51 protein-coding genes and 3 tRNA genes (1 of these 54 cut by a window edge) are annotated in these 57,253 nt (G+C 59.5%); 23 read left to right on the top strand and 31 right to left on the bottom strand.

Features of this window, described 5'->3' with window-relative positions:
- Positions 1-213: 213 nt before the first annotated feature.
- The 4 genes from ACR0K9_RS12155 to recA form a co-directional block, all read right to left on the bottom strand.
- Positions 214-813 carry a transglutaminase-like cysteine peptidase gene (locus ACR0K9_RS12155; RefSeq protein ID WP_480823541.1) on the bottom strand — a complete coding sequence of 200 codons (600 nt, stop codon included), beginning with the start codon at positions 811-813 and terminating at the stop codon, positions 214-216.
- 356 nt (positions 814-1,169) lie between these two features.
- The gene (locus ACR0K9_RS12160; RefSeq protein WP_480532336.1) at positions 1,170-1,457 is read right to left on the bottom strand and encodes a DUF1330 domain-containing protein; all 288 of its coding nucleotides are present in this window, start codon (positions 1,455-1,457) and stop codon (positions 1,170-1,172) included.
- Between the two features lies 1 nt (position 1,458).
- Positions 1,459-4,131 carry an alanine--tRNA ligase gene (gene alaS / locus ACR0K9_RS12165; protein ID WP_480823543.1) on the bottom strand — a complete coding sequence of 891 codons (2,673 nt, stop codon included), beginning with the start codon at positions 4,129-4,131 and terminating at the stop codon, positions 1,459-1,461.
- A gap of 181 nt (positions 4,132-4,312) precedes the next feature.
- Complete coding sequence (gene recA / locus ACR0K9_RS12170; RefSeq protein WP_480520511.1) at positions 4,313-5,377, bottom strand: recombinase RecA; 1,065 nt, start codon at positions 5,375-5,377, stop codon at positions 4,313-4,315.
- 190 nt (positions 5,378-5,567) lie between these two features.
- On the opposite strand from recA, the gene ACR0K9_RS12175 reads away from it, so the two are divergent.
- Positions 5,568-6,161, top strand: coding sequence for a gamma-glutamyl kinase (locus ACR0K9_RS12175; RefSeq protein ID WP_480823544.1), 594 nt, complete (start codon positions 5,568-5,570; stop codon positions 6,159-6,161).
- Here ACR0K9_RS12175 and ACR0K9_RS12180 read toward each other — a convergent pair.
- The 3 genes from ACR0K9_RS12180 to guaB form a co-directional block, all read right to left on the bottom strand.
- Complete coding sequence (locus ACR0K9_RS12180; RefSeq protein ID WP_480823546.1) at positions 6,158-8,443, bottom strand: ATP-binding protein; 2,286 nt, start codon at positions 8,441-8,443, stop codon at positions 6,158-6,160. The two genes, ACR0K9_RS12175 and ACR0K9_RS12180, sit on opposite strands and share 4 nt — an antisense overlap.
- 105 nt (positions 8,444-8,548) lie before the next feature.
- Positions 8,549-9,709: an RsmB/NOP family class I SAM-dependent RNA methyltransferase gene (locus ACR0K9_RS12185; protein ID WP_480823548.1), complete on the bottom strand. Its 1,161-nt coding sequence runs from the start codon at positions 9,707-9,709 to the stop codon at positions 8,549-8,551.
- 22 nt (positions 9,710-9,731) lie between these two features.
- Entirely contained in the window at positions 9,732-11,180 is a 1,449-nt protein-coding gene (gene guaB, locus ACR0K9_RS12190; protein ID WP_480823550.1) for an IMP dehydrogenase, read from the bottom strand.
- Between the two features lie 215 nt (positions 11,181-11,395).
- Here guaB and ACR0K9_RS12195 point away from each other — a divergent pair, with 215 nt between their 5' ends.
- Together ACR0K9_RS12195 and ACR0K9_RS12200 are read left to right on the top strand one after the other, a co-directional pair.
- Positions 11,396-13,441, top strand: coding sequence for an ASKHA domain-containing protein (locus tag ACR0K9_RS12195; protein WP_480823552.1), 2,046 nt, complete (start codon positions 11,396-11,398; stop codon positions 13,439-13,441).
- Positions 13,442-13,463: 22 nt separating this feature from the next.
- Entirely contained in the window at positions 13,464-14,321 is an 858-nt protein-coding gene (locus tag ACR0K9_RS12200; protein ID WP_480823554.1) for a class I SAM-dependent methyltransferase, read from the top strand.
- A gap of 11 nt (positions 14,322-14,332) precedes the next feature.
- Here ACR0K9_RS12200 and ACR0K9_RS12205 read toward each other — a convergent pair.
- The 5 genes from ACR0K9_RS12205 to ACR0K9_RS12225 all read right to left on the bottom strand — a co-directional run bounded on the left by ACR0K9_RS12205 (position 14,333) and on the right by ACR0K9_RS12225 (position 17,736).
- Positions 14,333-14,406, bottom strand: a tRNA-Gly gene (locus ACR0K9_RS12205).
- Positions 14,407-14,462: 56 nt separating this feature from the next.
- Positions 14,463-15,287: a polyphosphate kinase 2 family protein gene (locus ACR0K9_RS12210; RefSeq protein WP_480823556.1), complete on the bottom strand. Its 825-nt coding sequence runs from the start codon at positions 15,285-15,287 to the stop codon at positions 14,463-14,465.
- A 128-nt stretch (positions 15,288-15,415) separates the two neighbouring features.
- Positions 15,416-16,477 (bottom strand): methyltetrahydrofolate cobalamin methyltransferase, encoded by a 1,062-nt coding sequence (locus tag ACR0K9_RS12215; protein WP_480532318.1) that lies wholly within the window; start codon positions 16,475-16,477, stop codon positions 15,416-15,418.
- Positions 16,478-16,486: 9 nt separating this feature from the next.
- Positions 16,487-17,413, bottom strand: a complete 927-nt coding sequence (locus ACR0K9_RS12220) for a methylenetetrahydrofolate reductase (RefSeq protein WP_480823558.1) — start codon at positions 17,411-17,413, stop codon at positions 16,487-16,489.
- A 26-nt stretch (positions 17,414-17,439) separates the two neighbouring features.
- Entirely contained in the window at positions 17,440-17,736 is a 297-nt protein-coding gene (locus tag ACR0K9_RS12225; protein WP_170324990.1) for a virulence factor, read from the bottom strand.
- Positions 17,737-17,978: 242 nt separating this feature from the next.
- Here ACR0K9_RS12225 and ACR0K9_RS12230 point away from each other — a divergent pair, with 242 nt between their 5' ends.
- Both ACR0K9_RS12230 and ACR0K9_RS12235 read left to right on the top strand, forming a co-directional pair.
- The gene (locus ACR0K9_RS12230) at positions 17,979-19,091 is read left to right on the top strand and encodes a Ppx/GppA phosphatase family protein (RefSeq protein ID WP_480532312.1); all 1,113 of its coding nucleotides are present in this window, start codon (positions 17,979-17,981) and stop codon (positions 19,089-19,091) included.
- Complete coding sequence (locus ACR0K9_RS12235; RefSeq protein WP_480823560.1) at positions 19,091-19,807, top strand: RlmE family RNA methyltransferase; 717 nt, start codon at positions 19,091-19,093, stop codon at positions 19,805-19,807. The genes ACR0K9_RS12230 and ACR0K9_RS12235 overlap by 1 nt, the downstream gene beginning before the upstream one ends.
- A 3-nt stretch (positions 19,808-19,810) precedes the next feature.
- Here the strand turns inward: ACR0K9_RS12235 and ACR0K9_RS12240 are convergent, their stop codons facing one another.
- Positions 19,811-20,005 (bottom strand): hypothetical protein, encoded by a 195-nt coding sequence (locus tag ACR0K9_RS12240; protein WP_480823562.1) that lies wholly within the window; start codon positions 20,003-20,005, stop codon positions 19,811-19,813.
- Positions 20,006-20,244: 239 nt separating this feature from the next.
- Positions 20,245-21,102, bottom strand: a complete 858-nt coding sequence (locus ACR0K9_RS12245; protein WP_480823564.1) for a YihY/virulence factor BrkB family protein — start codon at positions 21,100-21,102, stop codon at positions 20,245-20,247.
- Positions 21,103-21,245: 143 nt separating this feature from the next.
- On the opposite strand from ACR0K9_RS12245, the gene ACR0K9_RS12250 reads away from it, so the two are divergent.
- Positions 21,246-22,337: an AI-2E family transporter gene (locus ACR0K9_RS12250; RefSeq protein ID WP_480823566.1), complete on the top strand. Its 1,092-nt coding sequence runs from the start codon at positions 21,246-21,248 to the stop codon at positions 22,335-22,337.
- A gap of 228 nt (positions 22,338-22,565) precedes the next feature.
- A complete protein-coding gene (gene cls, locus ACR0K9_RS12255; RefSeq protein ID WP_480823568.1) occupies positions 22,566-23,978 on the top strand; it encodes a cardiolipin synthase in 1,413 nt (470 codons plus the stop codon).
- On the opposite strand, the gene ACR0K9_RS12260 is transcribed toward cls, so the two are convergent.
- Positions 23,975-24,409: an ion channel gene (locus tag ACR0K9_RS12260; protein ID WP_480823570.1), complete on the bottom strand. Its 435-nt coding sequence runs from the start codon at positions 24,407-24,409 to the stop codon at positions 23,975-23,977. The two genes, cls and ACR0K9_RS12260, sit on opposite strands and share 4 nt — an antisense overlap.
- 167 nt (positions 24,410-24,576) lie before the next feature.
- On the opposite strand from ACR0K9_RS12260, the gene ACR0K9_RS12265 reads away from it, so the two are divergent.
- From ACR0K9_RS12265 to ACR0K9_RS12275, 3 genes are read left to right on the top strand one after another with little or no spacing between them, the layout of a single operon-like run.
- A complete protein-coding gene (locus ACR0K9_RS12265; RefSeq protein ID WP_480823572.1) occupies positions 24,577-25,224 on the top strand; it encodes an ABC transporter ATP-binding protein in 648 nt (215 codons plus the stop codon).
- On the top strand, positions 25,221-27,632 hold the full coding sequence (locus tag ACR0K9_RS12270; RefSeq protein WP_480823574.1) for an ABC transporter permease: 2,412 nt from the start codon (positions 25,221-25,223) through the stop codon (positions 27,630-27,632). The genes ACR0K9_RS12265 and ACR0K9_RS12270 overlap by 4 nt, the downstream gene beginning before the upstream one ends.
- On the top strand, positions 27,622-28,656 hold the full coding sequence (locus ACR0K9_RS12275) for a lipocalin-like domain-containing protein (RefSeq protein WP_480823576.1): 1,035 nt from the start codon (positions 27,622-27,624) through the stop codon (positions 28,654-28,656). The genes ACR0K9_RS12270 and ACR0K9_RS12275 overlap by 11 nt, the downstream gene beginning before the upstream one ends.
- A gap of 363 nt (positions 28,657-29,019) precedes the next feature.
- Here ACR0K9_RS12275 and ACR0K9_RS12280 read toward each other — a convergent pair whose 3' ends face one another.
- Together ACR0K9_RS12280 and ACR0K9_RS12285 are read right to left on the bottom strand one after the other, a co-directional pair.
- A complete protein-coding gene (locus ACR0K9_RS12280; protein WP_480532292.1) occupies positions 29,020-29,280 on the bottom strand; it encodes a hypothetical protein in 261 nt (86 codons plus the stop codon).
- A gap of 347 nt (positions 29,281-29,627) precedes the next feature.
- Positions 29,628-29,713: transfer RNA gene (locus ACR0K9_RS12285), tRNA-Leu, on the bottom strand.
- A 144-nt stretch (positions 29,714-29,857) separates the two neighbouring features.
- Here ACR0K9_RS12285 and ACR0K9_RS12290 point away from each other — a divergent pair.
- Positions 29,858-30,436 (top strand): YqaA family protein, encoded by a 579-nt coding sequence (locus tag ACR0K9_RS12290; RefSeq protein WP_480823578.1) that lies wholly within the window; start codon positions 29,858-29,860, stop codon positions 30,434-30,436.
- Positions 30,433-30,894 carry a disulfide bond formation protein B gene (locus tag ACR0K9_RS12295; RefSeq protein WP_480823579.1) on the top strand — a complete coding sequence of 154 codons (462 nt, stop codon included), beginning with the start codon at positions 30,433-30,435 and terminating at the stop codon, positions 30,892-30,894. The genes ACR0K9_RS12290 and ACR0K9_RS12295 overlap by 4 nt, the downstream gene beginning before the upstream one ends.
- A 3-nt stretch (positions 30,895-30,897) precedes the next feature.
- Here the strand turns inward: ACR0K9_RS12295 and ACR0K9_RS12300 are convergent, their stop codons facing one another.
- Complete coding sequence (locus ACR0K9_RS12300; RefSeq protein ID WP_480532282.1) at positions 30,898-31,485, bottom strand: HNH endonuclease; 588 nt, start codon at positions 31,483-31,485, stop codon at positions 30,898-30,900.
- Positions 31,486-31,697: 212 nt separating this feature from the next.
- Between ACR0K9_RS12300 and ACR0K9_RS12305 the strand changes: the two genes are divergently transcribed.
- On the top strand, positions 31,698-32,303 hold the full coding sequence (locus ACR0K9_RS12305) for an rRNA large subunit pseudouridine synthase E (RefSeq protein WP_480823856.1): 606 nt from the start codon (positions 31,698-31,700) through the stop codon (positions 32,301-32,303).
- A gap of 31 nt (positions 32,304-32,334) precedes the next feature.
- A complete protein-coding gene (locus ACR0K9_RS12310; RefSeq protein WP_480823580.1) occupies positions 32,335-32,760 on the top strand; it encodes a VOC family protein in 426 nt (141 codons plus the stop codon).
- 24 nt (positions 32,761-32,784) lie between these two features.
- On the opposite strand, the gene ACR0K9_RS12315 is transcribed toward ACR0K9_RS12310, so the two are convergent.
- Both ACR0K9_RS12315 and ACR0K9_RS12320 read right to left on the bottom strand, forming a co-directional pair.
- Positions 32,785-33,450 (bottom strand): alpha/beta hydrolase, encoded by a 666-nt coding sequence (locus ACR0K9_RS12315; protein ID WP_480823582.1) that lies wholly within the window; start codon positions 33,448-33,450, stop codon positions 32,785-32,787.
- Entirely contained in the window at positions 33,447-34,079 is a 633-nt protein-coding gene (locus ACR0K9_RS12320; protein WP_480823584.1) for a DNA-3-methyladenine glycosylase family protein, read from the bottom strand. Before ACR0K9_RS12320 ends, ACR0K9_RS12315 begins: the two co-directional genes overlap by 4 nt.
- Before the next feature lie 98 nt (positions 34,080-34,177).
- Between ACR0K9_RS12320 and ACR0K9_RS12325 the strand changes: the two genes are divergently transcribed.
- On the top strand, positions 34,178-35,404 hold the full coding sequence (locus ACR0K9_RS12325; RefSeq protein ID WP_480823586.1) for an MFS transporter: 1,227 nt from the start codon (positions 34,178-34,180) through the stop codon (positions 35,402-35,404).
- 2 nt (positions 35,405-35,406) lie between these two features.
- Here the strand turns inward: ACR0K9_RS12325 and ACR0K9_RS12330 are convergent, their stop codons facing one another.
- The 3 genes from ACR0K9_RS12330 to cysS all read right to left on the bottom strand — a co-directional run bounded on the left by ACR0K9_RS12330 (position 35,407) and on the right by cysS (position 39,373).
- Positions 35,407-36,183, bottom strand: coding sequence for a squalene/phytoene synthase family protein (locus tag ACR0K9_RS12330; RefSeq protein ID WP_480823588.1), 777 nt, complete (start codon positions 36,181-36,183; stop codon positions 35,407-35,409).
- A gap of 1 nt (position 36,184) precedes the next feature.
- Positions 36,185-37,819, bottom strand: coding sequence for a citramalate synthase (gene cimA / locus ACR0K9_RS12335; protein WP_480823590.1), 1,635 nt, complete (start codon positions 37,817-37,819; stop codon positions 36,185-36,187).
- A 111-nt stretch (positions 37,820-37,930) separates the two neighbouring features.
- The gene (cysS, locus tag ACR0K9_RS12340; protein ID WP_480823592.1) at positions 37,931-39,373 is read right to left on the bottom strand and encodes a cysteine--tRNA ligase; all 1,443 of its coding nucleotides are present in this window, start codon (positions 39,371-39,373) and stop codon (positions 37,931-37,933) included.
- A gap of 218 nt (positions 39,374-39,591) precedes the next feature.
- Here cysS and ACR0K9_RS12345 point away from each other — a divergent pair, with 218 nt between their 5' ends.
- Complete coding sequence (locus tag ACR0K9_RS12345) at positions 39,592-39,936, top strand: MmcQ/YjbR family DNA-binding protein (RefSeq protein WP_480823858.1); 345 nt, start codon at positions 39,592-39,594, stop codon at positions 39,934-39,936.
- 105 nt (positions 39,937-40,041) lie between these two features.
- On the opposite strand, the gene ACR0K9_RS12350 is transcribed toward ACR0K9_RS12345, so the two are convergent.
- Positions 40,042-40,560, bottom strand: coding sequence for an outer membrane protein (locus ACR0K9_RS12350; protein WP_480823594.1), 519 nt, complete (start codon positions 40,558-40,560; stop codon positions 40,042-40,044).
- A gap of 397 nt (positions 40,561-40,957) precedes the next feature.
- Between ACR0K9_RS12350 and ACR0K9_RS12355 the strand changes: the two genes are divergently transcribed.
- A complete protein-coding gene (locus ACR0K9_RS12355) occupies positions 40,958-42,502 on the top strand; it encodes a trimethylamine methyltransferase family protein (RefSeq protein ID WP_480823596.1) in 1,545 nt (514 codons plus the stop codon).
- A 52-nt stretch (positions 42,503-42,554) separates the two neighbouring features.
- Here ACR0K9_RS12355 and ACR0K9_RS12360 read toward each other — a convergent pair whose 3' ends face one another.
- Together ACR0K9_RS12360 and ACR0K9_RS12365 are read right to left on the bottom strand one after the other, a co-directional pair.
- A complete protein-coding gene (locus ACR0K9_RS12360) occupies positions 42,555-42,800 on the bottom strand; it encodes an EF-hand domain-containing protein (RefSeq protein WP_480823598.1) in 246 nt (81 codons plus the stop codon).
- A 542-nt stretch (positions 42,801-43,342) separates the two neighbouring features.
- Positions 43,343-46,960, bottom strand: a complete 3,618-nt coding sequence (locus ACR0K9_RS12365; RefSeq protein WP_480823600.1) for a vitamin B12-dependent ribonucleotide reductase — start codon at positions 46,958-46,960, stop codon at positions 43,343-43,345.
- 545 nt (positions 46,961-47,505) lie between these two features.
- Between ACR0K9_RS12365 and ACR0K9_RS12370 the strand changes: the two genes are divergently transcribed.
- A complete protein-coding gene (locus tag ACR0K9_RS12370; RefSeq protein ID WP_480823602.1) occupies positions 47,506-47,940 on the top strand; it encodes a hypothetical protein in 435 nt (144 codons plus the stop codon).
- 9 nt (positions 47,941-47,949) lie between these two features.
- Here ACR0K9_RS12370 and ACR0K9_RS12375 read toward each other — a convergent pair.
- The 4 genes from ACR0K9_RS12375 to pdxH form a co-directional block, all read right to left on the bottom strand.
- Positions 47,950-48,026: transfer RNA gene (locus ACR0K9_RS12375), tRNA-Pro, on the bottom strand.
- Positions 48,027-48,069: 43 nt separating this feature from the next.
- Entirely contained in the window at positions 48,070-48,537 is a 468-nt protein-coding gene (locus ACR0K9_RS12380) for a DUF192 domain-containing protein (protein ID WP_480532256.1), read from the bottom strand.
- 7 nt (positions 48,538-48,544) lie between these two features.
- Positions 48,545-49,072: a cold-shock protein gene (locus ACR0K9_RS12385; RefSeq protein WP_480532254.1), complete on the bottom strand. Its 528-nt coding sequence runs from the start codon at positions 49,070-49,072 to the stop codon at positions 48,545-48,547.
- Positions 49,073-49,193: 121 nt separating this feature from the next.
- Positions 49,194-49,799 carry a pyridoxamine 5'-phosphate oxidase gene (gene pdxH, locus ACR0K9_RS12390; RefSeq protein ID WP_480823604.1) on the bottom strand — a complete coding sequence of 202 codons (606 nt, stop codon included), beginning with the start codon at positions 49,797-49,799 and terminating at the stop codon, positions 49,194-49,196.
- A gap of 135 nt (positions 49,800-49,934) precedes the next feature.
- On the opposite strand from pdxH, the gene fabI reads away from it, so the two are divergent.
- The 5 genes from fabI to trpE all read left to right on the top strand — a co-directional run bounded on the left by fabI (position 49,935) and on the right by trpE (position 55,946).
- Positions 49,935-50,741, top strand: coding sequence for an enoyl-ACP reductase FabI (gene fabI / locus ACR0K9_RS12395; RefSeq protein ID WP_480823606.1), 807 nt, complete (start codon positions 49,935-49,937; stop codon positions 50,739-50,741).
- A 6-nt stretch (positions 50,742-50,747) separates the two neighbouring features.
- The gene (gpt, locus tag ACR0K9_RS12400; RefSeq protein ID WP_480823608.1) at positions 50,748-51,257 is read left to right on the top strand and encodes a xanthine phosphoribosyltransferase; all 510 of its coding nucleotides are present in this window, start codon (positions 50,748-50,750) and stop codon (positions 51,255-51,257) included.
- Between the two features lie 66 nt (positions 51,258-51,323).
- On the top strand, positions 51,324-52,499 hold the full coding sequence (locus tag ACR0K9_RS12405) for an aminotransferase (RefSeq protein WP_480823610.1): 1,176 nt from the start codon (positions 51,324-51,326) through the stop codon (positions 52,497-52,499).
- Between the two features lie 81 nt (positions 52,500-52,580).
- A complete protein-coding gene (locus ACR0K9_RS12410) occupies positions 52,581-54,422 on the top strand; it encodes a peptidyl-prolyl cis-trans isomerase (RefSeq protein ID WP_480823612.1) in 1,842 nt (613 codons plus the stop codon).
- Between the two features lie 12 nt (positions 54,423-54,434).
- Positions 54,435-55,946 (top strand): anthranilate synthase component I, encoded by a 1,512-nt coding sequence (gene trpE / locus ACR0K9_RS12415; RefSeq protein ID WP_480823613.1) that lies wholly within the window; start codon positions 54,435-54,437, stop codon positions 55,944-55,946.
- Positions 55,947-55,981: 35 nt separating this feature from the next.
- Here trpE and ACR0K9_RS12420 read toward each other — a convergent pair whose 3' ends face one another.
- Positions 55,982-57,253, bottom strand: partial view of a divergent polysaccharide deacetylase family protein gene (locus ACR0K9_RS12420; RefSeq protein WP_480823615.1) — the 3' portion only. Its footprint extends 249 nt past the window's final position; 1,272 of the gene's 1,521 nt are visible here — the last part of the coding sequence; its start codon lies beyond the right edge, outside the window; the stop codon is at positions 55,982-55,984.

Here is a 57,253-nt window from a genome sequence, read left to right on the forward strand (position 1 = left end):
GCGACGACGGCAAAGGCGACGACGGCAAAGGCGACGACGGCAAAGGCGACGACGGCAAAGGCGACGACGGCAAAGGCGACGACGGCAAAGGCGGTGAACCGCAAACCTAGTTCAAGAGCCACGATAGTGCGGCCGAACACAGAAAAAGGCGATCAATCAGATCGCCTTTTTACGTCAATTACCGACGAATCTTGACTTGATGAGCGCTGTTTTTCAGCTTCGTCCGTAAACCCCAACCCAATTGCGCGGCTGCTTCGGATCTTGCATCCGCAGGAACAGATAGCGCGTTTCAGACCAGGGTTTGATCCGATTGGTCAGATTGTCCAGAACCAGATCCCCCTGGCTCGAACGATAGACCAGGACGGCATGAGAGTTTCGGCGCGTATCCAGAACCGTTGCGATCAATAGCTTGCGTGGATCGATGCCAGCCTGGATCAAATCCCGTTTCTTGAGCAACGCAAAATCCTCGCAATCACCACCCAATGACGTAGGGAGCGCCCAAAGTTCGCGGGTTTTGTACTGAATCTGATCGGTCACTTCACGCGTCGATGAATTCACACGACGATTGATCTTCTTGACCAGCTTCATTTCCTGTTCGCTGGGCATCGACGCTGCAGATTTTTGTGCGCAGGCCCAGGTATAATCCCGACACAGTTGGCGCGCACCCGAAGGTGGCGGCGAAGCGGCTCCGCTGGTGATGAATGCTGTGTCACGCGCATCCGCGCTCGACCCGAGCAACATTGAGCCGCACACCATCGCAGCAGCGGCGCAGCCGGCGCCAAACCGAACGATACGATGTCCAACGGTCTTCAAAGTCGTTCCTAGCCGCGCCATTCCTGTCCCTCGAGCACTGTTCAAACCAATCGATTGGCGTGACGCAGAACCCTATCTATTGCATGGGAAATATCCGTAAACGAGGGGCAGCACGCAATCCTTGTTGAAGCTGGGGGGAAAAAGCGGCGGAAATTCGTCATATTTTGTGACCATTTCCGCGCCAGATCATGGCGCGTTGGTCACAATCAGAAAGCTAAATACAACAAGAACGCCGCATAACACGTTGTAATTATTAACTATAAGAAGATCATTTGCGTGAAAAAATTGAACGCGCAGTCGATGCTGCGCGCCCATAGATCACTTAACTGTCAGGTGTCGACACACCCGAGTGATTCTCATTCGGTGGTTTCGACGACCATCAGCTCGCGCTCGCTGGCGCCACGGGCGTGGTCAAGTGCCTCTTGGTATTCGGGGGAATGATAACAATCCACCGCCGCCTCAAGCGAGGGGAACCGCGCTACGACATTGCGTGGCCGCTCCTTTCCCTCGAGCTGAACGAAGCGCGCGGCGCGGGCGATGAATTCACCACCATGTGCCGCAATCGCCGGACCAGCGAGTTCTGCATACTTTCCATACGCTTCGGCATCCGTCACCGTCACATGTGCGATCCAGAGTGCTGGCATCTTATCCTCCCAAAACCTGTTCGGCGGCCTTGATGGCCGCATCCGCGTTCGATGCGTCTCTGCCGCCCCCCTGTGCCATATCGGGACGGCCCCCGCCGCCTTTACCGCCCAGTTCCGCCACGGCAGCTTTGACCAGATCAACCGCCGACAACTTGTCTGTCAGGTCAGGGGTCACACCCGCAGCGACCGCCGCCTTACCGCCCGTATCGGCGATCAGCAGTACCGCGCCTGTTCCCAGGCGGCTTTTATGTTCATCAATCAGAGCGGGCAGATCCTTGCCGGACACACCGGTCAGAGCCTGCGCCAAAAACGAAACGCCATTCACCTGTCGGGCCTCGGCACCACTGCCCTGCCCCGCGCCACCGGCCATCGCCAGATCACGGCGCAGCTGAGCCACTTCGTTCTGCAGCGCCTTGCGTTCATCCATCAGGGATTTCACACGCGCCACTACGTCGTCCGGCTGCGCCTTCAGCTCAAGCGCAATCGCGCCCAGACGTTGGTCCTGTGCAGAGAGGTATTTGAACGCTTCATCACCGGTCAGCGCTTCGATCCGCCGCACACCTGCACTGCTGGCACTGTCGCCCAGCACCACAAATGTTCCAATATCACCGGTCTGACGGACATGGGTGCCGCCGCACAGTTCAATCGACCAGGTCTCGCCATCCTGCCCTTTGCCGGTGGGGGCCTTACCCATCGAAACCACACGCACCTCGTCGCCGTATTTCTCGCCAAACAACGCCTGCGCACCCAGCGCACGTGCGTCATCCGGCGTCATGATACGGGTCTCGACGCTGGAATTCTGACGAATGAACGCGTTCACCTCGCGCTCGACCTTCTGAATTTCCTCCAAAGTCAAAGCCTTGGAGTGGCTGAAGTCGAACCGCAGACGCTCAGCGGCATTCAGCGAGCCCCGCTGTGCAACGTGATCGCCAAGCGTTTCGCGCAGCGCTTCATGCAGCAGGTGTGTGGCCGAATGGTTGGCGCGGATGGCCGTGCGGCGGGCGTGATCGACCTCAAGTTCAACCGCGTCGCCCTTGGACAGAACGCCCTGATCCACGGTGATCTTATGCGCATAGACCTTGCCATCCGCAAATTTCCGGGTGTCTTCGACGCGTGAAACATCCGAACGCTCTCCTAGGCGCCGGATCTCACCTGCGTCGCCGATCTGACCACCCGCCTCGCCATAAAACGGGGTCTGGTTCACGACGACCCATCCGGAACCGCCCTGATCAATCTTGTCCACCAATGCGCCGTCAACGATAAGCGCGGCCACCTGTCCTTCGGCTTTTTCGGTGTCATACCCCAGGAAATCAGTGGCACCGGCGGTGTCCAATACGTCGAACCATACAGCTTGGTCAGCTGCTTCCCCTGAACCGGACCATGCGGCGCGGGCCTTGGCCTTCTGCTCGGCCATAGCGGCATCGAACCCATCTGTATCGACGGTCCGGCCCTTTTCACGCAGGGCATCCTGCGTCAGGTCCAGAGGAAAGCCATAGGTGTCGTAGAGTTTGAAGGCCGCATCACCCGGCAAAGCCGCACCTTCGGGAAGGCCCGCAACCTCGTCGTCCAGCAGTTTCAGGCCGCGGTCGAGGGTCTGCTTGAAACGCGTTTCCTCAAGCAAAAGCGTCTCTTCGATCAGAGCCTGCGCCTGTCCCAATTCGGAATACTGTGCGCCCATCAACTGAACGAGGGATGGCACCAATCGGTGCATCACCGGATCCTTCGCGCCCAGTAGATGTGCATGGCGCATCGCGCGGCGCATGATGCGGCGCAGGACATAGCCGCGCCCGTCATTGCTGGGCATCACCCCATCCGCAATCAGGAACGAGGTCGAGCGCAGGTGGTCCGCGATCACGCGGTGATGCACATTCTGGTCACCATAAGGATCAACCCCGGTGGCATCCGCCGACGCCTCGATCAGTATCTTGAACAGGTCGGTGTCATAGTTGTCATGGCTGCCTTGCAGCAGCGCACCGATCCGCTCCAGCCCCATACCGGTGTCGATCGACTGCATGTCGAGCTCCACCATCGAGCCGTCCTCGAACTGCTCGTTCTGCATGAAAACGATGTTCCAGATCTCGATGAACCGGTCCCCGTCTTCCTCGGTCGAGCCCGGAGGGCCACCCCAGATGTGGTCGCCATGGTCATAGAAAATCTCGGTGCACGGGCCGCAGGGACCGGTCGGGCCCATCTGCCAGAAGTTGTCATTGGTGGCGATGCGGATGATCCGATCTTCTGGCACGCCAACCTTTTTCCAGATCTCAAACGCCTCATCATCCGTATGATAGACGGTGGTCAGCAGACGGTCTTTGTCGATGCCAAATTCCTTGGTGATCAGCTCCCATGCGAAAGGGATGGCGTCGTGCTTGAAGTAATCCCCGAACGAGAAATTCCCCAACATTTCAAAGAACGTATGGTGCCGCGCGGTATAGCCTACATTGTCCAGATCGTTGTGCTTACCACCGGCGCGCACACATTTTTGCGCCGTGGTGGCGCGGCTATAGTCGCGGGTTTCCAGACCCGTAAACAGATTCTTGAACTGCACCATGCCCGAGTTCACGAACATCAGGGTTGGGTCATTACGAGGAACAAGCGGGCTGGACGCCACGACTTCATGGCCCTGCTTGGCGAAGTAGTTCAGAAAAGTTGATCGGATATCGTTCAGCGTGGGCATTTGGGCTCTCTCGGCGCACATTCATATGGGTCTGCGAAGGTTTAGCCCTCCACCTCGGGAGTGTCCACAGCGTTGGCCACTCCGATACGAAACAAGGCGGCCCTGATGGACCGCCCTGTTCAAAGTATTCTCAGCACCTCAGGGGGCACCGGGGAATTTCCGCGGTTCCCTTCAGCGTTCTTCAGGCTTCGAGGATATCATCCTCTTCCGCCTCGGGCGGCATCTCAAAGTCCAGACCATGCGCGGCGCGGATCTTGTCCTCGATCTCAAGCGCGGCACGGGTGTTATCGCGCAGATATTGCTTGGCGTTCTCGCGCCCCTGCCCGATGCGTTCATCGCCATAGCTGAACCACGAGCCCGACTTCTCGACTACACCAGCCTTCACGCCCAGATCCAGCAGCTCGCCCATTTTGCTGATGCCTTCGCCATACATGATGTCGAATTCCACCTGCTTGAACGGCGGCGCCACCTTGTTCTTCACAACCTTCACACGGGTCTGATTGCCGACCACTTCGTCCCGGTCCTTGATCGCACCGATGCGGCGGATGTCCAGACGAACCGAACTGTAGAATTTCAGCGCATTACCACCGGTGGTGGTTTCCGGGCTGCCGAACATGACACCGATCTTCATCCGAATCTGGTTGATGAAGATCACCATGCAGTTCGAACGGCTGATCGAGCCGGTCAGCTTGCGCATCGCCTGGCTCATCAGTCGCGCCTGTACGCCCACGTTGCTGTCGCCCATGTCGCCCTCAAGCTCGGATTTAGGCGTCAGCGCCGCCACCGAGTCGACCACGACCATGTTCACAGCCCCCGACCGCACCAGCGTATCGGTGATCTCCAACGCCTGCTCACCTGTGTCGGGCTGCGAAATCAGCAACTCATCCAGATCGACACCCAGCTTGCGGGCATATTGCGGGTCCAGCGCGTGTTCCGCGTCAACGAATGCACAAACGCCGCCACGTTTCTGCTGTTCTGCAATGCAGTGCAGCGTCAGCGTGGTCTTACCGGAACTTTCCGGCCCGTAAATCTCGACAATCCGGCCCATCGGCAAGCCGCCGATCCCCAGCGCGATATCCAGCCCCAGCGAGCCGGTCGAGCTTGCCTCGATATCCTGCTTGGAATCTTCGCCCAGCTTCATGATCGAGCCCTTGCCGAACTGCCGTTCGATCTGTGCCAGCGCGCTGTCGAGCGCCTTTTGCTTGTCTGCGTTTTTCTTGTCGCTCATCGTCAGAAGATCCGCCATTGTCCTGTCACTATCCCTTTTGTCACACCCTTTGACGGGCGGCAATCGCTGCTTTGTTCGCCTCTTGTTCCTTATGGGACCAAAAAGAGAACATTTCAACTAAAACTTATGAAACTTACTGTTGGACAATTGTGTTAAAGAGTCGTTTACGACAATCTGCGACACGAAAAGCGTTGAAGAGAAAAGAAAAATGCTTGTGTTTTACCAAGAGCGTCTGGCGCTTCTATCTGTTCCGAAAACCGGCAGCACCGCCTATCAGACCGCTTTGCGCGACCGGGCGGATATTGTCATCGCGGGTCCGACTGACCTGAAACACGCGAACATGCGCCGCTATGACCGGTTCATTCAAACCATGTTCCGCAAGATATTCGATACCGAGATGGAGGTGATGGCCGTTATCCGCGAGCCCTTCGATTGGCTGGGAAGTTGGTATCGATATCGCAGCCGCCCCGAACGCGCCGGTCATCCGCATGCAACTCGGGGAATGAGTTTTGATACCTTCCTCAACGCCTATTTGCAGTCCCCGCGTCCGGCCTTTGCGGATGTCGGATGCCAGACCGATTTCCTGAGACCGCGCAGCAACGGCGCCGGCGTTGATCATTTGTTCAAGTATGAAAACCAGAATGAGATATTGCAGTTCCTACAAGATCGCTTGGGTTGTGGCATTCATCTCGCGCGCGAGAATGTCTCACCCGATCTCCCATTGGACCTGTCCCCCGAAACCGAGCAGCGGTTTAGAACCCTGCACGCCGCTGAATTCGCGCTTCACCAATCGGCGCGCTAGCCAAGCTGCTGGTACACCGCCTCCGTCAGTTGGTTGAGTGAAAAGGGTTTTGGCAGGAACGCCGAGTTTTCAATCTTGGGACCTGTTTCGTTGAAGGCCCCTTCGGTATAGCCAGACATAAAGACTACTTTGACATCCGGACGCGTCTGCCGGGCCTGACGTACCCAGGTTGGGCCATCCATACCGGGCATCACCACATCGGTGACAAAGACATCCACCGACAGATCCGGGTCTTCCAGCAATTGCAGCGCGTCTTCGGCTGATTCTGCTTCAAGCACGGTATAGCCTTTCAAACGCAACGCCCGGGTCGCAAAGGCGCGCACGGGAGCTTCGTCTTCAACCAGCAAAACAACGCCTTCCCCCTGACGTGAGACATGTTCCTCCTGCGTCACGGGGGCTTCGGGCTCTGCGGGTTCAACCGCAGCACCCACGGGCAACAGGACGGTAAACTCGGTGCCCTTGTCCTGCACACTATCGACAAAAATAAACCCGCCTGTCTGCTTTACGATCCCATAGACGGTGGACAGGCCCAGCCCCGTCCCCTCACCCGTGCGCTTGGTGGTGTAGAAAGGCTCGAACACTTTTAACAGCTTGTCGGCGGGGATGCCGACACCGCTGTCGATCACTTTCACCGTGACGTATTCTCCGGGCTGTACGGTGGCCCGGTCGCGCGTAAGGGGGCGATCCAGGGCCAGGACTTCGGTCTCGATCCGAATCTCTCCACCATCCGGCATCGCATCGCGCGCGTTGACCACGAGGTTCATCAACACCTGTTCGAGTTGCCGTTTATCCGCACAGACGGGTTTGAGCACGGGATCGTGGCTGAGGGTCAGCCGGACCTTCTCGCCCACAAGCCGGTTCAGCAGGTGGATCAGATCTGAGATCGTGTCACGCAGATCCAGCGTTTCGGGCCGCAGGGTCTGTTTGCGTGAAAAGGCCAGCAATTGGCTGACCAGCGCTGCCGCGCGGTTGGCGTTCTGGTTGATCTGGATGAGATCACTGTAGTTCGGATCACTCTGATCATGGCGCAACAGCAGCAGGTCACAATGACCGGAAATCGCGGTCAGAAGGTTGTTGAAATCATGTGCAACACCACCCGCCAATTGCCCCACGGCCTGCATCTTCTGTCCTTGCACGAACTGCGCTTCGAGCGTCTTGAGTTCGGTCGCGTCGTTCAACACGGCAATCAGGCCCGCCTGCCCATCACGTTGCGTACGGGATAGCGTGACCTGTACAAAAACCTCTTTGTCACGCCGCGTCAGGCGCAGGAATTCAGACCGCGAAGCTATGTCTTGCGCGATCGTGCGGGTCAACCAATCCCTTAGCGGATGACCGAGGCCTTGCATCAAGGCCTCGATATTGGCGTAGCCAGGTTTGATTTCTCCGACCAGCTGTTCCGCCAACGGGTTGGCTTCCAGAATCTCTCCGTCCGGAGACAACCGCATGATAGGCACCGGAAGGTCCGTGAATGACGCCGCATCAGCGACCGAACCGGTTTCTTCGGCCGGAAGCAACAGCAGATCACGCACCAGGCCGTTTTCCCGCAGGGTCGAGACGATCACAGGCATTTTGCCCTGCGGTGTAATAACCTGTCGAAGGCCGTCTGAACCGCCATCTATAAACACCTGCCCGACAGTCGATGGAGTATCGCCCAGCAATCCCCTGGCACTGTCGTTCAGCCCCAGAACAACGTCATCAAAGCCGACGGTTATGACCGGAACGTTGATATCGGCCCAGACACTTTCGGTGTCCGCAGTAATGCGCCAGCAAAACCTGTCATGATCCAGCTGCGAAACAAACAATGAAACCGACTGCCCGCGCGTCACGATGTCTTTCCGCGCATACCCCTTCGCCGCTGCTTGTGACTGCAGGAGCAGAAGAACAGAGGCAGGATGCGCGATTACAGATCGGAGGCATGTTTCCAACCGATCCCCCACCCTGGCACGAAAGCGGGTTCTGGCAAATGTGTTGGCGACAAGGATATCGCCGTTCGTGTCCGCCACAAGACAGGCCGAATCCTGATGGTCCAGATAGGTGGCCAGATAAGTCTGCGCCCGATACTCTGCCGACTGGACAAGCCGTTGGCGTGCAATCTGAAAGACGCCGACCACCAGGAAGGACAGCCCGACCGCTGCAATCATCAGGCTCCAGGGCGACGGCACCAGACCGATGGTCGCGCTCAGGCATAAACCAACCGCGATTACCCCCAATAGGACATAGCGCAGGTTCACGTTGTCCCATCGGCTTTGGTCGCTGGGGAAAACATCAGAAAGACTGGACATAAAGCAGCTCTTGTTAACTCAATTTTTGGCCAATATCGGCCTGCAATGGTTAACCCCCGCTTAACGCAAGTGCGGGATGAACTTCTTATAGTTGATTTTATACAATCAGCTTCGCGTCAAGTGAGCTGTATAGAATCCATCCGTACCGTGGGAAACCAGCCACGTTTTGCGGAAAACTGAATGCCAGGTGGGGTGATCCAAAAGAAACCCGTCGACCACGGCGTCATTCTCAACCGTCAGCATCGAACATGTGGCATAAGCCAGTACCCCGTTTGCTGCGACCAGTGGTGCGACTTCTTTCAATATGCCCGTCTGAATCTCGGACAGCGCGTTCAAACGTTCAGGCGTCAGCGCCCACTTCCCGGCGGGTGCACGTCGCCAGGAGCCACTGCCTGAACAGGGAACATCCGTCAGCACGACATCAAACGGGGCCTGTTGCGCAAGTTGCGCCGCGGTCAGAATGGTCACTCTGGCCCCTGCTCGCTCAGCCCGCGCAGGCAAATCCCGCATCCGGGCCGGATTGGCATCATGGGCAAACACCTGTACGCCCTCAACCGCCGCCAAAGCCAGTGTTTTGCCTCCGCCGCCCGCACAAAAGTCCAAAACCCGCATACCGGATATCAGGTCGAGCGCCGAAACAACCGCCTGGCTTGCCGCATCCTGCAACTCGATAAGCCCCGCCTTATAGGCATTGCTCTGCGCGATCTTGCGCTCGCCTTCGAAAACCTCAAGCGCGGTGTCGCAGGCCGGATGCGGACATGTCCGAATGCCCTCGGCAGCCAGTCTTTCAACCGCGTTCAACCGCTGGGCCTTTGAGCGGTTTACACGCAGATGCACCGGCGCGCGGGATTGCAATGCCACCGCCGCCTGTTCCGCCTCATCACCCAGCGCGCACTGAAACTCCGGCCAGAGCCATTCGGGAATATCAAGGCGTTCGGCGTCGGTTCGAAAGTCCGAATCCCGATCCTCGGCCGTAACAGGTGATGGCGCGAACCGTTCGCCTGTGAACATGTCTGAAGGGTCTGCACCCGCGGTGCGGATCGAGCCAATCATCAGGCCCCGGCCCGTCTCGGAACCGCCTCGCGTTGCGAAAGATCGCTTGCAACGCAGAGCACTAAACACATGATCGCGGATCGCCGCGCGGTCTTTTGATCCGGCAAATCGGCTGCGACGGGCCCATCCGGTCAGCGCCTTTTCGACAGGCGCCCCCGACAGAATCTCATCGAGTATCTCGATCGCGGCCTGCACGCGCGCTGCCGGGGTCATCGCTGTCTCCGATCTCGGTCGCTTACATCACCCGGTAATTCGGGCTTTCACGAGTGATCTGAACGTCATGCACATGGCTTTCCTTCAGACCCGCACCGGTGATTTTAACGAAGTTGCAGTTACGCCGCATCTCATCAACGGTGGCGCATCCGGTATAGCCCATTGCAGCGCGCAGACCGCCGACCAGTTGATGCACAACCGCGCTGGCCGAGCCCTTGTAGGGCACCTGCCCCTCGATCCCTTCGGGCACCAGCTTGTCATTGGCGGCGTCCTTCTGGAAATACCGATCCGCCGAGCCACGCGCCATTGCGCCAAGGCTGCCCATGCCGCGATAGGACTTGAACGAGCGGCCCTGATACAGGATCACCTCGCCCGGGCTTTCATCGGTGCCCGCGATCATCGAGCCGACCATGGCGCAGGACGCCCCGGCCGCAATCGCCTTGGCGAAATCGCCCGAGAACTTGATGCCTCCGTCGGCGATCACTGGCACATCGCCTGCTGCTGCCGCGCAATCCATGATCGCGGTCAACTGAGGTACGCCGACCCCCGCAACCATCCGCGTGGTGCAGATCGAGCCCGGCCCGATCCCAACCTTGATTGCATCCGCCCCGGCATCGATCAGCGCCTTGGTTGCGTCGGCCGTCGCAACGTTACCTGCGATGATCTGAACCTCATTCGACAGCGTCTTGGCGCGTTTCACTGCGTCCAGAACCCCTTGCGAATGACCATGGGCAGTATCCACAACAATGATGTCGACACCCGAATCCACCAGTTGCTCGGACCGTTCAAACCCGGCATCCCCGACCGATGTCGCCGCCGCCACCCGCAAGCGACCCAGCCGGTCCTTGCAGGCAGTGGGGTTCAGCACCGCCTGTTCGGTGTCCTTCAGGGTCAGCAGACCGGTCAGCTTGCCCGCGCCATCCACGACCAGCAGTTTCTCGATCCGACGGGCGCGCATCAGGCTTTTTGCCTCTTCCAGATCGGCCGGTTCCTGCAGCATCGCCAGATTGTCCGCCGTCATCATCGCGTGGATCGGCGTATCGTCCGAGGTGGCAAACCGCATGTCCCGGTTGGTCACGATACCAACGACGCGCCCGTCGCCGTCGACCACTGGGAAACCGGTGAAGTTGTAACGCTCGACCAATGCCTGCGCATCCGCCAGCGTCTGATCCGCGCGCAGCGTGACCGGGTTGTAAACAATGCCGGATTCAAACCGCTTGACGCGCCGTACCTCGCGCGCCTGCTCTTCGACCGAGAGGTTCTTGTGGACCACTCCAATGCCACCCGCCTGCGCCATGGCGATGGCCATGCGCGCCTCGGTCACCGTGTCCATCGCCGAGCTGAGCAGCGGGATGTTCATGGTGATCTCGCGCGTCACGCGCGTGCTTGTGTCCGCTGTTGCCGGAAGCACAGAAGATGCGCCCGGAACCAGAAGAACGTCGTCAAAGGTGAGTGCCTCACGAATCTGCATCTGAAAACCCCATGCAAAAGCCCGTTTGACGGTGACCCTATTACATGGATTTTGACCAAGGGAAAGCCCTGAACCCAAGTTGTTTTCCCATGTGGGGTTCTACCGCACCCGAAAACGACGCTAGCGGTGCAAAACGTGCCGCTGAATACCCTTTCGCTTTGCGTTCAAACCCATATGTTCCACCGCATACGCGCGAATACAAAGGCAGGCCATTCATGACCACCGAACCTCTTGTCGTTTTCACCCCGTCCGGCAAACGCGGGCATTTTCCCATTGGCACACCGATTCTGACCGCAGCCCGCCAGTTGGGCGTCGATCTAGATTCGGTCTGCGGCGGGCGCGGGATTTGTTCGAAATGCCAGATCACCCCCAGCTATGGCGAGTTCCCCAAGCATGGCGTCACCGTCTCCGAAGGCGCGCTGAGCGAGTGGAATGCGGTCGAGCAGCGCTATGACGACAAGCGCGGGTTGAAACCGGGCCGTCGCCTTGGCTGTCAGGCCTCGGTTCAGGGTGACGTGGTGATCGACGTGCCGCCCGAAAGCCAGGTTCATCGGCAGGTCGTCCGCAAGGCCGCTGCTGCCCGCGCCATCACCATGGACCCGGCAACGCGGCTCTATTTTGTCGTGGTCGAAGAACCCGACATGCACTCGCCCACCGGCGATCTGGAACGGTTGGAGCGCGCCCTGCAGCAGCAATGGAACCTTGACGCGGTCACCGCCGACCTGTCGCTGATGTCCAAGCTGCAGCCGGTGCTGCGCAAGGGCAAATGGGAGGTCACGGTGGCCGTCCACAAAGGCCACAAGGACAGCGTCGCCCGCATCGTCGAAATCTGGCCCGGGCTGCATGAAAGCGGTCTTTATGGTCTGGCCATCGACCTCGGCTCGACCACCATCGCCGCGCACCTGACCGATCTGGAGACGGGTGAGGTCAAGGCGTCCTCGGGCCTGATGAACCCGCAGATCCGGTTCGGCGAAGACCTGATGAGCCGCGTGTCCTACGCTATGATGAACCCCGGCGGCGATCAGGAAATGACCAAGGCCGTGCGTGAGGCGATCAATGACCTGACAACCTCGATTGCCGAGGAAGCCGGGATCGACGCGGCCCTGATCGTCGAGACGGTCTTTGTGTGTAACCCGGTCATGCACCACCTGCTGCTGGGTCTGGACCCGGTCGAACTGGGGCAGGCCCCGTTTGCGCTGGCCACATCCGAGAGCATCTCTTTGCCCGCGCGCAAGATGGACCTGACAACCATGAACCCGCGCGCACAGGTTTATATCCTGCCGTGCATCGCGGGCCATGTGGGCGCGGACTGCGCCGCCGTAGCGCTGTCGGAAGAACCCGGCAAATCGGAAGACCTCGTACTGATCGTCGATGTGGGCACCAACGCGGAAATCCTGCTGGGCAACACCCAGCGTGTGCTGGCCTGTTCCTCTCCCACCGGCCCCGCCTTCGAGGGCGCCCAGATCAGTTCGGGTCAGCGCGCCGCGCCCGGTGCCATTGAACGGATCGAGATCGACCCCGTCACCAAAGAACCCCGCTTTCGTATCATCGGGTCCGAAAAATGGTCTGACGAAGAAGGCTTTGATCTCGATGTCGCCACCACGGGCATCACCGGTATCTGCGGCTCGGGCATCATCGAGGCCGTAGCCGAGATGCGCATTGCCGGATTGCTGGATGAAAGTGGCCTGATCGGGTCCGCCGAGCAGACCGGCACCACGCGGTGCGTGCCCGAAGGCCGGACGCACGCCTATCTGATCCACGACGACAGCGCCGAGGGCGGGCCTCGGATTACCGTGACGCAGGGCGATATCCGCGCCATCCAACTGGCGAAATCCGCGCTTTACGCCGGAGCCCGCCTGCTGATGGACGTGATGGAGGTCGATCGCGTGGATCGGGTGGTTTTGGCCGGAGCTTTCGGCGCCCATATCTCGACCAAACATGCGATGGTTCTGGGCATGATCCCAGACGCGCCTCTGGACAAGGTCTCAAGCGCTGGCAACGCCGCAGGCACCGGCGCGCGGATCGCGCTGTGCAATATCGGTTCGCGCGCTGAGATCGAGCGGGTGGTACGCGAGATTACCAAGGTCGAAACCGCAATTGAGCCGAAATTCCAGGATCACTTCGTCGCCGCCAACGCAATACCGCACAAAACCGATCCGTTCCCCGAACTGGCACAAGTGGTCACCCTGCCCGCGCCGTCCTTCAACACCGGCGGTGGGGATGAGGAAAAATCTGGCCGTCGCCGCCGCAGGAGGTCATAGTCCCCTCCAAAAGGGGCCAAAGATGCTGACAATCAACGAAGACCAGGAAGAGTTCTGGGGCAAGTCCGAAATGGGCACACGATGGCTGACCTTCGAGGATCAGCTGGACAGCCTGTTCACCCCGGTTCTGGACCTGGTCCTTGATCAAGCCGCGCTTCAGCCCGGAATGCGTGTTCTCGATATCGGTTGCGGCACCGGCGCAAGTTCCTTGCGGGCCGCCCGGCAGGTCGGCCCCGAAGGTCGCGTGCTGGGCGTCGATATATCAGAACAGTTTCTGAAACGGGCCCGCGACCGCGCGGCCCGTGATCAGCTTGAGGGGCTGGCGTTCCAATATGCCGACGCGCAAGTCTCGGACCTTGGTGCAGGCCGCTACGATGCCCTGATCTCACGCTTTGGCGTCATGTTCTTTTCAGACCCGGTTGCAGCCTTAGCCAATATGGCACGCGCATTGAAACCCGGCGGACAAATGACCTTTGCCGCATGGGGCGGATTGTCGGAAAACCCGTGGTTCAAGACCCCCCATGTTATGGCTGTCAAACGGTTGGGCCAGCCGCCCAAGGTAAACAGAAACGCGCCGGGACCATTGGCGTTTCACGACCGCGAGAGGGTGGCGGGTCTGATGTCTGCCGCAGGTCTGAGCGATGTACAGGTCAAAGCGGTTCCGCTGACGCTTACAGGTCCGGCAACCGTCGAGGATGCCGCTTTGTTATGTACCCGGGTTGGACCCGCCGCCCGGGTCGTTGCTCATTTCGAAGGCACGCAAGAGGATGTCGACGCCATCGTCAATTCTGTCGCTGCAGAGTTCAATGTCTATCAAACACCCGAAGGCGTGAAGGTTCCTGCCGTAATCAACCTGCTACAGGCGCGCGCGCCTCGGTGATGTCGGGGAACTGGAGCGGGTAGCGGGAATCGAACCCGCGCGTTCAGCTTGGGAAGCTGACAGGCTACCATTACATCATACCCGCCGCAAAGGCGTGGATAGCATCGCCTGTTGACCGACTGCAAGCGGCATTCAACGCGCTCACTCTGTTCTGGCGCGAATACTGTCAATCAGGGATTGATCCACGTCCAGCGCCTTGCGCGCGGCCTCCAACGTGCGCTGATCGAGATGCTGAGGGCTCAGGTCCACGTCTTTTGAGAATGCCTTAACGATGGCCTGCATTGCCGCGATGCGCGCGTATTTCTTGTTATTGGCAGGGATCACATGCCACGGCGCGGTTTCCGTCGATGTCCGCGCCAGCATCTCATCAACGGCGACCTGAGCCTCATCCCAACGCTCACGATTGCGGAAATCCTCGTAAGTCAGCTTCCAACGCTTCATCGGATTGCGCAGCCGTTCGGTAAAGCGTGCCATCTGTTCGTCTGCAGAAATGTGAAAGAACAGTTTCACGATCCGCGCCCCGTCATCCACCAACATGCGCTCAAAATCATTGATTTCCTGATAAGCCGCGCGCCAGCGCTGTTCCGGCGTCAGGTTTTCCAGCCTTTCGACCAGAACACGGCCATACCAGCTGCGATCAAAGGCGGATATGGCCCCTGCGGGGGGCAGCCTCTCCCAAAAGCGCAGCAGATAGTGACGATTCAGATAGTAGTTGCGCGGCGCGCCGATGGGCCAGACCTTGAAGCTGCGCGGGTCCAGCGCCTGACTGATCCGTCGGATGGTGCCGCCCTTGCCTGCCGCATCCCAGCCCTCAAATACCAGAATGCCCTTGTGGCCGTGAAACAGAAACGCCTGCTGGATCAAGGCCAGCTGTGCCTGTAAATCCACCAGCTGATCGAAATACTCCTTCTTTCCAAGCCGTTTGGTCAGATCCGCATCTGATAGTTTCGGAGGGTGATGAACCATTCTGAGCACCTGCTGCACGCGTTCGGATGCAAACAGTCTTTCCGGTCCGGCCACAAAGGGCCTTGATCCGTGTCAAAACGAAAAAGGCCGGGCGCTGGGCCCGGCCATTCGGATACAAAGTGATTGGATCAGGCGCGGCGGCGACGGCCACCGCCACGACGGCCGCCTGCAGCGCCGGCGGCACCGGCCTCGTCAGGCGCTTTGTTGAACTTGATCCACGCCCCGCCATGCGGGTCGTTGTTGGTCAGCAGGTTGGCGGCGCGGATGGCCTCCATTTCCTTGCCCGCGCGCGGCTGGGTCGAGCCCAGACCGAACAGCTGGCAGAAGGTCTCATCGTCCATATCCGCAGGCAGCACGATGCCTTTGGCTTCAACCTCGGCCTTTTTCTCGGCCAGTTTCTTGGGACCAACCGGCAGAGCCACCGGGTTCATGATCGCCGAGGTCATGCCAGCGCCCATCGCCATCGGCAGGAAGGCGTTGTTGATGCCGTGACGGTTCGGCAGACCGAACGAGATGTTAGACGCGCCGCAAGTGGTGTTCACGCCCAGCTCTTCGCGCAGACGACGGACCAGAGCGAACACCTGCTGGCCAGCGGTTGCCATCGCACCGATGGGCATCACCAGCGGGTCAACCACGATGTCATGCGCGGGGATACCGAAATCGGCCGCACGTTCAACGATCTTGCGGGCCACTTCGAACCGAACATCGGGGTCTTCCGAGATGCCGGTGTCGTCGTTCGAGATCGCCACAACCGGCACGTTGTACTTCTTGACCAGCGGCAGAACCAGTTCCAGACGCTCTTCCTCGCCGGTGACCGAGTTCAGCAGCGGACGGCCTTCGGCGGCCTCAAGACCCGCCTCAAGTGCGCCGGGAACCGACGAGTCGATGCACAGCGGCACGTCGACCAGACCCTGCACCAGCTCGACGATCTTGGTCATCAGCGGCGGCTCGGTCTCGTTGGGGTTGGGGTTCGAGTTATAGACAACGCCCGCGTTGATATCCAGAACGGTCGCGCCAGCTGCGACCTGTGCCAGCGCGTCTTTCTCGACGGTCGAGAAATCGCCTGCTTCCAGTTCAGCGGCCAGTTTCTTGCGGCCGGTCGGGTTGATCCGCTCACCGATCACGCAGAACGGTTCGTCAAAGCCCAGGACCGCGGTTTTTGTTTTTGATTCTACGACTGTACGGGTCATGTCCGTTCCTTAGGAGTTTACAGGCTTTGCCGAAGCGCCGCCGTTATTGATTGCCCAGTTGGCATTGGTCTTGATCCCGCCCAGCGGGAAGAAGTGTACGTTGGTGATGTTGAAGTCCGGGTTGGCCGCCTTGTGGTTGGCCAGTTCGGTCAGAACATCGGTCGGCTCATAGGGCAGCAGCAGCTTGGACACATCCATGGCGCGCTTTTGCAGAACCTTCAGCGACGGGCCAACGCCGCACGCAATGGCGAATTTGATCAGCGTCTGCAGCTTGGCCGGGCCGGCGATACCGATATGGATCGGCAGATCGATACCCGCCTCTTTCAGGCTGTCGGCCCATGCGATGATCGGCTTGGCGTCAAAGGCAAACTGCGTGGCCAGCGCCATTTCGGCATCGGTGGTTTCGTTGAACTTCTGCTTCCAGCGCAGCGCGTCATCGACATTCTTGGTCGAGCCGTCAGGATCGATATCCTTGTTGCCCTCGGGGTGGCCAGCCACGTGCAGACGCTTGAAGCCCGCCTTGTCGAACAGACCAGTTTCCATCAGCTGCATCGAGCTGTGGAAATCGCCATGCGGCTTGTCCACACCACCGGCCAGCAGCAGCGCCTGCTCGACGCCTGCTTCGCCCTGATACATGGAAATCCAGTTTTCCAGCGTCGCCGCATCCTTGATGATCCGCGCCGGGAAGTGCGGCATGACCGGATAGCCTTCGTCCGCGATGCGTTTGGCGGTCTCGACCATGTCCTCGATCGGGGTGCCCTCGATATGGGCAATGTAGACGCGGGTGCCTTCGGGCAGCAGCGCGCGGAAATCCTCGACCTTTTCGGCGGTGCGGGGCATCACCTCGATCGAATAGCCCTGCAAAAAGGCTTCGACGGTCGGATTTACCGGGCCGTTTTCGGCGGCATCACGTTTCTTGAAATTCAGCAAAGCCATAGCGGCCTCCCATAAAGATTTCGGGCTCATGCCCAACCGTCATTGGCGATCAGCGCTTTGATGCGGTCCTGATCGTATTCTGTTTCCAGACGCACGGCTTCGGCCTCGGCAATCTCGGACGGGTCGCCCTCAACCGCGAAAGGCTCTGCCTTGCGCCACTCGGCCAGGTAGGCATCGCTGTCCTTGGCGTTCACCTTCATGGCCGCGCGGTCGATGGCTTGTTCAAACCGCTCTTCCAATTGCCGCTTGGCACCGCGACGGCCTTTGCCGACGATGACTTGGGCGGGAATGTCGCGCCAGTATACGATGGTGACGTCAGGCATCTGCTTTGATTCCTCCTAACCAGATGGGCCGGTTCTAAACATCTATGTGGGGCAAGGTCGGTCGGTTTTCGACACACAGCGCATTCACAGCGACCTTTTTGCCCACGATGGGATACCAAGGCTTTTAGCGTCGAGCACACAAGAATCGAACATCAAAATACTAATGACTTTAATGAGCGTCTTGCGTGATCGAAACGTGCGACCTATGGTCGGGGTAACTCGAAAATCGGAGGGCGTTGAAGATGGCGCCCAAGCGTCCCAAAGGTGCGGGCGCGTTCCCGAAAGCGGTCGAAAGCCCCGCGCCGGCAAGACCCGATCCGGATGCATTATATGCGGCACTGGATCTGGGGACCAATAGCTGCCGCATGTTGATAGCCCAGCCCAAGGGCAGCGGGTTCCATGTGGTGGACAGCTTTTCCAAATCCGTGCAACTGGGCGCGGGTCTGGAACGCACGGGACGTTTGTCGCGGGCGTCTATGTCGCGTACCGTTCAGGCATTGCGGATCTGTCAGCAAAAACTGAAACGCAACAGGGTCAAGCGCATGCGCCTGATCGCGACCGAGGCCTGCCGCCGTGCCAAGAACTCGCGCGATTTCATAAGACAGGTGAAGCGCGAAACCGGCCTGACGCTGGAAATCATCCAACCCGAGGAAGAGGCGCGCCTGGCCGTTATTTCCTGCGCACCGCTGGTATCCACCAAGACCGAACAATTGCTGGTCGTCGATATCGGTGGCGGCTCGACCGAACTGGTGTGGATCGACATATCCTCAGTTCCACGCCGCGACCGTCCTGCCGCGATCATGCGGTTGCATAATGGCTTTCACACCGCCGACAGCCCCTTCCCCGCCGCCAAGGTGGTGGACTGGATCAGCGTTCCGCTGGGCGTTGCGACGCTGCGCGATCAGTTCCACGATGTCGAGGACGACTCGGCCCGGTTCGCGCTGATGAGCTGGTTCTTCGAGGAAAACCTGGCCGATTTTGCCCCCTATAAGGACGAACAGGCGCGTGAGGGGTTTCAAATCGTTGGCACCAGCGGCACGGTCACGACCGTCGCGGCTTCGCATCTGGGTCTGAAGCGCTATGACCGGACCAAGGTCGACGGTTTGCGCATGACCAGCGATCAGATTGACAAAGTCATACGCGGGTATCTAGAACTCGGCCCTCATGGCCGCCGCCGCGACCCCCGTATCGGGGATGACCGGCAGGCGCTGATCATGTCCGGCTCGGCGATATTGCAGGCGCTGCTAAGATGCTGGCCCACCGACCGCCTCTCTGTGGCGGACCGGGGCCTGCGCGAAGGTCTGCTTTATGCACAGATGAGCGCGGACGGCGTATTGGAAGACGGACCGTTCTGATGGCGAAGACACCGACTGGGAAAAGCAACTCGGGCCGCGGACAGCGCGACCTGAAGGTCAAGGTGAAAACCGCGCGCGGGCGCAAGCTCAGCTCGACCCGCTGGCTGGAACGGCAGTTGAACGACCCCTATGTCAAACGCGCGAATGCCGAAGGTTATCGCGGTCGCGCAGCGTTCAAGATACTGGAACTGGACGACAAATTCCGCTTTCTGGTGCCCGGCACGCGTGTGGTCGATCTGGGCTGTGCCCCCGGTGGCTGGCTGCAGGTGGCTGTCAAACGGGTCAATGCCTTGGGTGAGAAAAGCGGCAAACGCATCGGCACCGTTCTGGGCGTCGACCTGCAAGAGGTCGAGCCGGTTGCAGGTGCCACCGCCCATGTGCTGGATTTCATGGAGGACGACGCTGACCAGAAGGTCAAGGACTGGCTGGGCGGCAAGGCCGATGTGGTGATGTCGGACATGGCCGCAGCCTCATCAGGGCACAAGCAGACCGACCATTTGCGCATCATGGCACTGTGCGAAACCGCCGCCTATTTCGCCTTTGACGTGCTGGAAGAAGGCGGCACCTTCGTGGCCAAGGTTCTGGCCGGTGGCGCCGAGGGGGACCTGCAGAAGCTGCTGAAGCAGAAATTCACCAAAGTGTCGAACGTCAAACCACCGGCATCGCGCTCGGACAGTTCCGAGAAATTCGTGGTCGCCACCGGGTTCCGGGGCTAAGCGTCAGTCAAACTCAACCCTGTCTTGCACCAGATGTTGCTTGCGCAATGAAGCGGCCGCGATGCCTTGCAGCAGCAACGCTTCACCATGGTTGATATACGTGGGCTTGCGCGTCCGTAGTTCCTCGATCCGATGATCAAGCGATGTTTTCCGCGTGCCGGTCAATGGCGGCAGATGCGTTGCTGAACGATCCGACATGGTTCACCTTTTGATTTCGCTGCTGAGCTTAGCAGAACAATAGGCCCAGAACGTGACGCGAATCTGCCGGTTCGGTGCCGGATAATGAAGCAGTTGAACAGGCATCGGCTAAACGCTTCAGATCGGGTCCCGGAATTCAAAAGCGGCAGTCGCACGACCCGGTGGCAAGAACATATCCACTAGCGCCTTGCCAGTACCGCCGCAGCCCGACAATCATTTTGATGGCACTGACGACGGCGTCATCTGTTTTCCGCATTTTGCAGGTCGATGAGCGCCCCGTTGTATTCCGCGCCGAGGATCAGCATCGCCGAGCAGAGATACAGGAAAATCAACGCCGCCATCGCACCTGCCAGCCCGGCATAGGTCGCGCTGTATGTTGCAAACTGAGCGATATAGACCGAAAACCCCCAACCGCCCGCCGTCCACAGGGCCAGTGTCAGCAACACGCCCGGCAAAATCTGCGCCAGACTGTGCCGACGTGTCGGCAGGACCAGATGCGCCAGAATGACGGTCCCTGCTGGAACGGCCACGGTAAAGGTCCAGCGCAAACGGTCAACCGACAGCCAGTCGTCTACATCTACCGCCGTCGTTTCCGCGACCAGACGTGTATAGACCGGCAAAACCACCTCGACCGCAGCGATGGCCAGGATGGCTGCGCCGCCCAGGATGACCAGCGCGAAACACAGCAGCCGCGTTTTCCAGAACGGCCAGCTGTCCTTGTCGTGATAGGCCTGCGTCATCGCCTTACGGACAGCCGCGACACCGTTCGACGCAAAATAGATCGCCAACAAGCCGCCCAGAGTGATAACACCTGATCCGGCCCCGGCCAGAACCGCGCGCAGCTCGGCAATGATCGGGTCCGCAACATCCTTGGGCCATGCGCCAAAGAGCAGGTCAATCAGTTCGTCCGTTACATAGCCCTGCGACAAGGCCCCCGCCAGCGCCACTGTGAACAGGACAAACGGAAACAGCGCCATCATCAGCGACATGGCGACATGGCTGCTCATGACAAAACCGTTCTTGTTGTTGAACCGCCGCAAGGCCAGCCAGAGGCCGCGTATCAATTGGCTGGAAGATGGAATCGCACTGCGTGACATAGCCCGACCCTATCCTGCCTAGCGGCATCACAGAACCGCCAATCCGACAACTGTCGTGAATTCCGGCACCTAAGCGTCTGCACGGATTGCATAAACCGACCAGCCCGTGCAGGATCGGCATCAACACCAATCGAGGTGATCCCATGAAGCCTGATGTCAGCGATAGCCAGACCCAACCGCGCCCTCAACTGAGTGTGCTGCGGGATGTCGTCATTGTCGCCACGTTGGGCGTGCTGGGGCTTTATGCGGGGGCCAATTTTCTGGTGCCCCTTACCATGGCACTTCTGATCAACGTGTTGATCATCGCGCTCAGTGACCGCGTCATCGCGCTCACCCGTGCTCCGGTCTGGCTGGCCAATATCGCCGGGGTGACCGTTGTGCTGGCCGGTTTGTTCATGATCATGTACATTCTGGGCAGTCAGGCCACCCAGTTTGCCCGCTCGATCAACACCTATGAAAGCCAGTTCGACAATGCGGTGAACCGGATTACCGGCCTTGTGGGCAATGATGTGACCAGCTTTATCCGCGACAATCTGGTCAGCATCGACATGTCCTATGTTGCCCGCCTACTACTGGGCAGTGCAACGTCCCTGCTGAACCAGTTCTTCCTGATCAGCCTTTATGTGGCCTTCCTGATGGCCGAGCGTTTGGCCTTTCGCAAGAAGATCCAACTGGCCGCAGGCAGTCCGCAGCTTGGCGCGGATCTGGCTTCGGTGCTGGATGCCATTTCGTATAGCCTGCAACGTTACGTGGGCGTGAAGACCCTGATCAGCCTGATCACGGCCACCATCAGCTATACCATCTTCAAGGTTCTGGGTCTGGAATACGCGGAAACCTGGGCTGTTCTGACCTTTGCCCTGAACTTCATTCCGTCGATCGGGTCGATCATCGCCGTGATCTTCCCGGCGATGATCGCGCTGGTGCAATTCGAGAGCATCGGGCCGTTTCTTGTCATCGTGCTGGGCTGCGGGACCATTCAGTTCGTGATCGGCAATTTCCTGGATCCGGCAATGCTGGGGCGGTCTCTGAACATGTCGACCTTCCTTGTGATACTGGCGCTGACTTTCTGGACCACCGTCTGGGGCCTGATCGGAGCGTTCCTGAGCGTGCCCTTGACCGTCTGTATCCTTATCATTTTCAGCCACATTCCGGCCTTGCGGCCTGTCGCAATCCTGATGTCTCTGGACGGTCGATTGGGTGAGGATGACCACACAGAAAAAGTTCATTCAGGGTGACCCCAGATTTGACAGGGTGAGTTTAGCACACCCAACCAATCGCTTTGCAGATCAACTTCAACCCAGAATACAGCCCTGCTGCGGAAAACCCGGAAGGCGCATTTGCCCTGCCGGAACCGGTCACCTCAGGCAACAGGATTAGAAAGGTGGGACTATCGTTGATATAGCCAATGACAAGTCACGCATCTACACTGGGACAAACTAATAAACCCGGACGGTTACGCATCGATGTGGACACTGCTTGTTTCGCTTCTTGTATTTGCTCTTTATTGCGTGGCTGTCGTCTTTGCGGTGCGGGCGGCCCAGACGGCGCGCACGCCACAGGGCGCGGTGGGCTGGGTGGTGTTTCTGGTGTCCGCACCGGTCTTCGCCGTCCCTCTCTATCTGTTTCTGGGTCACCATCGGTTTCGCGGCTACCGCATCGCCCGGCAGGAAAGCGAGCGTGTGGTTGAAGGGATCAAGACCTTTGCCGATTTCTCGAAACCCGATCCCCAAACATTACGGATCAATCCCCGCCCGTTCGAGGCGCTTGCACATCTACCCGTTTCGCGCGGGAACGGTGCCGAGTTGCTGATCGACGGAGATGCGACCTTTGCCGCCATTCTGGACGCCATCGACAAGGCCAAATCCTATGTGCTGATCCAGTTCTACATCGTGCGCGACGACGAACTTGGACGAAAGGTGCAAGATCATCTGATCGCGGCCGTCAAACGCGGCGTGCATGTACGGTTCATGACGGATGCGGTGGGCAGCTATGGTCTGCCAACCAGCTATCTTGACGCCCTGCGCGCCGGTGGGGTCGATGTTGCCGACCCACGTAAGCAACGGGGGCCGAATTTCCGGTTTCAGCTGAACTATCGAAATCATCGCAAAACGGTAATCATCGACGGAGAGACCGGATTTATCGGCGGGCATAACATCGGGGTGGAATATCTCGGCCAGAGCCCTCGGTTCGGGCGTTGGCGGGATACGCATATCAGGATGACCGGCCACGTCGTGCGCCAATTGCAACTGATCTTCACCGAAGACTGGCACTGGGCGCGGGGTGAGGACCTGATCGATCAACTCGACTGGGCGGGCAGCGAATCCGATCAGGACATGAACGCTTTGCTGGTGGCAACAGGTCCGGGTGATGAGACGGAAACCGGCGCGATGATGTTTTTTGCCGCCATCACCGAAGCGAAAAAGCGACTGTGGATCGCTTCACCTTATTTTGTGCCCGACATCGACATCATGACCGCCTTGCAACACGCCGCGCTGCGCGGCGTTGATGTGCGCATTCTGGTGCCCGACGTGATCGATCATCGTCTGCCATGGCTGGCCGCCTTTGCCTATTTCGACGAGATCCGCGACTGCGGCGCACGCGTGTTTCGCTATACCGACGGGTTCATGCACCAAAAGGCCTTCGTCGTCGATGATACGCTGGCCGCGGTGGGCACCACCAATCTGGACAACCGCTCATTCCGGCTGAATTTCGAGGCGATGGCCCTGCTCTTCGATCCGCGCGCGGCAGATGCGGTGGCGCAAATGCTGCAGACCGATTTCGAATCAAGTTACGAGCTGACGCGAAATCTGCCGCAACAACCGATACATATCCGCTTTGGCGCCCCGCTTGCGCGGCTATTCGCGCCGATCCTCTAACGCAGGAACCGTTCTTCGAAGACACGGGTCATCAGGGCTACAAGGAAGGCGGTTGAAAGTCCGAAGGCCAGTAACCCGGTGACCGATGCGAAGGCCCCGAAAATCCGCAGCCCCTCGCCCAGCACGATATCGCCATAGCCCAGCGTCGTGAACGTCACCAACGAGAAATACAGCGCCGAGTTCCAGTCGGGCAGCACATCCCCCATTACCCAGACTATGGCCCAGATCCAGACCTGTACGGTATGGGTCAGCACGATGAACAACAGCGCCACGGTGATGGGTCCGGCAGTCGCCAGCGTCGTGCTGCGGGTTTCCCATTTCTCGACCAGTCTGCGGATGACGACGACGCAGAGGGTCAACAGGATGATTTCAATCAGAAAGCAAACGCCCAGATAGAGGCTGCCCCAAAGGATTTGCTGTGACAAAGTCATGAAACGGCTTTGGCCCCCTACGCTGACGTTGATTGCAGCATGGGGCTTTCTGTGGCGGTGAACAACCCTTGCCGCGCGCGTGAGACCTGCGGCGAATGGAAACGAATTCCGCTCTGGACACTGCCGGTTGGCGTTGCACATTGTGACCCAACCACAAGAGGTCACGCATGCTGCTGTCGATAGATCACGTCCGGAAATCCTACCCCGGTGGGCGCCCCGTCCTCAGCGACGTCTCGTTGTCCCTGGAACAGGGGCAGACGCTGGCGCTGACGGGCGAAAGTGGCAGTGGCAAAAGCACATTGTTGCATCTGGTTGCGGCGCTGGATGGGTTTGATGCCGGAGAGATCACCCTGGACAGGCAGCCATTGTCGCCGCTGAGCGATGCAGGCCGCGCCGCGCTGCGTCGGGACAGCCTGTCGCTGGTGTTTCAGCAATTCAACCTGATCCCCTCGCTGACCGTCGGACAGAACCTGTCAATCCATGCGCGCCTTGCCGGGCGGGATGATCCAGATTGGACCGGACTTCTGGCTGAAAGGCTTGGGTTGTCTGAGTTGCAAGACCGATACCCGGAAAACCTTTCGGGCGGCCAGCAGCAGCGCGTGGCCATCGGGCGGGCGATGGCCACACGACCTAAACTGCTGCTTGCGGATGAGCCCACCGGCAATCTGGATGAAACCGCCAGCGCCGTGGTGCTGGACCTGATGTTGTCACTGGTGGCCGATACCGGTGCCGCATTGCTGTTGGTTACCCATTCGGCCGAGATCGCCTCGCGGCTGGACCGTCGCGCACATCTGTCGGGCGGTCAAATCGAATGATTGGCCCTGCCGCCCAATCTCTGCTGTCCCACTGGCGCGCGCATCCGCTGCAACTGGTGACTTTATTGACCGGGATTGCGCTGGCCACCTGCCTGTGGTCGGCCGTACAGGCGATCAACGCCGAGGCCCGGGCCAGCTATGCACGCGCCAACACCCAACTTGCGATCGGGCAGTTCGATGAGCTTCAGAACCCCGGCGGCGCGATCACCATCCAGCAATATGCCAAGCTCAGACGCGCGGGTTGGCAGGTGGCCGCGGTTCTGGAAGGTTCGCTGCGCGTCGGAGATCGCCGCCTGCGCCTGATGGGGGTGGATATGATCGCCTACCCGGCCCTGCCCGCGATCATCGAACTCAATGAAAGCGCCACGCCGCCCGACCCCTCCGATATCCTGACCGCTCCGGGCCGATTGCTGATGGCGCCGGAGCTTGCGCCTCTGTTCGCGTCGACGAACGAGTTTCCGCCAATTATCGAAACCACCGCCCTGCCCCCCGATCTGGTCCTCACCGATATCGCGGTGGCCGAGCGTCTGCTGAACCGACCGGGCCATATCTCGCGACTGGTGATCCTGCCTCAGCAGCCGAGTGCCGCTCCGCCTTTATCCGACATCGTACCAGAGCTGAAACGTATCAGCCCATCGGCGCAGATGGACACGGCGCAGCTGACCGACAGTTTTCACCTGAACCTCACGGCGTTCGGATTGCTCTCGTTCGCGGTCGGGCTGTTCATTGTTCACGGCACGGTCGGGCTGGCCTTTGCCCAAAGGCGCGCCATGATCCGAACCCTGCGGGCGCTTGGACTGCCGCTGCAACAGCTTGTCTGCCTCATGCTGGGCGAATTGCTCTTCATCGCTCTGATCGGAGGCCTCCTTGGCCTTATGTTGGGTTATTTCCTCGCAGGTGCGCTGCTGCCCGACGTAGCCGCCACGTTGCGCGGGCTTTATGGCGCACCCGTAGATGGTCAGATGACCCTGCGTCCGCAATGGATCGCAGCCGGGCTTGCCATGGCGGTCGGGGGCACTCTGGCGGCCAGCGGTCACGCCCTCTGGCGGTTGTCGCGCATGTCGATACTCGCTGGCCCCGGTCTGCAGGCCTGGCACGGCCAGGGGGCAGAACGACTCGGGGGCGCGGCAGGTCTTGGCCTGATCGCAGCCGGAATCGTCCTATTCGTTATCATCGATGGTCTGCTGGCCGGTTTTGCCCTGCTGGCCGGAATACTCACGGGCTCAGCCCTGATCCTGCCCGCGCTACTGTCTGCGCTTCTCACCCTGTTCGCACGCCAGGCGCACGGGCCTCTGGCACAATGGGTCTGGGCCGATATGCGTGCGCAATTGCCGGGCCTGTCGCTGGCGCTGATGGCACTGCTGCTGGCGCTGGCCACAAATATCGGCGTCGGCACGATGGTTTCGAGCTTCCGGCTCACCTTCACCGGCTGGTTAGACCAGCGCCTGACATCCGAACTCTACGTGACTGCGCAGAACAAGGCACAAGCTACCGAGATCACTGAATGGTTAGCCCCTCAAGTCTCGGCCATCCTGCCCATCCGCAGCACGGAACTGCCGCATGAAACAGGGTCGCTGTTCCTGTATGGCATCGTCGATGACGATACCTACCGGCAAAACTGGCCCTTGATCGCCAATGGCCCCGACGTCTGGGATGACGTCCTGCTGCGCGGCGGCGTGCTGGTCAACGAACAACTCGCCCGCCGAGCCAACCTCAGGCCCGGCGATACGCTGTCGCTATCGCCGGATCATGATCTGACAATCGCAGGGGTGTATTCCGACTATGGCAACCCGACCGGGCAGGCAATTGTCGCGATGCCCGTGATGGACCAGATTGCGCCAGACACGACCACCTTGCGCTTTGGCATCCGGATTGAACCCGAACGCGCAACCGATCTGGCGCGGCGCCTGCGCGCACATTTCGATCTTCCCGCCCGGGCAGTTGTCCATCAGGCCGCGATGAAAGCACAATCGCTGGCGATATTCGAGAAAACCTTCGTGGTGACATCGGCCCTGAATGTGCTGACGCTCGGCATTGCGGGTTTTGCGATCCTGACCAGCCTGCTGACACTGTGGACGCAACGCCTGCCGCAGGTCGCCCCCGTCTGGGCGCTGGGTCTTACACGGGCGCAACTGGCGCGGCTGGAGCTTTTGCGCAGCATATTGCTGGCCGCCCTGACCGCCTGTCTGGCGCTGCCGCTTGGGCTGGTGCTCGCCTGGGTGCTGCTGACCGTCATCAATGTACAGGCGTTCGGGTGGCGACTGCCAATGCACCTTTTCCCCGGCGACTGGATCGGCCTGTTTGTGTTGACCCTGATCGCAGCAGCCGTCGCGGCGGCATTGCCTGCGTGGCGCTTGCTCCGCCTGCCCCCGGCTGCCTTGCTGAGAGTTTTTGCCAATGAACGCTAAAGCCTTCATGTTCTTCCTGCTGCTCCCGGTCACCGTCTGGGCGCAGGGCTACGCCGGACTCGGCGGCAGCGCCGAAGGGTTCGACCGACCCGTTTCGGGATACAGCTTCCAGTTCCCCCGCGATCATGGCCCACATCCGACCTACCGGATCGAATGGTGGTACCTGACGGCCAATCTTACCGGCGAGTATGGGCGCGATTACGGCATCCAGTGGACCCTATTCCGGTCGGCGTTGAAACCCTCGGGAGCCGACAGATGGCAGAGTCCCCAAATCTGGATGGGCCACGCCGCCATCACCACGCCCGACACGCATTATTTCATCGAACGCCTGTCGCGCGGCGGTGTCGGTCAGGCCGGTGTCACCGCAGAACCATTCGAAGCGTGGATTGATGAATGGCACATGCGCGGAGACATTATGGACGCGTTAAGTCTGACTGCCGGCGGGCAAGATTTCAGCTATGATCTGAACCTGCAGGCACAAGGTCCATTGGTGTTCCACGGCAAGGATGGATACTCGGTCAAATCCGCCGATGGTCAGGCGAGCTATTACTACTCGCAACCTTTCTTCAGCGTCACGGGCACCCTGCACCTGCCGGACGGCGAAGTCGCCGTAACCGGTCAGGGTTGGCTGGATCGCGAGTGGTCCTCGCAACCATTGGCCGTAGATCAGAGCGGCTGGGACTGGTTCTCGCTCAGCTTCGATGGCGGAGACAAATTGATGGCTTTCCGCCTGCGCGGCGCGCGCGGCGATTTCACTGCCGCAACATGGATTAACGCAGACGGCCGGACTGAGGCGCTGCCAGATGGCTCGGTCATTTTCTCGGCCTTGGAAACAAGTCAGGTCGCACAGCGCGACGTACCGACCCGTTGGCGCGTCGAACTTCCGGACCGGGCACTTGATGTCGAAGTGTCCGCTCTGACCCCTCAATCCTGGATGGGCACAAGTTTTGAATACTGGGAAGGCCCGATCACGATCTCGGGCAGCCATACCGGGCGCGGCTATCTGGAAATGACCGGGTATTAGAGCCTGATCGACGAGACAACTGCAGTATCGACCATGAATCTCTGAGAGAGAGGCTGGAAATTACCCCCTCGCCAGCCCCTCTCACGCTACCACTCACCCTGTTTCGCCAGTGAGACGGTGGCGTTTCGTCTTGTCGGCAGCGTCTTCAAGAGCCTTGTTTGCGCAGAATGTTCCAGAATAGCAATTCAGGCGCCGCCCGCGTCGGTTTGTGCAACAGCAATCATTCAGTGACAAAACCAACAAAATTCAGTTCTCGGAACCACGCCACCGAAGCGCAGATGGAGATTACCTATCCTGATGCGCGGGCCGGGGCTGAAATGAGCGACACAAGCCGCTCATTAACAGCTTCCAACCCAGTTGGCGTTACCGGCCTTCAAACTTGTCAAGGGCCGAAGGATAGTTCCTGTCGTTTCTCGACGCACCATTCGTACTCTTTGACGAGCTGGTACCGCCGGAAAAGCTGCCAGCATTTGTCGTATCCGGTCCATTGCCCCAGCCATTGTCACCTTTTTTGGTTTCTGACGGTGGATCCGGGTCGTCAACCTCCTCTACGGCATACACGGGCGCAGAAAAAGCCAACGTGGCAGCAACAAAGCTGATGATGGCAAACTTGGTATTTTGCATAATAGTCCCCCAAAAATTAGTTCCTAAAATGTAGCCTGAAACATCAGGTCACAAACTCAGTCTATCCAAATTCAGTTGAACCGAATTAAAACAAGTCATTCACATAACGTTAATTTACATAATTTTTTTCTATTTTATCAATACCTTATGATCATCGCGAACACACCCGCCGCGCGCTGACAGTCTCGGACTACTGGCGATTGAAATCATTATCGCCTGTGTTTTTAAAAAGCCTCAAAGTGCATCAATTTCTCAGTAAGACTCATAAGCTTATGCCCCGCTCATGTGCCAGGAGGTACGCACGGAATCCGTGTTCTCGTGCATATTTAGCTCTAAAGGGTTTGATGTGGTGCCCAAGGAGAGACTCGAACTCTCACGATGTTGCCATCGGGGGATTTTGAATCCCCTGCGTCTACCATTCCGCCACTTGGGCCACGCCCTTGGATTAGCCTTCAACCGGCGGAAGGTCCAGAGGCAAAAATCAACCATTGCGTGGTTTGTTTCCATGGCAGAGCTTGACCCCTTGGCAGGTGCATGATTTGGCTTGGCCCAACAGTTGCCGGGATATTTGTACCTTATGTTGCGATCACTTTATGACTGGACCATTCGTCTGGCCGAGCATCCGCATGCGCTTTGGGCGCTGGCCATCGTCGCCTTTGTCGAAAGCTCGTTTTTTCCGATCCCGCCCGATGTTCTTATGATTCCCATGATCCTGGCGCGGCCCTCGCGCGCCTGGCTGATCGCCACGGTCGCACTCGTCGCCTCGGTATTGGGGGGGATGCTGGGATATGCAATCGGTGCCTTCTTCTATGAAAGCCTTGGACAACCGGTTCTGGAGGCCATGGGCAAGGCAGACGCCATGGAAGAGTTCAACACCCGCTTCAACGATTTCGGCTTCTGGGCCGTTCTGGCCGCCGGGGTCACGCCGTTCCCCTACAAGGTGATCACCATCATGTCGGGCTGGACCGGAATGCCATTGGGCACGTTCGTCGCGACCTCGATCCTGGCGCGGGCTTTGCGGTTCTTTGTCGTGGCCGGGTTGCTTTGGGGATTTGGCGAACCGATCCGGGGCTTTATTGAGAAACGACTGGGATTGGTGTTCACGCTGTTTATCATCCTGCTGATCGGAGGATTCGTTCTGGTGCGTTACCTATGACACGGAAAACATTGATCCTGCTGGCGGCATCCGGGTCAGCTGCCTTGCTGCTGGGCGCCTGGGCGTTTCAGTATATCGGCGGCCTTGCGCCCTGCAAAATGTGCATCTGGCAGCGTTACCCGCATGGTATCGCGGTGATCCTGGGCGTGCTGGCCTTCGCCTTTCCGGGCATCCGCCCCCTGCCCCTGTTGGGCGCGCTGGCGGCAGCTACCACTGCCGGTATCGGATTTTTCCATGCGGGCGTCGAACAAGGCTGGTGGGAGGGTCCTTCGACCTGCACATCCGGCCCCATCGGCGGGTTGAGCGCCGAGGAACTGCTGGATCAGATCATGTCCGCCCCGCTGGTGCGATGCGACGATATCCCGTGGGAGATGTTCGGAGTTTCGATGGCGGGTTGGAACGCGTTGTTGTCCAGTGGCCTCGTCCTGATCTGGATCGCGGCCTGGCGCGCGCGCTAGGGTCTACTGCTGATCCAGTTCCGCATCCCAATAAAGGAAGTCAATCCAGCTGTCATGCAGATGGTTGGGCGGAAATTTGCGGCCAATGTTGCGAAGCGTTTCAGCATCTGGCTGGCGCGGCGGTTTGTTCAGCGACATTCTGGCTTGCCGCAGCGATTTTGACCCCTTGCGCAGGTTGCACGGGCTGCAGGCCGCAACCACGTTCTGCCAGCTTGTAACCCCACCAGCCGCGCGCGGCACCACGTGGTCAAAAGTCAGGTTATCGCGGCTGCCGCAATACTGGCATTTGAATTCGTCCCGCAGAAATAAATTAAAGCGCGTGAAGGCCACGCGCTTTCTGGGTTTCACATAATCTTTGAGGACTACGACCGAGGGTATTCGGATCTCGGTACTGGGACTGCGGACAACCTCGTCATATTCCGCAACGATATCCACCCTGTCCAGCCAGGCGGCCTTTATCGCTTCCTGCCAGGGCCACAATGACAGGGGATAATAAGAAAGCGGGCGATAATCGGCGTTCAAAACCAATGCCGGATGATGCTTGAGCGCACCGGTTTCCCTGACAAATTCGGTCCTGAAGTCTCCGTCCATAACAGAATCGCTCCTCGCTCTGTACTGCCCGTTTGTGACATCAGAGCGGGGAACACCCGCCCCGGCCTTAACTTAACTATATCTCGTGTTAAAACTCTGACAAGTGCCGAGTTCACACAACATCTCGGGTATTTGTTATGTTGGATCCGTAACAGATAAGTGACACTTATCCACAGGTTGCGCAGATGTGGCCCGAACGCTATGGCGGGGACATGTCCTGGTTCATCCGTTTCAACAAACCCTATGATGTGCTGCCGCAGTTTACGGACCGCGCCAACGCCGACTCGCCACGCAGCACTTTGTCGGATTACATCGACCTGCCTGGCGTCTATCCCGCCGGGCGGCTGGACCGGGACAGCGAGGGCCTGATGCTGCTGACCGACAATGGGCGGTTGCAGGCGCAGATATCCGACCCCAAACACAAGATGGCCAAGACTTATTGGGTTCAGGTCGAAGGCATCCCCGATGTATCGGCGCTGAAGGCGCTACGCGAAGGAGTGGAGTTAAAGGATGGTTTGACCCGCCCCGCCAATGCGCGCCTGATTGACGAGCCAGATGATCTGTGGCCGCGCACGCCGCCGATCCGCGTCCGTCAGACAGTGCCGGACAGTTGGATCGAACTGACGATCCGTGAAGGCCGCAATCGTCAAGTACGCCGTATGACCGCAGCCGTCGGCCACCCCACTCTGCGCCTGATCCGCGCCCGGATCGGCGACTGGTCTCTGGAGAACCTCGATCCCGGCACGTGGGAAAGCCTGCCCATGCCAGCGATCGAAGCAGCGCCGCACCGCAAACGGGACCGCCGCCCGCGCTGGTGACAAAAACCGCGTGATGTGATAGGCTTAACGCATGAAAGTCACACCGGACATTCCTGCCCCATCGGCCATTCTGGAAGCCGCGCTTTATGTCGACGATCTGGACGTGGCCGAGGAGTTCTATGGCCAGATACTGGCGCTGGAGAAAATCCAGCGCGTCACCGACCGTCACGTATTCTACCGGATCGGCGAGTCGGTTTTATTGCTGTTCAACGCCGACGAGACCGAGAAACCGCCGGGCAACCCCGAGCTGCCCGTCCCGCCGCATGGCGCGCGCGGGCCCGGCCATGTCTGCCTTGTCCTGACCCGCGACGAAATCGCCGTGATGCGCAAACATCTTCTGGACTGGAACGTCCCCATCGACGCCGAGTTCGACTGGCCCAACGGCGCCCGGTCGCTTTATGTGCGCGACCCGGCGGGCAATTCGGTTGAGTTCACTGAATCGCACTTGTGGGATTGAAATCCCGAAGCCGGTGCACCGGTGTTACAGGCTCAGCTTATCCCGCATAAAGGCCAGCGCAACGCTCAGACCATCCGGAGCAATCCCGTGGCCGGTGCCTTTCATCACGTGCGCGTAAACCTCTTTGAAGCCAGCGGCCTGCAGCGCCTCGGCCGCCTCGGGCAGCGATTGCGGCGGCACGACGTCATCGACATCTCCGTGGACCAGCAGGATCGGCATGCGGCTGACGGTCTCATCCGGCAGCAGATCAGGTTCCACCAACCGGCCTGATATGGCGACGATCCCGGCAACCGGGTCCTCGCGGCGCGGGGCGACGTGCAGGCTCATCATCGTGCCCTGACTGAACCCGAACAGAACGACCTGCTCGGGCAAGACATCCTCATCCACCATTAACGCATCCAGAAAGGCGTGGAAATCCTCGACGGCCATTTCCATGCCCCGGCGCGCCTCTTCCTCGGATGAGCCGTCGATCCACGGGATCGGAAACCACTGAAAACCGTTGGGCATGCCGGGGATCTGTTCGGGCGCGTCGGGGGCGACAAACAGCGTATCAGGTAGGTGTTCCCCCAGCGGATCAGCCAGCCCCAGCAGATCGGCCCCATTGGCGCCATAACCATGCACGAACACCACGACCGAGCGTGTATCGCCCGAAACAGGCTCTTTCCTCAGCGCATTCAAAACCCGTGTCATCTGATCCCTTCTCTGTCTTTTGCGACCCGGTAATAGGCCCACAGCACCCGCGCCGCAACCGATCGCCAGGGCGACCATGCTTCGGCCATCTGGCGCAACTCTTTGTCTTTTGGTCGTTCTGGCAGATCGTAGAGGATGCGCGCAGCCTCTTGCAGCGCTAGATCCCCGGGTGCAATGACATCGGCACGGCCCAGCGAGAACATGGCGTATATCTCGGCTGTCCAGACGCCTATTCCCGGCACCTCGGTCAGGACCGCGACCACCGCATTATCCGGGGCATCGCGCAGCGCCTTATAGTCGATCCGCGCCTCAGCCAGCGCGCGTGCATAGCGGATTTTCTGACGGCTGAGACCCACCGCCCTCAGATCATCATCCGAGGCCCACATGATCTTGCGCGGACCGGTCAGTTTGGCGTCCTGCAGCCGCTTCCAGATCGCATTGGCCGAGGCCACGCTGACCTGCTGGCTGACAATCGCGCTGAGCAGTTGGGCAAACCCATCCGGCTTGCGCCGCAGCGGCAATGGACCCGTTTGCTCCATCGCATAGGCCATCCGTGGGCAAGCCCCGGCCAGCCATTCGGCCCCTTCACTCACACAGTCCGGGGTTTCAATGATGCGTCCGACGGACATGCGCTCTCCGACAAGTGATCCTCGTCCGCACGTTAGGCGGATGTGCCGCATATGCAAGCCGCTTGTGCCTGATCTCAATCGTAGATAACCATTCGCCCATGACCATGATCGCTGCCACCCCCGACGACAGTCAGGCCAGACGCAACGTCGCCGTATTGGTGGCGGCGCAGGCGGTTCTGGGGGCGCAGATGCCGATGATGTTCATCGTCGGCGGATTGGCCGGGCAATCGCTGGCCAGCAATGCCTGCCTTGCAACACTGCCGATTTCACTGATCGTTCTGGGTTCGATGCTGGCAGCCACGCCGATCTCGGCGATCATGCAGCGCTGGGGACGTCGCGCCGGGTTCCTTGTGGGGTCAACCGCAGGCGCTGCGGGTGGGGTCATCGGGGCCTACGGCCTCTATCTTGGCTCATTTCAGATCTTCCTGCTGGGCAGCTTCCTGACCGGCATCTACATGAGCGCGCATGGCTTCTATCGTTTTGCCGCTGCCGATACCGCGTCCGACGCATTCCGGCCCAAAGCGATATCTTATGTCATGGCCGGGGGGCTTGCGGCGGCGATCATCGGCCCTCAGATCGTCAAACTGACCTCACAAGCCTACGTGATCCCCTTTTTGGGCACCTATCTGGCCGTGATCGCGATCAACGTAGTCGGCTCGGCCCTGTTTTTCTTTCTCGACATCCCCACACCATCCAAGCCCGCCGCGGACGAGCCCAAAGGCCGCACGCGGCTGGAGCTGCTGAAAACCCCGCGCATCGCGGTGGCGATCATTTGCGCCATGGTCTCTTACGCGCTGATGAACCTTGTGATGACGTCGACACCGCTGGCCGTTGTCGGGTGCGGATATTCTGAAGGCGATGCGGCCGATATCGTAACCAGCCACGTACTGGCGATGTATATCCCCAGTTTCTTCACCGGCCATCTGATCGCGCGGTTCGGCGTCGAAAAGATCGTAGCCCTTGGTCTGGCCATCCTCGGCGGCGCAGGCATCGTCGCATTGCAGGGCGTGGAACTGGGCAATTTCTTCGTCGCCCTGATCCTGCTGGGCATCGGCTGGAATTTCGGCTTCATCGGCGCCACCAGCATGCTGGCCGACTCGCACGAAGTGCACGAGCGTGGGCGGATGCAGGGCCTGAATGACCTGCTGGTCTTTGGGGGCGTCACTTTTGCCTCGCTGGCCTCCGGCGGGCTGATGAACTGCTCGGGCGGCTCAGCGGTCGAGGGCTGGACTGCCGTCAACCTTGCCATGATCCCGCTGCTGACCTTGGCGGGCGGTGCGCTGTTGTGGCTGGTTCTGAGGCCGTCCGACACCCAAACCGCCTGAGCTCACCATCCTCCGGTCGCCGCTGCCTTCATCAGGGTAAATCGGCGGCGAATTTCACCTTGCACCAATGCCCCTGCGGCCACGCGGTCTGGCTGGGCCAAAGCTGTCCGCAGCACCCATTCCGCCTGCCACCCCGCGTAAAGCGCGGGTCGCGCCTGTGCTGAAACCTCTGTACGCGCGGATCGCGCGCGCGCCATCCGGTCCAGCGCCTTTTGTGCCAACGCCCGAACCCCATCCTGCGTGCCGTCAAGCAGAGGAATACGGCCCCGCGCCTCAAGCTCGGGAATGGCCCGCAGCCAGTTTGCAATTCCAACCGCGTAGCCAAAATCGCGCAGAACGGCCTCGTCCGCCGAACCCAAGGCCTGCGCGGCAACCACCATCAGGGTTCCGGCGCTGTGATTGATATAGGCGTCAAAGTGGTCTTCATCCTCGAACGGATCACGATAGATATCCCAACGCCTTACGGCGACATATTCATCCAACTGCGCCGCCAGATGCGGTGAAAGAACGCGCGACAAAGGCGTGACAACTTCGTGCCGTCGAACGGTTGGACCTTCGCCAATCTCCTGCAATGCATCTCGCCACCATTGCAGTCGCATTTCGGCGATCATGCTTTCCTGCGTGATCCACGGTGCGCGCGCCACCTCGACATTCAACGCGTAGATCGGGAACAGAATTGCCCGCGTCGCCACAGGCGCAGCCATGGCCGCCATGAAGCGATCCGGATCGGCCCGATGCACCAGCGCCGCGCAGGATTTGATGTCGCCGTCGAACTCCACGCTATTCAGCAGCCGCCGAGCGCGGGGCGCAATCGGTCACAAGTTTCCACTGGATCGCGTCCAGCAGAGCCTCAAACGAGGCATCGATTATGTTCGCACTGACGCCAACAGTGGACCAGCGCCGCCCCTGCCCGTCTTCGCTGTCGATGATCACGCGGGTCACCGCCTCAGTACCGCCCTGGGTGATGCGCACCTTGAAATCGACCAGCCGCATATCCGACAATATTTGCGAATACTGCCCCAGATCCTTGGCCAGAGCCTTGGCCAGCGCGTTCACGGGGCCGCGGTCGCTGCCGCTTTCATCCAGCGATTCACTGACCGATAGTTTCTTTTCGCCATCCACCTTCACGACAACAACCGCCTCGGACAGGCTGACCATCTTGTTGTATTTGTTCTTCCGACGCTCAACGGTGACCTTGTAGCGTTTGACCTCGAAGAACTCGGGCAATTGCCCCAACTCATCCCGCGCCAGCAGCTCAAAGCTGGCCTGCGCGGTGTCATAGGAATACCCTTCCGCCTCGCGCCGCTTGATCCGTTCCAGGATATGCCCCAGCGCCGGATCACCCGCTTCGACCGATAATCCCGCGTCGGTCAGACGCTTGCGCAGGTTCGATTGCCCGGCTTGGTTCGACATCGGGATGATGCGCGCATTTCCGACGCTTGCTGGTTCGATATGCTCATAGGTCGATGGATCCTTGAGGATCGCACTGGCATGCAGCCCGGCCTTATGCGCAAAAGCAGACGCGCCGACATAAGCGCTTTGCTTGCTGGGCACTCGGTTCAGGATATCGTCCAGCATCCGGCTGATGCGCGTCAGCCCGGCCAGCGCCTCGGGTTTTACCCCGATCTCATAGCGCGAGGCATAGGGCTGTTTCAGCATCAATGTCGGAATCAGAGCGGTCAGGTTCGCATTGCCGCAACGCTCGCCCAACCCGTTCAGCGTGCCCTGGATCTGCCGCGCCCCGGCATCGACCGCAGCCAGCGAACACGCCACAGCATTTTCGGTATCATTATGCGTATGAATGCCCAGCCGATCCCCCGGCAGACCTGCCGCAATCACCTCGGATACGATCCGCCCAACCTCGGCAGGCAGCGCACCGCCATTGGTGTCGCACAGCACAACCCACCGCGCACCCGCGTCCAGAGCCGCGCGACAGACCTCAACCGCATATTCGGGGTTGTCCTTGTAGCCGTCAAAAAAGTGCTCGGCATCAAACAGAGCTTCGCGCCCCCGCGCCACGATATGCGCGACCGAGGCGCGCACGTTCTCGGTATTCTCCGCCAACACGATGCCAAGCGCATGGGTGACGTGATAGTCATGCGATTTGCCGACCAGACATACCGCAGGCGTTCCGGCATTCATTACCGCGGCCAACACGTCGTCATTCTCGGCCGACCGACCTGCACGCTTGGTCATCCCGAACGCGGTCAGACAGGCCGAGGTTTTGGGCGCGGCCTCAAAAAACGCACTGTCCGTCGGGTTCGCCCCCGGCCAGCCGCCTTCAATATAATCCACCCCCAACGCATCGAGCGCCTGCGCGATTTGCACTTTCTCAGCGGTCGAGAACTGCACCCCCTGCGTCTGCTGCCCGTCGCGCAGGGTCGTGTCGTAGAGATAGAGGCGTTCCTTGGTCATCATTCTGGCTCTTTGGCTTGTTCGGGCAGTGCCCGACCGAGGGTGGGTGCGAAGCGCCCGCCCATGGGGGCGGTCGGGCGCTGCCCGGGCAAGCCCGGGCGGAACGGTGGATCAGAGATTGTCGAGTTTTGAAGGGTCGAAATTCGGCCCCGGAAGCAATTCGACGCCATCCTTGCTCATGCGAATCTCAATACCTGCTCGGATAAGGCGGTTCTTTAACTGATCCACTTCAGTGAAGTCTTTTGTGATCTTTGCACGTGTGCGTTCTGCATCCAACTCTGCTTGAAGAGTCGCCAAATCTGGATGGCTAGCCACCCCTACACCCCATGGGTTTTCCAGAAAGTCCTTTTTCCATGCGGCTCTTGATTCATCTGAAAGGAAGCCTAGCCAACGTGCATTGTCCAGTAGTTCTTGGGGGCTTCTGGAAGCGAGCACAGAAAGGTTTGTCAAAGCCAGATGTGTGTTTAGGTCGCTTGACAAGGCATCCACGATTCTTGAATCAGGCGAAAACACCTGCGCAGGCGTCGGCTCCAATTCAATTGTCAGTTTGTGCCACTCATCAAGTACATGTCTAGCGTGTTCCGCCTTAGATTTAGTCCAATCCATCGGCTTGCGATAATGGGTCTGCAGAAAGACAAACCGGATCACTTCTCCCGGTACGCCCTGCTCCAGCAGGTCATGAACCGTGAAGAAATTGCCCAGCGATTTGGACATCTTCTTACCCTCGACCTGCAGCATCTCATTGTGCAGCCAGACCCGCGCGAACTCGCCCTGCGGATGCGCGCAGCAGCTCTGAGCTATCTCGTTCTCATGATGCGGGAACATCAGATCGTTGCCGCCGCCATGAATGTCAAAGCTCTCGCCCAGCAGCTCATAGCTCATGGCCGAGCATTCGATGTGCCAGCCCGGACGCCCCCGCCCCCATGGGCTGTCCCAGCCGGGCAGATCATCGGTCGAGGGTTTCCATAGAACAAAGTCCATCGGGTTTTTCTTGTATGGCGCGACCTCTACCCGCGCTCCGGCGATCATGTCATCGACCGACCGGCCCGAAAGCGCGCCGTAATGGTCTTTCCAACTGTCCACCGCAAACAGAACATGACCTTCAGCGGCATAGGCATGCCCTTTGGCGATCAGGTCTTCGATCATCGCAATCATCTGCGCGATATATTCCGTGGCGCGCGGCATTGCGTTGGGCTCCAACGCCCCCAGCGCACCCATGTCGTGCAGATACCAGCCGATGGTTTCGTCCGAACGTTCCTGCACCAACTGCTCCAGTGAACCCTCGGCCCCGGCCTGTTTGCGCGCCAAAGCAGTGGCGTTGATCTTGTCATCCACGTCGGTGAAGTTGCGCACGTAAGTCACGTGATCGGCACCATAAACGTGCCGCAGCAGACGGTAGAGCACGTCGAATACAACCACAGGCCGCGCATTGCCCAGATGGGCGCGGTCATAGACCGTCGGGCCACAGACATACATCCGCACATTGTCGGGATCGATCGGCGCGAAATCCTCTTTCGTCCGTGTCCTTGTGTTGTGCAGTTTGATCGTCGTCATCGGGTCGTGCTCCTGAAACAGCATATACGTCACGCGTTGGCGCGGGCTTAGCAACTTGTCTCAGGGATGAAAACGAAAGAAACCGGCCCGCTTGATAAATCAGCAGGTAATGCAGCAGATAATGATGCAGGTTTTCCGGTTCATGCGCTTTGCCTAGCACAGGATCAGTGCTGAGCCAAGTCTTGAGCTTTGCCCTCCGCAGCGTCACTCTGCCCGCCATGACCCGCGACTACGTCAATTCCGTATGCGCCGAGTTGCCCGGCGCCGAGCTCTCCGACCCATGGGGCGGAGGCCATGACGCGTGGAAGGTGGGAGGCAAGATGTTTGCCTGTGTCGGTTCGGTCGGGGATGGGGTTTCGGTCAAAACACCTGACGTCGAGACAGCGCAGATGCTGATCGATGCCGGGATCGGCACCAAAGCCCCCTATTTCCACCGCAGCTGGGTTCACCTGCCGTGGGAAACAGAACCGGACGAGATGCAGCACCGCCTGATCGCCTCATACGATATTGTCCGCGCATCGCTGACCAAGAAGGTTCAGGCAAAACTGCCGTCCCGAAACTGATATTCAGATCCGGCGACGACACATTGAGAAAGATGTTGGGTGCGCCGCGATATGGCTATCACCCTTGCCCAAGGGCGTTGCAGCTATCACCGTCTGATGCCCGGATCAAAAACGAAAGGTTGTCCGCAGATTGAAGACATTGGCATCCAGCCCACGGCCCGCGCTTGGGATGTCATCGAAATCCTGCCGCAATGCCTCACCGCTGATGACGAATCGATCCCCCAGAGGATAGGCAACGCCGATACCGTAGACGGCAGCCGTGTCGCTGTCACCCGATGTGCTTGCCCGGGCAGTACCGACCACCACATAGCCAAGCGCCGGGCCAAAATCATATCCACCGCGCAGTTTCAGACGAGACATGCTGTCGAGGCTCCCCTCCGAGCTGCCAAGGTCGAGGTTCAGGCGGTTATATTCAAGCTCTCCCCCCAGCACAAAAGTTCCGAAATCGTAATCATAGCCGATATGAGGGCCAAAGCTGCCATTACTGCCACCTGCATCACCAGATCCATCGACATCGGCATAACCAAAGCTGAAACCGGCATAGGCGCCTGTCCAATCCTCGGCAACAACAGGTCCAGCCACCACGAACAGGACTGTGACAACAAAGGCCTTCATCGATTTCATTCAGACCTCCGAACCTAAGGTGCCGGTCTGGGCGGATTGATTGGCTGCGCAGCAGCGATTACGACTTAAACTTTCAGACTTTGATTAATTAACTATGCACAGAGTAACAGATTTCTATCCCAACGGGAAAAAACATTTTCTCACGCATTCGTTGCGCGCTCGTGAGGCAGTCAACGAAAATTATTCACCTCAAAGTCGCAAACGGGACAGATTGTGTCGCCACAAATTGAAAGACTTCGCGTACCAAGCTGAGGCGACACATGCAAAATGATGTCTGGAAAATACACCTGATCAGCCGCACCATCGGTGCGGATCGGGGGCGTGCGGCGCGAGGCAGACCAGCGGTGTGCTGATTCTGCGCGAACACACTCACGACCCTCAGAACCGGACTCTCTTCATGAACGATCAATCCCGTACCTCCTCTCGCAGCGGTGGGCGCGCTGCGCGTCGTGCTGCGCGCGCCAGCGCCCTGCCCGACCATCTTCGCCCCGTGCGCCCGGGGATGGAGGGCGGCGTCCTCAACGTCCTGACTCAGGCCCAGATCGAACGCATCCACGAAGCCGCGCTGACGGCGCTGGAAACCATCGGCCTGGCGGATGCGCCACAAAGCGGTATCGACTATCTGACCGCTGCGGGGTGCACATTGGGCGACGATGGCCGCATCCGCTTCCCCCGCGCTCTGGTGGAAGACACGATTGCAAAGGCCAACCGCTCGGTCACGCTCTATAGCCGAGATGGTAAAACCGACCTGGAACTGGCAGGCACCAAGGTTCACTATGGCACCGCCGGGGCCGCGGTCAGCATGGTTGATGTCCATGGGAAGGAATACCGGGACTCAACCGTTCAGGACCTTCACGATGCCGCGCGCATTTGTGAACAGCTTGAAAACATTCACTTTGTTCAACGTCCGATGGTCTGCCGCGACATCCCCGACAACCTCGAGATGGACCTGAACACGATCTATGCCGCCTGTTCGGGCACCTTCAAACACATCGGTACATCCTTCACCGAACCCAGCCACGTCGCTCCGGCAATGGAAATGATCTATATGATCGCTGGCGGCGAGGACAAATACCGTGAGCGGCCATTTGTGTCGAACTCGAACTGCTTTGTTGTTCCGCCGATGAAATTCGCCACCGAAAGCTGCGAGGTGATGGAGGAATGCATCAAGGCGGGGATGCCTGTCCTGCTGCTGTCTGCAGGCATGGCCGGGGCTACCGCGCCGTCGACCATCGCCGGAGCGATCATGCAAGCCACCGCAGAATGTCTGGCCGGGTTGGTTTATGTAAACGCCGTAAGCCCCGGGGCACCTGCGATTTTTGGCACTTGGCCCTTTGGCCTTGACCTGCGGACAGGCGCGATGTCCATCGGTTCGGGTGAGCAAGCCCTGCTGACCGCGGGTTGTGCCCAGATGCATCGTTTCTACAACCTGCCGGGCGGTGCCGCAGCAGGCGCATCGGATTCGAAACTGCCCGACATGCAGGCCGGGTGGGAACAGATGTGCTCGAACGTGATGGCGGGCCTGTCGGGCCTGAACATGGTGTATGAAGCGGCCGGGATGCACGCTTCTCTGCTGGGTTTTTGTCACGAAAGCCTCATTCTCAGCGATGATCTGATCGGTCAGGCGCAGCGCTGCGTGCGAGGTATCGAGGTCAGCGATGAAACGCTGGCACTGGACCAGATCGCCGAGGTCTGTATGGGCGGGCCTGGGCACTATCTGGGAACGGATGCGACGCTCAGCCGGATGCAGGCGGATTATGTTTATCCGACCCTGGGCGACCGGACCTCGCCCAAGGAATGGGCGGAACTGGGCAAACCGGATCTGATCGAAAAGGCCATCGCCCGGAAACAAGAGATCCTGTCCACGCCATCCAGCGCCCGGTTCGATCCGCTGTTAGACGCTGAACTGCGCGCCAAATTCAACATTCACTTACCCGCGTAACACATTGAAAAACGGCCCGAGTTAAACTCGGGCCGCCTCCTTCCCATTGCGGTCAGCCGTTGCTGGGGGGCAGCAGGCCGGCTTCTTGCGCAATGGCGACTTCATCCGCATCCAGCGATCCGTCCCCATTTGCATCCATGACCGAGAATGTATCCGCGTCGACTTCGGGTAAGATGACCTGCACCTCTTCGATAGTCAGAACGCCATCCCCGTTTGCATCCGCGCTGGATTGTGCCAGTGCGATAGACGGGACCGCAAATGCGATTGCCGAAAGAGCGGCCAGTTTCTGCAGTTTCATGATAGTGCCTCCTGAGTGGTGTTTTGCGTGTTTTCGTCCGGACAGTTGCAACAAACACCCTGCGCACAGGTGCTGTCACCCGCATGGGGCGATCCGGGAAGAAACGCGCCAATCTCCGCGTGTTTGGCCGAGTCGCATTCGCAAACGCCCGCTGGATAAAACTGTCAAAACCTGTTTCGGCGGTTCTTGCCCCATTGGATCAGGGTGATCCGGCAGACCTCTGCTCATTCCGTGCGAACAATCCGCAAAAAGAAAGGGGGCCGAAGCCCCCTGTCAGTTTCGCCTTCCAGGCTCATTTCGTTGACCGCCCGGTGTTTTTTTGCCTGCGGCCTGGACTGCGCATGGGACGAGCGCACCCGCCCCGTGAGAGAGTGGGAGGGAGCAAATATTCCGCCCCACCCTGTTCCCGGCCAACACGGGCATGTCGGCCGAGTGGACCAAGGCATCGATGGTAAGTCTCAGCGCCTTGCTCCGTATTCGTCGGGGTCGGTACCTGTGGCAGCTATCCGACCCCTGCACCCCGGGTTGCCGGGGCGCTAAAGTCAGCTACACCCGCTTGTCGCGCCGCAGGTGTTGCACTTCATGCAGGTGCCGTTGCGCACCAGCGTGTAGTTTCCGCATTCGCCGCAGGGATCACCCTCATATCCTTGCATCTTGGCCTTGGTGCGGGCGTCCATTCCGGTCGCGACCGCCGTTTCTGCCGGTGCCTCGAATGAGGCTGCGGTTTCCGCCATGCCGGTCACGTCAGCCTGACCGCCGTTGAAGACCATCAGGTCTTGCGGCAGACGTTTGCGCAGATAACCAGTCGAGCTGATTTGTTTCAGCACTTCCAACGACTTGGTCGCCGCGCTTTCACTGATTTCCGAGACGTTGGACAGGCCATCCTCTTCGCCGCGGCCCAGATCGTCGAAGGTTGCGCCTTCGGGTTTCACATGAGCCAGATCGGTGCGGTCCAGATAAGACACGGCCAGTTCGCGGAAGATGTAGTCCAGGATCGACGTCGCGTTCTTGATCGAGTCGTTGCCCTGCACCATCCCGGCCGGTTCGAACTTGGTGAAGGTGAAGGCGTCGACGAACTCCTCCAGCGGCACACCGTATTGCAGACCAACCGAGACCGCGATGGCAAAGTTGTTCATCATCGCCCGGAAGCCTGCGCCTTCCTTGTGCATGTCGATGAAGATCTCGCCCAGCTTGCCGTCTTCGAACTCGCCCGTCCGCAGATAGACCTTGTGGCCACCGACGATCGCCTTTTGAGTGTAACCCTTGCGACGATGCGGCAGTTTCTCGCGATGGCTGCGGATCATTTCCTTGACCACAACCTTCTCGATCACCTTCTCGGCCAGAACGACGGCTTTTTCCTGCGTCGAACCGCTTTCCAATACCTCGGCTGCTTCGTCGTCATCCTCGACCAGTGCCGCTGCCAAAGGCTGCGATAGTTTCGAACCGTCGCGGTACAGCGCGTTGGCCTTAACACCCAACGACCAGGACAGTTCATAAGCCTTTTGGCAATCCTCGATGGTCGCATCATTCGGCATGTTGATCGTCTTCGAGATCGCACCCGAGATGAAGCTCTGCGCTGCCGCCATCATGGTGATGTGGCTGTCAACCCCAAGGAAACGCTTGCCTTTCTTGCCGCACGGGTTGGCGCAGTCGAAGATCGAATAATGCTCTTCCTTCAGGTGCGGCGCGCCTTCCAGCGTCATCGTCCCGCAGACGTGGTCGTTCGCCGCGTCGATATCTGCCTTGGTAAAGCCCAGATGGCGCAGCAAGTCGAAGGTCGGGTCATTCAGCTTGGTCGCCGGGATGCCCAGAACGCCGGTGCAGAAATCCTCGCCCAGTGTCCACTGGTTGAAGACAAAGCGGATATCGAAGGCGCTTTCCAGCGCGGCATCCACCTTGGCCAGTTCGTTCGGGCCAAAGCCATGACCGGTCAGCGAGGTGTGGTTGATCCCCGGCGCGTTGCCGATGGTTCCGTGACCAACCGCGTAGCCCACGATCTCTTCGATCTGAGCCGAGGAATAGCCCAGTTTCTCAAGCGCCGACGGCACCGAGCGGTTGATGATCTTGAAGTAACCGCCACCGGCCAGCTTCTTGAACTTGACCAGCGCAAAGTCAGGCTCGATCCCGGTGGTGTCGCAATCCATCACCAGACCGATGGTGCCGGTGGGCGCGATCACAGTGGCCTGCGCGTTGCGATAGCCGTTCTGCTCACCCAGGCTCAGCGCTTCATCCCAAGCCGACATGGCCAGATCGACCAGACGCTTGTCCGGGCAATTGCCGTGGTCGAGAGGCACCGGCTTCACGGCCAGTTTCTCATATCCATTGGTCACGCCCTGCGCCGCCCGGCGGTGGTTGCGGATGACGCGCAGCATGTGGTCGGCATTGCGCTCATACCCTTTGAACGGGCCAAGCTCGCCTGCAATCTCGGCCGAAGTCGCATAGGCCACGCCGGTCATGATCGCGGTCAGCGCGCCACAGATCGCCCGGCCCTCATCCGAGTCATAGCTGTAGCCCATGTTCATCAGCAGACCGCCGATATTGGCGTATCCCAGACCCAGCGTGCGGAAGTCATAAGACAGCTGCGCGATTTCCTTCGACGGGAACTGCGCCATGGTCACCGAGATTTCCAGCGTCAGGGTCCACAGGCGCGAGGCGTGCATGTAATCCGCCGCCTGGAACTCACCATCCTTCAGGAAAGTCAGCAGGTTCATCGACGCCAGATTACAAGCCGTATCATCGAGGAACATGTATTCCGAGCACGGGTTCGATCCTCGAATTTCACCATCTTCGGGGCATGTGTGCCATTCATTGACGGTGTCGTGGAACTGGATGCCCGGATCGGCGCAGGCCCAAGCGGCGTGGCCGACTTTCTCCCACAGATCGCGCGCCTTGACGGTGCGAGCGACCTTGCCATCTGTCCGGTTGATCAGTTCCCAATCCGCATCTTTCTCAACAGCTGTCAGGAACGCGTTGGTCACGCGGATCGAGTTGTTCGAGTTCTGTCCCGAGACCGAGCTGTAAGCTTCCGAATCCCAGTCTGTGTCATAGGTCGGGAATTCGATACTGTCGTGACCCTGCCGCGCATAGTCCAGCACGCGCTTGATGTAAGTCTCAGGGATCGCAACCTTTTTGGCTTCGCGAACCGCTTTCTTCAGGCTGTCATTCTTGTTGGGATCATACGCGTCATCCGCCGCACCGTCCCAAGACCGGATGGCCTCGAAAATGCCGTTCAGCATCTTCTCGTGCATCTTCGATCCGGCAACGATCGAGGCCACCTTCTGCTCTTCGATCACTTTCCATTCGATGAATTGCTCGATGTCCGGGTGATCCGCATCGACGATCACCATCTTTGCGGCCCGACGGGTTGTCCCGCCCGATTTGATCGCGCCAGCGGCGCGGTCGCCGATCTTGAGGAAACCCATCAGACCCGAGGACTTGCCGCCACCCGACAGCGCCTCACCCTCTGCACGCAGATGGCTGAAGTTGGTCCCGGTGCCCGAGCCGTATTTGAACAGGCGCGCCTCACGCACCCACAGATCCATGATGCCGCCTTCGTTGACCAGATCATCATCGACCGACTGGATGAAGCAGGCATGCGGCTGCGGATGCTCATAGGCGGATTTCGATTTGGTCAGCTTGCCGGTCTTGTAATCGACATAATGGTGACCCTGCGCCGGACCGTCGATCCCGTAGGCCCAGTGCAGACCGGTGTTGAACCATTGCGGCGAGTTCGGCGCGGCACGCTGGGTCGCCAGCATATAGCGCATCTCGTCGAAATAAGCGCGGGCGTCTTCCTCGGTCGAGAAATAGCCGCCCTTCCAGCCCCAATAGGCCCACGCGCCAGCCAGACGATCGAATACCTGTTTCGACGAGGTCTCGCCCGTGAACTCCGCACCCTCGGCCGGGACCGAGCGCCACAGGAACTCGGGCACGTCTTTCTCTTTGACCTTCTTCAGCGAAGACGGAACACCTGCCTTGCGGAAGTATTTCTGCGCGATCACGTCGCTGGCCACCTGGCTCCACTTCGCGGGAACCTCAATCTCGTCCAGACGAAAGACGATGGTGCCGTCCGGATTGCGAATCTCAGAGGTCGCAGACACAAAATCCAGATCGGCATATGCATCCTGTCCAGGTTTGGTGAATTTTCTTTCAATCTTCATGTCCGCTGCCCCAGCTTCGCGTTGTCCAAAATTCTCGTCCCCGGCACCAAATCTTGTGTTGCGGGGTGCCGCCCGCAGTGCCGATTCTTCAGAGACGCAAAAGCCCGGGCGCTGTCCGTCACAGCGCAAAACCGCAAGTGCGGTTACACTTCAGATTGCTTTGTTATCCGTCCCTTGCCCGATGCCTGCTTCCGGTCATTACCTACCAGATTTAGTGGCTCGCGTATCGGCCCATACAATCTGACGTATACAGCCATAGTTGGTCAACGGACTTTTTCGCTCATTTTTGAAATCTTTTGGCTTGACCCTATGCGCCAGACCAGCAGGAAATCGCCGGTCCACGATTCCTCCACAGCCGTCATGTGGACATCCGTTCGATCGGCAGCCCAAGTCCCAATGTGATTTCTCGTTTTGAACGCCATAGTTACAGGCGACAGATCAAGCAGGGCCACATTAAGGACAATGTCAGAGAATCATCGTCGCAACCGCAGAAGGCATGTCATAGTCAGCGCAGAGTGATTTTCTGTACGGGATTGTTTTCAGCCATGCGCCTGCTCTTGCTGCTGCCCCTTCTGGCCCTGATCGTGTCCTGTACAGCACAAGAGACGCCGCTGCCATCACGCAGTGCGCAGTTTCCCGAATACCCGCAAAGCTTGTTCAATACCTTCAAGACGGACTGCGCCGGACCCGGCGACAGCTATATCAAGGCGGGCTCCAACAGTTTCGAATGCCGCGAGACCCTGTCGCCCGAGGCAACCGCTTATCTGATTCTCAGCTTTGACGGATACCCGCAGAAACTGCCTCAGATCGTGACCCGCCTGAGTTCGTTCAAGAACCAGCAAGGCTATCGCGTCGATGCGGAACTGTATTTTCTCGTACCGCAGAAAAACGGCACTACGCTCAGAATACCGGTTGAAAGCGAAGATCTGGATCGGGATTTTTCACGGCTTTACGCCGATTTCGGCGGCACCCCCGTGTAGAGGAAGAAGTGGTCGGGGCGGCAGGATTCGAACCTACGACCCCCTGTACCCAAAACAGGTGCGCTACCAGACTGCGCCACGCCCCGGACCGTGCGCCTTCCTAAACGCACTGATTTGATTTGAAAAGCCCTAACAGGGCCAAATTGCAGGACCTTGCGAAAAAACTTCGTGGCGCATCTGGGTTCCGGGCCGGATACCATAGCGCGCGGCCAGACCCGCGTTAATTTCCAAAACCGCAAAGACCGAATCGCCACCCTCTATCGGGGTCAGGTCGCCGGGAATGGCGCCTTCATGCACACGCGTCACCGTTCCGGCACGATCAACGAAAATCATGTCGAGCGGGATCAGAGTGTTCTTCATCCAAAACGCCACCGGCTGTGGCGGGTCGAAGATAAACAGCATCCCCGACCGGCTTGGCATGTTCTCGCGGAACATCAACCCACGCGAGCGCTCCTGTGGTGTCACGGCCAGTTCAATATCGAACCGCACCTGTGCCGTATCATTTCGCAACTCAACCCGGTCGGCACGACACTCCGCCCAAGCGGGCCCAGAGCATAGAACCGTCAGAGCCACCAGAGCTGTCGCGAGTTTCTTCATGCGTTGCTTAGCTTGTCAGTGCCGCTTCCCAAGCCAGGACCTGAGCCGCCATGCGTCCGCGCTTGCCATCGATGACCCGCATCGCCAGTGCCTCGCCCGGTTGCAAATCGGCAAGACCCGAGCGGCGCAAAACTTCGATATGCAGGAACACGTCTTCGTTGCTGCCAAACACATTGGCAAAGCCAAACCCCTTGCCCTTGTCGAACCACTTGACCCGCGCTGCCTCAAGCGGAGCACTGCCGATCACCTCGGGATCAAGCTCGGCGAAGTCGGCCAGCATCATTGTCTCGGCCCGTACCGGGGGATCCACGCTGATGACTTCGACCGCCTGAACGCCACGGTCGGTTTTGTGAGTCATGATCTCGATCCCGGCCCCATCTGCGACCGAGCTTTGACCGAAATTCCGCAAGACATTGACGTGCAACAGAATATCCGGCCCGCCTTCGTCGGACACAACAAATCCGTATCCCTTGGCGGGATCGAACCATTTTACGTGTCCTCGGACGCGGTACATGCTGTTCAGATCTTCTGGCACTGTTTTCCCATCACGAAGATTACCAAGTCGTTAAGGGTTTGTTGTTTATGGTATTGGTCCGTAATTTCAAGTTGAAAAAACCCTTTACTTACGGACTGTTGCATTTCACGACACGCGAACGTCATGGATTTAGCCTCTGCACCTGCCAGTCTGAATCGGCACTGTCACGTTTCCACTGAAACCGGTCGTGCAGACGAAAGGCCCCGTCAGCCCAAAATTCGATCTCAACAGGCGTTAATCTGTACCCGCCCCAGAACTTAGGGCGCGGCGGATTGGTTCCCAGCTTGGCGGTCAATTTTGCGACTTCAGCCATCAAAGACGCACGACTCTCAAGCGGTTGCGACTGATGCGAGGCCCACGCGCCCAGCCGACTTTTGAGCGAACGCGAGGCATAGTATTCATCTGCCTGCGGGCCGTCTTCCCGGGTGATTGTACCACGAACACGAATTTGACGCCGCAAAGATTTCCAATGCATCACAAAGGCCGCCTGCCCCTGACCATCCAATTCCTGCGCTTTGGCGCTGTGATAGTTTGTATAGAAAACAAACGCGTCTATTTCGATTTCCTTCAGCAACACCATCCGGACATTGGGCAATCCCTCAACATCCACGGTTGCCAGCGCAATCGCGTTCGGATCGTTTGATTCCGTCTTTTCTGCCTCGGCCAGCCACCGCGCCGCTATTTCAAACGGATCGGCTCCGGCAAAGATGCCACTACGCTCGTTCATTTCCATCCCCTGGAAACAATTGTCCTCGACCCTAAGGCGAGAACCCGCTGCGGGCAAGAGCGCATGGCCTTGAAGCAGACCAATCAATGGCATAAACCAACCGAACACAACGCGACGACATGCGGAGAACCGAAGATGTCAAATCAGTTGATGGCCGGAAAACGCGGCCTCATCATGGGACTGGCCAATGACAAATCAATCGCATGGGGAATCGCCCGCGCCTTGTCCGATGCCGGGGCCGAACTGGCCTTTTCCTATCAGGGGGATGCCCTGAAAAAACGCGTCGACCCTCTGGCCGCGCAACTGGGCAGTGAAATTGTCCTGCCCTGCGATGTCAGTGACGAAGAGTCGATTGACGGGCTGTTCGCAACGCTCGAACAGAAATGGGGAAAGCTGGACTTCGTCGTGCACGCCATCGGCTTTTCCGACAAGAACGAGCTGCGCGGACGTTACGTCGATACCAGCCGCGCGAATTTCAAGCTGACCATGGATGTCTCGGTCTATTCTTTCACCGCGGTCATGCAGCGAGCTGAAAAGCTGATGACCGAAGGCGGCTCTGCCGTCACCCTGACCTATTACGGTGCCGAGCAGGTGATGCCGCACTATAATGTCATGGGGGTCGCCAAGGCTGCGCTGGAAGCATCGGTGAAGTATCTGGCAGAAGATCTGGGCAAGGACGGCATTCGCGTCAACGCGATTTCGGCCGGTCCGATTAAGACGCTGGCGGCCAGCGGCATCGGCGATTTCCGCTATATCATGAAGTGGAACGAGTATAACTCGCCCCTGCGCCGCAACGTGACCATCGACGATGTGGGCAATTCGGCGCTCTATCTTCTATCCGACCTCAGCAGCGGCGTGACCGGAGAGAATCTGCACGTGGATTCGGGTTATCACATCGTTGGCATGAAGGCCGTCGACGCGCCGGATGTGGAAAAAGGATAAGAAGACATGAGCGCCAAGGACCGTCTGCCCCACGAAAAAGGCTTTCACATCAGCTGGGACCAGATTCACCGCGATTCTCGCGCGCTGGCCTGGCGGCTTGATGGGCAAGGCCCCGACGACGGCGCCTGGCGTGCCGTGGTGGCCATCACCCGCGGCGGCATGGCGCCCGCGATGATCGTCAGCCGCGAGTTGGACATTCGCACCGTCGACACCGTCAGCGTGAAATCCTATCACCATCAGGCACAGGGCGAGGCCGAAGTGCTCAAGGCCCCTAATGCCGATCTGATGGGCGACGGAACGGGTGTTCTGATCATCGACGATCTGGTCGACAGCGGTAAAACGCTGGAACTGGTGCGCGAAATGTATCCCAAAGCGCATTTTGCCACCGTCTACGCCAAACCCAAGGGCCGCCCGATGGTTGACACCTTCATCACCGAGGTCAGCCAGGACACATGGATTTTCTTCCCGTGGGACATGGCGTTGCAATATGTCGAACCCTATCGGGGAACAGACTAAACTCTGTCCTCTGTTCAAAAACATCGCAGAGCGCGAGGCAGAGCCTCGGATAAGGACGGTCATGCCATGGCTCAAACACGTACCAGTGCCACATTCCCTCCTCCGGTGATGGAGGCACGGCGCTGGCTCGAAGGTGTTGCGTTTACCGATGACCGGCCTTTGATCAATGTCAGTCAGGCCGCTCCGGTTGATCCGCCCCCGCTTGCGCTGAGGCAGGCCATGGCTGACTTCGCGGTGTCGCAGGACAGTGCACATCTCTACGGCCCGGTATTGGGCAATGATGACCTGCGGACCGAGCTTGCCGCTCAGATCAGCACCCATTACGCAGCGCCGGTCGTGGCCAATCAGGTCGCCATAACATCTGGCTGCAATCAGGCCTTCTCGGCTGTGATCTCTGCCATCACTGATCAAGGGGACGAGGTCATCCTGCCAACCCCTTGGTATTTCAATCATAAAATGTGGCTGGATATGGCTGGCGTCGCGGCTGTAGACCTACCCACAAGCGATGACCTTCTGCCTGATCCTGACAAGGCCCGCGCCCTGATCACCGACAGAACCCGCGCAATTGCGTTGGTCACGCCGAACAATCCGGGTGGTGTGGAATACCCCGCCGAACTGGTGCGCGCCTTCTATGACCTTGCGCAGGAATTCGGCCTGCATTTGCTGGTCGATGAAACCTATCGCGATTTTGACAGCCGCAGCGGCCCGCCGCATGAGCTGTTTCAGCAGGACGGCTGGGATGCCACGCTTGTCCACCTCTATTCTTTCTCGAAGGCCTACCGCCTGACCGGCCACCGCGTCGGTGCGATTGCGACCAGCCCTGCGTTGCAGGCCGAGATCGAAAAGTTCCTCGACACCGTCGCCATTTGCCCCGGTCAGATCGGCCAGTTCGCAGCGCTTTGGGGCATGCAGAACCTGTCGCAATGGGTGGCGGGTGAACGGGATGAAATCCTCGACCGCCGCGCGGCGATTGCCGAAGGGATGCCGCGCCTGTCCGACAAGGGATGGCGATTGCTTGGATTGGGCGCTTACTTTGCCTATCTCGAACATCCGTTCGACATTCCCTCGGACGAATTGGCCAAACGACTGGTGGCTGAGGCCGGGGTTCTGCTGCTGCCCGGCACCATGTTCATGCCCGCGCATGACCCTGCCGGAAAGCGGCAGGTGCGCGTTGCGTTTGCCAATCTCGACCGGGCCGGGATTGCGCAATTGTTCGACCGGTTGCAGGGCCTGTCCATCTGAGCTTGCCCCCCGGCGGTGTGCAGCGTATTCAGGGCCGCAACCGACAGGGCAGACACTTGCCGACATAATCAAGAGGGCACCATGGCCGCAGGCATAAAAAACCTATCCAAGACCTTTGTGTGGATTCTCATGGGTCTTCTGATGCTGGGCCTTGCGGGCTTTGGTGCGACCAGCCTGACGGGCACCGTGCGCACCGTGGCGCAAGTCGGGGATGAGAGTGTTTCGGTCGATGAATATTTCCGCGAGTTGCAGCGCGAAATCCGCGCTGTTGAGGCTCAGACCCGTCAGCCCCTGCAAATCTCGCAAGCGGTTGATCTGGGTCTGGACCAACGCGCCCTGTCCCGGCTGATCGCATTGGCGGCCCTGGATAATGAGGTCGGGCAGCTTGGCATTTCGATCGGCGATGAGAACCTGCAGAACGAGATCGTGCAAATCCCCGCGTTTCAGGGTGTCGATGGCACGTTCGACCGCGAAGCCTATCGCTTTCAACTGGATCAGGTCGGTATGTCGGATGCCGAGTTCGAATCAGACCTGCGCAAGGAATCTGCCCGCACCATCGTTCAGGGCGCAGTCATGAGCGGGGTCGAAATGCCCCTGACCATGACCGAGGCGCTGGCGAACTACGTGCTGGCCCGCCGCAGCTTTACTGTTGCCACCCTGTCCGCCGATGCTCTTGAAACCCCGGTCGCCGAACCGACGGATGAGCAGGTGCAGGCCTATTACGACGAAAACGGCGACCGCTTTACCCTGCCCCGCACCAAACGCCTGACCTATGCCATTCTCTCGCCCGAGATGCTGCTGGACACGGTTGAGGTGGACGAAGATTCTCTCCGCCGTCTCTACGATCAGCGCACAGATCAGTACCAGCAGCCCGAGCGTCGTCTGGTCGAACGCCTGACCTATCCCAGCGAAGAGGCCGCGACCGAGGCGCTGGCGCAGTTGGAAGTCGGCGGCGCGGATTTTGAGCAACTGGTACGGGATCGCCAACTGGAACTCAGCGACGTCGATCTGGGGGATGTGACCCGCGAAGACCTGGGTGAAGCCGCCGATGCCATCTTCGCCGCCGAGATCGACGATGTGGTAGGCCCCCTGCCGTCTACCTTTGGCCCCGCCCTGTTCCGCGTCAACGGCTCGCTGGCCGCAAACAGCGTGACTTTCGAAGAGGCCGAGCCTGAGCTGCGCGATGAACTGGCCGCCGACCGCGCGCGCCGCCAGATCGAAGCGCAGGCCGAAGACATCAACGACCTGCTTGCAGGCGGCGCGACACTGGAAGAACTGGTGGGTGAAACAGAAATGGAACTGGGTCAGATCGACTGGACTCAGCTCAGCGATGAAGGTGTCGCCGCTTATGACCGGTTCCGCGACGCTGCAGTTGCGGTACAAGACGGCGATTTCCCCGAGGTCGCGTTCCTCGAAGACGGCTCGATCTTTGCCCTGCGTCTGGATGAAGTACTGCCCGAACGTCCCGAGCCGCTAGACAGCGCCCGCCCACGGGTCGCAGGCGCCTGGGTACAGGATGAGATCGCCAAAGCTCTGCAAAATCTGGCCAACTCGATCCTGACGCAACTGGCGACCGACGGCGATTTCACCGCCACAGGCCTGCCCTTCCGCGTCGAAAACGCTTTGACCCGCACCGCGTTTCTTGAGGACGTCCCGGTGGATTTCATGGCTCAGGTCTTCGAAATGGACCCCGGTGAATTGCGCGTCATCCCCGGGAATGGCACCGCCCTGATCGTGCGGCTGGACGAAGAGCTGCCCCCGGCGGAAACCGACGAACAGCGTCAGATGCAGGATGCGCTGGCTGCACAGCTCAGTCAGGCGCTGGCGCAAAACATTTTTGACATCTATGTGCGTGACGCCCGGACGCGCGCGCGGCCCGTGCTGGATCAGCAAGCGCTGAACGCGGTACGGTCGAGCTACTAAAAGAGACTTCAGATGGCCCTGACCCCGGATTTCGACAGTTTCGCGCGCGCCTATGACGCGGGTGAAAATCAGGTCGTCTATACTCGCCTTGCTGCTGACCTGGACACTCCGGTTTCGCTGATGCTCAAGCTGACGGGGGCGCAGAAAGACGCCTTCATGCTCGAATCGGTGACCGGGGGTGAGGTGCGCGGGCGCTACTCGATCATCGGTATGAAACCCGATCTGGTCTGGCGCTGTCACGGCGAGGCTTCGGCCCTGAACCGCTCTGCCCGGTTCGACCCCGAGGCGTTCGAGCCGCAGGACGGTAACCCGATGGACAACCTGCGCGATCTGCTAGCCGAAAGCCGCATCGCGCTGCCGGATGACCTGCCGCAGGCGGCCGCCGGGCTGTTCGGGTATCTGGGCTATGACATGGTGCGGCTGGTGGAGTACCTGCCGGATGTGAACCCTGACCCACTGGGCCTGCCTGATGCGATCATGCTGCGCCCGTCGGTCATCGCGGTGCTGGATGGCGTCAAGGGCGAGGTCACCGTGGTATCGCCCGCATGGGTGAGCGAGGGCCAGACCGCCAAAGCCGCCTATGCGCAAGCGGCCGAGCGTGTGATGGATGCCGTGCGCGATCTGGAACGCGCCATGCCTGCCGAAACCCGCGATCTGGGCGACGCGATCGAGGTTGGGCCGCCGGTGTCGAACTTCACCAAATCCGGCTATATGGAGGCCGTCGAGAAGGCCAAGGAATACATACGCGCGGGCGATATCTTTCAGGTCGTCCCGGCGCAACGCTGGACACAGGATTTCCCGCAGCCACCCTTTGCACTGTACCGGTCCTTGCGGCGCACGAATCCGTCGCCCTTCATGTTCTATTTCAACTTCGGCGGCTTTCAGGTTGTGGGCGCGAGCCCCGAAATCCTTGTGCGTGTCTTCGGGAACGAGGTCACCATCCGCCCCATCGCGGGCACCCGCCCGCGCGGCGCAACGCCCGAAGAGGACAAGGCTAACGAGGTCGACTTGCTGGCCGACAAGAAAGAACTGGCCGAGCATCTGATGCTGCTGGATCTTGGCCGCAACGATACCGGTCGTGTCGCCAAGATCGGCACCGTGCGTCCCACCGAAGAGTTCATTATCGAACGCTACAGCCACGTGATGCACATCGTGTCGAACGTGGTCGGCGAACTGGCCGAAGACAAGGACGCGCTGGATGCGTTCTTTGCCGGGATGCCTGCAGGCACCGTCTCAGGCGCGCCCAAGGTACGCGCGATGGAGATTATCGACGAATTAGAACCCGAAAAACGCGGTGTCTATGGCGGTGGCGTCGGGTATTTCAGCGCCGGTGGCGACATGGATATGTGCATCGCGTTGCGCACAGCTATCGTGAAGGACCAGAAGCTATACATTCAGGCGGGCGGCGGCGTTGTCTATGACAGCGACCCCGAGGCAGAATATATGGAGACCGTCCACAAATCCAACGCGATCCGCCGGGCGGCGGCGGATGCGGCGCGCTTTACCGGAAACGGGAACAGCTAAGGGGGCGGCAGCAGATCACTGCTGCCGTCTCGTCCTTACGACCCGGAATCGTCTTCCTGAACCTCTTTCATCATGACGGCAGAGATCGGGGCCATTGCCACCCGGCTGCCGCGATCTTCAAGCCCCCACAACAACAGCGCCGATATGGTTTCGGGGCGCAGGCGGCCCATCATCACCACGGCACCCTCCTGCCCGGCACGGAACGCTGCCTGATCCAGGAAACGCCGCATGATCATGGGGTCCTGATTGGCCCCGTCGAAATCCCGGAACACAACGCTGGACGGCACACCGTTACGCGCGGCCAGCTTCTGCACCGTGTTCAGGCCATTGTCCTGCGTCACCAGTCCGCGCCCGGTATCCCCGGCAATCGCTGCGATCTGATCGGCCAGCTTGCGGTTACCTTGTATGCCCGAGCCCACGCCTTCAAGAATACCAACCGTATGGGGCAACTCCTCCAGCCAGACGGACAGGGAAACCTCGGCATCCTGCGCGTTCGAGGCTTCGTGCATATCGATCAGGGCCAGCACCTCAAACCCGGCCTCGCGATGGCGGGCCATTTTCTCGGCGGCATCGGGGTCAGTCGGGCTGATGGCAAAGCTGAGCGGATATGGGAAATCCTGCAGCGCCTCGGCCCCGAAGGCCCCTTCATCATCGATCAGAATGATCGACATCAACGGCTTGGCATCGGGATTCTCAAAACTGGCCGCGTGCTCCTCGATCGGTTTCCGGGCGGTCTCAACCGCTTCTTCCGTTGTCTCGGCAGGCGGGTCGTCGCGATCGGTCAACGGCACAACGCGCTTGCCGGCTAGCGTACCGGCGTTGACCGGCCCATCTCCTCCGATCTGAGGCAGTGTGCGTACCCGGGGCTTAGAGACCGGACGTGTGTCCTCCTCTCCCTCTACCGCGATGGGATTGTCCTGAGGAGTTTCCGGCTCCGCGCTCTCAGGGGTCTCTGACACCTCTGGCTGCAAGGCTGCGATCTGAGGTTCTTCTTCTGGCTCTTCCTCAACCACTTCTGGTTCAGGGGTCACCTCGGGTTCGGGCGCAGGCGGAGCTTCTGCGATGACCTCTGGTGCGGTCTCCGACTCGGGCAAGGCGGGCAGCTCTGCGGGTGCCTGCGGTGCGGTTGGCGCATCAGTCTGCACCGTCACTGTGGTGGTCGAAACCACTGCGGGGGCTTCAGAATCGGACTGAACCTCGGGCACCGTCGGAGGCTGCTCCGGTTGCAATTCGATCCCTGTCAACGCATCCAGCGAATCTGACCCGGCCTTTGGGCTGTCCGGTCCCGAAGGCGGCAACTCAACCAG

The sequence above is a fragment of the Ruegeria sp. L12 genome, from assembly GCF_056531745.1.

Coding starts and splice junctions, on each gene's coding strand:
- ACR0K9_RS12160 (WP_480532336.1), bottom strand. CDS start 1,457: ATGCCAGCACTCTGGATCGCACATGTGACGGTGACGGATGCCGAAGCG.
- alaS (WP_480823543.1), bottom strand. CDS start 4,131: ATGCCCACGCTGAACGATATCCGATCAACTTTTCTGAACTACTTCGCC.
- recA (WP_480520511.1), bottom strand. CDS start 5,377: ATGGCGGATCTTCTGACGATGAGCGACAAGAAAAACGCAGACAAGCAA.
- ACR0K9_RS12175 (WP_480823544.1), top strand. CDS start 5,568: ATGCTTGTGTTTTACCAAGAGCGTCTGGCGCTTCTATCTGTTCCGAAA.
- ACR0K9_RS12180 (WP_480823546.1), bottom strand. CDS start 8,443: ATGTCCAGTCTTTCTGATGTTTTCCCCAGCGACCAAAGCCGATGGGAC.
- ACR0K9_RS12185 (WP_480823548.1), bottom strand. CDS start 9,709: ATGACCCCGGCAGCGCGCGTGCAGGCCGCGATCGAGATACTCGATGAG.
- guaB (WP_480823550.1), bottom strand. CDS start 11,180: ATGCAGATTCGTGAGGCACTCACCTTTGACGACGTTCTTCTGGTTCCG.
- ACR0K9_RS12195 (WP_480823552.1), top strand. CDS start 11,396: ATGACCACCGAACCTCTTGTCGTTTTCACCCCGTCCGGCAAACGCGGG.
- ACR0K9_RS12200 (WP_480823554.1), top strand. CDS start 13,464: ATGCTGACAATCAACGAAGACCAGGAAGAGTTCTGGGGCAAGTCCGAA.
- ACR0K9_RS12210 (WP_480823556.1), bottom strand. CDS start 15,287: ATGGTTCATCACCCTCCGAAACTATCAGATGCGGATCTGACCAAACGG.
- ACR0K9_RS12215 (WP_480532318.1), bottom strand. CDS start 16,477: ATGACCCGTACAGTCGTAGAATCAAAAACAAAAACCGCGGTCCTGGGC.
- ACR0K9_RS12220 (WP_480823558.1), bottom strand. CDS start 17,413: ATGGCTTTGCTGAATTTCAAGAAACGTGATGCCGCCGAAAACGGCCCG.
- ACR0K9_RS12225 (WP_170324990.1), bottom strand. CDS start 17,736: ATGCCTGACGTCACCATCGTATACTGGCGCGACATTCCCGCCCAAGTC.
- ACR0K9_RS12230 (WP_480532312.1), top strand. CDS start 17,979: ATGGCGCCCAAGCGTCCCAAAGGTGCGGGCGCGTTCCCGAAAGCGGTC.
- ACR0K9_RS12235 (WP_480823560.1), top strand. CDS start 19,091: ATGGCGAAGACACCGACTGGGAAAAGCAACTCGGGCCGCGGACAGCGC.
- ACR0K9_RS12240 (WP_480823562.1), bottom strand. CDS start 20,005: ATGTCGGATCGTTCAGCAACGCATCTGCCGCCATTGACCGGCACGCGG.
- ACR0K9_RS12245 (WP_480823564.1), bottom strand. CDS start 21,102: ATGTCACGCAGTGCGATTCCATCTTCCAGCCAATTGATACGCGGCCTC.
- ACR0K9_RS12250 (WP_480823566.1), top strand. CDS start 21,246: ATGAAGCCTGATGTCAGCGATAGCCAGACCCAACCGCGCCCTCAACTG.
- cls (WP_480823568.1), top strand. CDS start 22,566: ATGTGGACACTGCTTGTTTCGCTTCTTGTATTTGCTCTTTATTGCGTG.
- ACR0K9_RS12260 (WP_480823570.1), bottom strand. CDS start 24,409: ATGACTTTGTCACAGCAAATCCTTTGGGGCAGCCTCTATCTGGGCGTT.
- ACR0K9_RS12265 (WP_480823572.1), top strand. CDS start 24,577: ATGCTGCTGTCGATAGATCACGTCCGGAAATCCTACCCCGGTGGGCGC.
- ACR0K9_RS12270 (WP_480823574.1), top strand. CDS start 25,221: ATGATTGGCCCTGCCGCCCAATCTCTGCTGTCCCACTGGCGCGCGCAT.
- ACR0K9_RS12275 (WP_480823576.1), top strand. CDS start 27,622: ATGAACGCTAAAGCCTTCATGTTCTTCCTGCTGCTCCCGGTCACCGTC.
- ACR0K9_RS12280 (WP_480532292.1), bottom strand. CDS start 29,280: ATGCAAAATACCAAGTTTGCCATCATCAGCTTTGTTGCTGCCACGTTG.
- ACR0K9_RS12290 (WP_480823578.1), top strand. CDS start 29,858: ATGTTGCGATCACTTTATGACTGGACCATTCGTCTGGCCGAGCATCCG.
- ACR0K9_RS12295 (WP_480823579.1), top strand. CDS start 30,433: ATGACACGGAAAACATTGATCCTGCTGGCGGCATCCGGGTCAGCTGCC.
- ACR0K9_RS12300 (WP_480532282.1), bottom strand. CDS start 31,485: ATGGACGGAGACTTCAGGACCGAATTTGTCAGGGAAACCGGTGCGCTC.
- ACR0K9_RS12305 (WP_480823856.1), top strand. CDS start 31,698: ATGTCCTGGTTCATCCGTTTCAACAAACCCTATGATGTGCTGCCGCAG.
- ACR0K9_RS12310 (WP_480823580.1), top strand. CDS start 32,335: ATGAAAGTCACACCGGACATTCCTGCCCCATCGGCCATTCTGGAAGCC.
- ACR0K9_RS12315 (WP_480823582.1), bottom strand. CDS start 33,450: ATGACACGGGTTTTGAATGCGCTGAGGAAAGAGCCTGTTTCGGGCGAT.
- ACR0K9_RS12320 (WP_480823584.1), bottom strand. CDS start 34,079: ATGTCCGTCGGACGCATCATTGAAACCCCGGACTGTGTGAGTGAAGGG.
- ACR0K9_RS12325 (WP_480823586.1), top strand. CDS start 34,178: ATGACCATGATCGCTGCCACCCCCGACGACAGTCAGGCCAGACGCAAC.
- cimA (WP_480823590.1), bottom strand. CDS start 37,819: ATGACCAAGGAACGCCTCTATCTCTACGACACGACCCTGCGCGACGGG.
- cysS (WP_480823592.1), bottom strand. CDS start 39,373: ATGACGACGATCAAACTGCACAACACAAGGACACGGACGAAAGAGGAT.
- ACR0K9_RS12345 (WP_480823858.1), top strand. CDS start 39,592: ATGACCCGCGACTACGTCAATTCCGTATGCGCCGAGTTGCCCGGCGCC.
- ACR0K9_RS12350 (WP_480823594.1), bottom strand. CDS start 40,560: ATGAAATCGATGAAGGCCTTTGTTGTCACAGTCCTGTTCGTGGTGGCT.
- ACR0K9_RS12355 (WP_480823596.1), top strand. CDS start 40,958: ATGAACGATCAATCCCGTACCTCCTCTCGCAGCGGTGGGCGCGCTGCG.
- ACR0K9_RS12360 (WP_480823598.1), bottom strand. CDS start 42,800: ATGAAACTGCAGAAACTGGCCGCTCTTTCGGCAATCGCATTTGCGGTC.
- ACR0K9_RS12365 (WP_480823600.1), bottom strand. CDS start 46,960: ATGAAGATTGAAAGAAAATTCACCAAACCTGGACAGGATGCATATGCC.
- ACR0K9_RS12370 (WP_480823602.1), top strand. CDS start 47,506: ATGCGCCTGCTCTTGCTGCTGCCCCTTCTGGCCCTGATCGTGTCCTGT.
- ACR0K9_RS12380 (WP_480532256.1), bottom strand. CDS start 48,537: ATGAAGAAACTCGCGACAGCTCTGGTGGCTCTGACGGTTCTATGCTCT.
- pdxH (WP_480823604.1), bottom strand. CDS start 49,799: ATGAACGAGCGTAGTGGCATCTTTGCCGGAGCCGATCCGTTTGAAATA.
- fabI (WP_480823606.1), top strand. CDS start 49,935: ATGTCAAATCAGTTGATGGCCGGAAAACGCGGCCTCATCATGGGACTG.
- gpt (WP_480823608.1), top strand. CDS start 50,748: ATGAGCGCCAAGGACCGTCTGCCCCACGAAAAAGGCTTTCACATCAGC.
- ACR0K9_RS12405 (WP_480823610.1), top strand. CDS start 51,324: ATGGCTCAAACACGTACCAGTGCCACATTCCCTCCTCCGGTGATGGAG.
- ACR0K9_RS12410 (WP_480823612.1), top strand. CDS start 52,581: ATGGCCGCAGGCATAAAAAACCTATCCAAGACCTTTGTGTGGATTCTC.
- trpE (WP_480823613.1), top strand. CDS start 54,435: ATGGCCCTGACCCCGGATTTCGACAGTTTCGCGCGCGCCTATGACGCG.